Annotated in this window: 54 protein-coding genes, 6 tRNA genes and 3 rRNA genes (2 of these 63 only partly in view); 61 read left to right on the top strand and 2 right to left on the bottom strand. The window is 57.5% G+C overall.

Going from position 1 to position 56,849, the window contains the following annotated elements; all coding sequences use genetic code 11:
• The 55 genes from KHO53_RS07880 to bfr all read left to right on the top strand — a co-directional run.
• Positions 1–1,013, top strand: a 16S ribosomal RNA gene (locus KHO53_RS07880); it begins 524 nt to the left of the window's first position.
• An 85-nt stretch (positions 1,014–1,098) separates the two neighbouring features.
• Positions 1,099–1,175 (top strand) — tRNA-Ile (locus tag KHO53_RS07875).
• A gap of 10 nt (positions 1,176–1,185) precedes the next feature.
• Positions 1,186–1,261: transfer RNA gene (locus KHO53_RS07870), tRNA-Ala, on the top strand.
• Positions 1,262–1,475: 214 nt separating this feature from the next.
• Positions 1,476–4,365: ribosomal RNA gene (locus tag KHO53_RS07865) — 23S ribosomal RNA — on the top strand.
• A gap of 139 nt (positions 4,366–4,504) precedes the next feature.
• Positions 4,505–4,620: ribosomal RNA gene (rrf, locus tag KHO53_RS07860) — 5S ribosomal RNA — on the top strand.
• The 16S, 23S and 5S rRNA genes sit together here with 2 tRNA genes alongside, the layout of an rRNA operon.
• A gap of 157 nt (positions 4,621–4,777) precedes the next feature.
• Complete coding sequence (gene birA, locus KHO53_RS07855) at positions 4,778–5,737, top strand: bifunctional biotin--[acetyl-CoA-carboxylase] ligase/biotin operon repressor BirA (RefSeq protein WP_010220288.1); 960 nt, start codon at positions 4,778–4,780, stop codon at positions 5,735–5,737.
• Positions 5,727–6,473, top strand: coding sequence for a pantothenate kinase (locus KHO53_RS07850; protein ID WP_010220289.1), 747 nt, complete (start codon positions 5,727–5,729; stop codon positions 6,471–6,473). The genes birA and KHO53_RS07850 overlap by 11 nt, the downstream gene beginning before the upstream one ends.
• A 7-nt stretch (positions 6,474–6,480) precedes the next feature.
• Positions 6,481–6,909, top strand: a complete 429-nt coding sequence (locus KHO53_RS07845; protein ID WP_213570161.1) for a hypothetical protein — start codon at positions 6,481–6,483, stop codon at positions 6,907–6,909.
• Positions 6,910–7,061: 152 nt separating this feature from the next.
• Positions 7,062–7,145: transfer RNA gene (locus tag KHO53_RS07840), tRNA-Tyr, on the top strand.
• 24 nt (positions 7,146–7,169) lie between these two features.
• Positions 7,170–7,243, top strand: a tRNA-Gly gene (locus KHO53_RS07835).
• 26 nt (positions 7,244–7,269) lie between these two features.
• Positions 7,270–7,345 (top strand) — tRNA-Thr (locus KHO53_RS07830).
• Between the two features lie 85 nt (positions 7,346–7,430).
• Positions 7,431–8,624 (top strand): elongation factor Tu, encoded by a 1,194-nt coding sequence (gene tuf, locus KHO53_RS07825; protein ID WP_010220292.1) that lies wholly within the window; start codon positions 7,431–7,433, stop codon positions 8,622–8,624.
• A gap of 53 nt (positions 8,625–8,677) precedes the next feature.
• Positions 8,678–8,753 (top strand) — tRNA-Trp (locus tag KHO53_RS07820).
• A 45-nt stretch (positions 8,754–8,798) separates the two neighbouring features.
• Positions 8,799–9,167 (top strand): preprotein translocase subunit SecE, encoded by a 369-nt coding sequence (gene secE / locus KHO53_RS07815; RefSeq protein ID WP_010220293.1) that lies wholly within the window; start codon positions 8,799–8,801, stop codon positions 9,165–9,167.
• Positions 9,168–9,176: 9 nt separating this feature from the next.
• Complete coding sequence (gene nusG / locus KHO53_RS07810) at positions 9,177–9,710, top strand: transcription termination/antitermination protein NusG (protein WP_010220294.1); 534 nt, start codon at positions 9,177–9,179, stop codon at positions 9,708–9,710.
• A 119-nt stretch (positions 9,711–9,829) separates the two neighbouring features.
• Positions 9,830–10,261 (top strand): 50S ribosomal protein L11, encoded by a 432-nt coding sequence (rplK, locus tag KHO53_RS07805; RefSeq protein WP_010220295.1) that lies wholly within the window; start codon positions 9,830–9,832, stop codon positions 10,259–10,261.
• Complete coding sequence (rplA, locus tag KHO53_RS07800; RefSeq protein ID WP_010220296.1) at positions 10,261–10,956, top strand: 50S ribosomal protein L1; 696 nt, start codon at positions 10,261–10,263, stop codon at positions 10,954–10,956. Before rplK ends, rplA begins: the two co-directional genes overlap by 1 nt.
• Before the next feature lie 200 nt (positions 10,957–11,156).
• Positions 11,157–11,657, top strand: a complete 501-nt coding sequence (gene rplJ, locus KHO53_RS07795; RefSeq protein ID WP_010220297.1) for a 50S ribosomal protein L10 — start codon at positions 11,157–11,159, stop codon at positions 11,655–11,657.
• A 78-nt stretch (positions 11,658–11,735) separates the two neighbouring features.
• Positions 11,736–12,101 (top strand): 50S ribosomal protein L7/L12, encoded by a 366-nt coding sequence (gene rplL / locus KHO53_RS07790; protein ID WP_007957596.1) that lies wholly within the window; start codon positions 11,736–11,738, stop codon positions 12,099–12,101.
• Positions 12,102–12,320: 219 nt separating this feature from the next.
• On the top strand, positions 12,321–16,394 hold the full coding sequence (rpoB, locus tag KHO53_RS07785; RefSeq protein ID WP_010220300.1) for a DNA-directed RNA polymerase subunit beta: 4,074 nt from the start codon (positions 12,321–12,323) through the stop codon (positions 16,392–16,394).
• A 64-nt stretch (positions 16,395–16,458) separates the two neighbouring features.
• Entirely contained in the window at positions 16,459–20,658 is a 4,200-nt protein-coding gene (rpoC, locus tag KHO53_RS07780) for a DNA-directed RNA polymerase subunit beta' (protein ID WP_010220301.1), read from the top strand.
• 210 nt (positions 20,659–20,868) lie between these two features.
• Complete coding sequence (rpsL, locus tag KHO53_RS07775) at positions 20,869–21,240, top strand: 30S ribosomal protein S12 (RefSeq protein ID WP_003186084.1); 372 nt, start codon at positions 20,869–20,871, stop codon at positions 21,238–21,240.
• Between the two features lie 120 nt (positions 21,241–21,360).
• Complete coding sequence (rpsG, locus tag KHO53_RS07770; RefSeq protein WP_008089143.1) at positions 21,361–21,831, top strand: 30S ribosomal protein S7; 471 nt, start codon at positions 21,361–21,363, stop codon at positions 21,829–21,831.
• Positions 21,832–21,861: 30 nt separating this feature from the next.
• Entirely contained in the window at positions 21,862–24,009 is a 2,148-nt protein-coding gene (gene fusA / locus KHO53_RS07765; protein WP_010220302.1) for an elongation factor G, read from the top strand.
• A 30-nt stretch (positions 24,010–24,039) separates the two neighbouring features.
• The gene (gene tuf / locus KHO53_RS07760; protein ID WP_010220303.1) at positions 24,040–25,233 is read left to right on the top strand and encodes an elongation factor Tu; all 1,194 of its coding nucleotides are present in this window, start codon (positions 24,040–24,042) and stop codon (positions 25,231–25,233) included.
• Positions 25,234–25,375: 142 nt separating this feature from the next.
• On the top strand, positions 25,376–25,687 hold the full coding sequence (gene rpsJ / locus KHO53_RS07755; RefSeq protein ID WP_003186070.1) for a 30S ribosomal protein S10: 312 nt from the start codon (positions 25,376–25,378) through the stop codon (positions 25,685–25,687).
• Between the two features lie 80 nt (positions 25,688–25,767).
• On the top strand, positions 25,768–26,403 hold the full coding sequence (gene rplC, locus KHO53_RS07750; RefSeq protein ID WP_010220304.1) for a 50S ribosomal protein L3: 636 nt from the start codon (positions 25,768–25,770) through the stop codon (positions 26,401–26,403).
• A gap of 12 nt (positions 26,404–26,415) precedes the next feature.
• Complete coding sequence (rplD, locus tag KHO53_RS07745) at positions 26,416–27,018, top strand: 50S ribosomal protein L4 (RefSeq protein ID WP_010220305.1); 603 nt, start codon at positions 26,416–26,418, stop codon at positions 27,016–27,018.
• Positions 27,015–27,314 (top strand): 50S ribosomal protein L23, encoded by a 300-nt coding sequence (rplW, locus tag KHO53_RS07740; protein ID WP_010220306.1) that lies wholly within the window; start codon positions 27,015–27,017, stop codon positions 27,312–27,314. Before rplD ends, rplW begins: the two co-directional genes overlap by 4 nt.
• A 14-nt stretch (positions 27,315–27,328) precedes the next feature.
• Positions 27,329–28,153, top strand: a complete 825-nt coding sequence (gene rplB / locus KHO53_RS07735) for a 50S ribosomal protein L2 (RefSeq protein WP_010220307.1) — start codon at positions 27,329–27,331, stop codon at positions 28,151–28,153.
• Between the two features lie 16 nt (positions 28,154–28,169).
• Complete coding sequence (gene rpsS, locus KHO53_RS07730) at positions 28,170–28,445, top strand: 30S ribosomal protein S19 (RefSeq protein ID WP_002555486.1); 276 nt, start codon at positions 28,170–28,172, stop codon at positions 28,443–28,445.
• Positions 28,446–28,456: 11 nt separating this feature from the next.
• Positions 28,457–28,789 (top strand): 50S ribosomal protein L22, encoded by a 333-nt coding sequence (gene rplV, locus KHO53_RS07725; protein ID WP_003103908.1) that lies wholly within the window; start codon positions 28,457–28,459, stop codon positions 28,787–28,789.
• A 13-nt stretch (positions 28,790–28,802) separates the two neighbouring features.
• The gene (rpsC, locus tag KHO53_RS07720; protein WP_010220308.1) at positions 28,803–29,489 is read left to right on the top strand and encodes a 30S ribosomal protein S3; all 687 of its coding nucleotides are present in this window, start codon (positions 28,803–28,805) and stop codon (positions 29,487–29,489) included.
• A 12-nt stretch (positions 29,490–29,501) separates the two neighbouring features.
• Positions 29,502–29,915 (top strand): 50S ribosomal protein L16, encoded by a 414-nt coding sequence (rplP, locus tag KHO53_RS07715; protein WP_003255479.1) that lies wholly within the window; start codon positions 29,502–29,504, stop codon positions 29,913–29,915.
• Positions 29,915–30,106 (top strand): 50S ribosomal protein L29, encoded by a 192-nt coding sequence (gene rpmC / locus KHO53_RS07710; RefSeq protein WP_002555481.1) that lies wholly within the window; start codon positions 29,915–29,917, stop codon positions 30,104–30,106. The genes rplP and rpmC overlap by 1 nt, the downstream gene beginning before the upstream one ends.
• Positions 30,107–30,108: 2 nt before the next feature.
• Entirely contained in the window at positions 30,109–30,375 is a 267-nt protein-coding gene (rpsQ, locus tag KHO53_RS07705; protein WP_008374160.1) for a 30S ribosomal protein S17, read from the top strand.
• Positions 30,376–30,398: 23 nt separating this feature from the next.
• On the top strand, positions 30,399–30,767 hold the full coding sequence (rplN, locus tag KHO53_RS07700; RefSeq protein ID WP_002555479.1) for a 50S ribosomal protein L14: 369 nt from the start codon (positions 30,399–30,401) through the stop codon (positions 30,765–30,767).
• Positions 30,768–30,778: 11 nt separating this feature from the next.
• Entirely contained in the window at positions 30,779–31,093 is a 315-nt protein-coding gene (rplX, locus tag KHO53_RS07695) for a 50S ribosomal protein L24 (protein ID WP_009397501.1), read from the top strand.
• Between the two features lie 20 nt (positions 31,094–31,113).
• A complete protein-coding gene (rplE, locus tag KHO53_RS07690) occupies positions 31,114–31,653 on the top strand; it encodes a 50S ribosomal protein L5 (RefSeq protein ID WP_010220311.1) in 540 nt (179 codons plus the stop codon).
• Positions 31,654–31,666: 13 nt separating this feature from the next.
• Positions 31,667–31,972 carry a 30S ribosomal protein S14 gene (gene rpsN, locus KHO53_RS07685; protein WP_010220312.1) on the top strand — a complete coding sequence of 102 codons (306 nt, stop codon included), beginning with the start codon at positions 31,667–31,669 and terminating at the stop codon, positions 31,970–31,972.
• A 209-nt stretch (positions 31,973–32,181) separates the two neighbouring features.
• Positions 32,182–32,574, top strand: a complete 393-nt coding sequence (gene rpsH, locus KHO53_RS07680; RefSeq protein ID WP_010220313.1) for a 30S ribosomal protein S8 — start codon at positions 32,182–32,184, stop codon at positions 32,572–32,574.
• A 12-nt stretch (positions 32,575–32,586) separates the two neighbouring features.
• Positions 32,587–33,120, top strand: coding sequence for a 50S ribosomal protein L6 (gene rplF / locus KHO53_RS07675; protein WP_010220314.1), 534 nt, complete (start codon positions 32,587–32,589; stop codon positions 33,118–33,120).
• Between the two features lie 10 nt (positions 33,121–33,130).
• A complete protein-coding gene (gene rplR / locus KHO53_RS07670; protein WP_213570160.1) occupies positions 33,131–33,481 on the top strand; it encodes a 50S ribosomal protein L18 in 351 nt (116 codons plus the stop codon).
• 3 nt (positions 33,482–33,484) lie between these two features.
• Positions 33,485–33,985 carry a 30S ribosomal protein S5 gene (gene rpsE / locus KHO53_RS07665; protein ID WP_010220316.1) on the top strand — a complete coding sequence of 167 codons (501 nt, stop codon included), beginning with the start codon at positions 33,485–33,487 and terminating at the stop codon, positions 33,983–33,985.
• Positions 33,986–33,987: 2 nt separating this feature from the next.
• A complete protein-coding gene (gene rpmD, locus KHO53_RS07660) occupies positions 33,988–34,164 on the top strand; it encodes a 50S ribosomal protein L30 (RefSeq protein ID WP_010220317.1) in 177 nt (58 codons plus the stop codon).
• Between the two features lie 3 nt (positions 34,165–34,167).
• Entirely contained in the window at positions 34,168–34,602 is a 435-nt protein-coding gene (gene rplO / locus KHO53_RS07655) for a 50S ribosomal protein L15 (protein ID WP_010220318.1), read from the top strand.
• Positions 34,603–35,934 carry a preprotein translocase subunit SecY gene (secY, locus tag KHO53_RS07650; RefSeq protein ID WP_010220319.1) on the top strand — a complete coding sequence of 444 codons (1,332 nt, stop codon included), beginning with the start codon at positions 34,603–34,605 and terminating at the stop codon, positions 35,932–35,934.
• Between the two features lie 28 nt (positions 35,935–35,962).
• Positions 35,963–36,079, top strand: a complete 117-nt coding sequence (rpmJ, locus tag KHO53_RS07645; RefSeq protein ID WP_002555468.1) for a 50S ribosomal protein L36 — start codon at positions 35,963–35,965, stop codon at positions 36,077–36,079.
• A gap of 131 nt (positions 36,080–36,210) precedes the next feature.
• Complete coding sequence (rpsM, locus tag KHO53_RS07640; protein WP_010220320.1) at positions 36,211–36,567, top strand: 30S ribosomal protein S13; 357 nt, start codon at positions 36,211–36,213, stop codon at positions 36,565–36,567.
• A gap of 30 nt (positions 36,568–36,597) precedes the next feature.
• Complete coding sequence (rpsK, locus tag KHO53_RS07635) at positions 36,598–36,987, top strand: 30S ribosomal protein S11 (RefSeq protein WP_002555466.1); 390 nt, start codon at positions 36,598–36,600, stop codon at positions 36,985–36,987.
• A 15-nt stretch (positions 36,988–37,002) separates the two neighbouring features.
• Positions 37,003–37,623: a 30S ribosomal protein S4 gene (gene rpsD / locus KHO53_RS07630; protein WP_010220321.1), complete on the top strand. Its 621-nt coding sequence runs from the start codon at positions 37,003–37,005 to the stop codon at positions 37,621–37,623.
• 22 nt (positions 37,624–37,645) lie between these two features.
• Positions 37,646–38,647, top strand: coding sequence for a DNA-directed RNA polymerase subunit alpha (locus KHO53_RS07625; protein WP_003186012.1), 1,002 nt, complete (start codon positions 37,646–37,648; stop codon positions 38,645–38,647).
• Positions 38,648–38,690: 43 nt separating this feature from the next.
• Positions 38,691–39,077 carry a 50S ribosomal protein L17 gene (gene rplQ, locus KHO53_RS07620; RefSeq protein WP_002555463.1) on the top strand — a complete coding sequence of 129 codons (387 nt, stop codon included), beginning with the start codon at positions 38,691–38,693 and terminating at the stop codon, positions 39,075–39,077.
• 173 nt (positions 39,078–39,250) lie between these two features.
• A complete protein-coding gene (locus KHO53_RS07615) occupies positions 39,251–40,699 on the top strand; it encodes a catalase (protein ID WP_213570159.1) in 1,449 nt (482 codons plus the stop codon).
• 155 nt (positions 40,700–40,854) lie between these two features.
• Positions 40,855–41,319, top strand: a complete 465-nt coding sequence (gene bfr, locus KHO53_RS07610) for a bacterioferritin (RefSeq protein ID WP_010220323.1) — start codon at positions 40,855–40,857, stop codon at positions 41,317–41,319.
• Positions 41,320–41,379: 60 nt separating this feature from the next.
• Here the strand turns inward: bfr and uvrA are convergent, their stop codons facing one another.
• Positions 41,380–44,214 carry an excinuclease ABC subunit UvrA gene (gene uvrA, locus KHO53_RS07605; RefSeq protein WP_010220324.1) on the bottom strand — a complete coding sequence of 945 codons (2,835 nt, stop codon included), beginning with the start codon at positions 44,212–44,214 and terminating at the stop codon, positions 41,380–41,382.
• 129 nt (positions 44,215–44,343) lie between these two features.
• Here uvrA and KHO53_RS07600 point away from each other — a divergent pair, with 129 nt between their 5' ends.
• The 6 genes from KHO53_RS07600 to KHO53_RS07575 all read left to right on the top strand — a co-directional run bounded on the left by KHO53_RS07600 (position 44,344) and on the right by KHO53_RS07575 (position 52,345).
• Complete coding sequence (locus KHO53_RS07600) at positions 44,344–45,738, top strand: MFS transporter (RefSeq protein ID WP_010220325.1); 1,395 nt, start codon at positions 44,344–44,346, stop codon at positions 45,736–45,738.
• Positions 45,739–45,747: 9 nt separating this feature from the next.
• Positions 45,748–46,260: a single-stranded DNA-binding protein gene (locus KHO53_RS07595; protein ID WP_010220326.1), complete on the top strand. Its 513-nt coding sequence runs from the start codon at positions 45,748–45,750 to the stop codon at positions 46,258–46,260.
• Between the two features lie 269 nt (positions 46,261–46,529).
• Positions 46,530–48,320, top strand: a complete 1,791-nt coding sequence (locus KHO53_RS07590) for a type I secretion system permease/ATPase (RefSeq protein WP_026001144.1) — start codon at positions 46,530–46,532, stop codon at positions 48,318–48,320.
• Positions 48,301–49,614, top strand: coding sequence for an HlyD family type I secretion periplasmic adaptor subunit (locus tag KHO53_RS07585; protein ID WP_010220328.1), 1,314 nt, complete (start codon positions 48,301–48,303; stop codon positions 49,612–49,614). The genes KHO53_RS07590 and KHO53_RS07585 overlap by 20 nt, the downstream gene beginning before the upstream one ends.
• Complete coding sequence (locus KHO53_RS07580) at positions 49,611–51,005, top strand: TolC family outer membrane protein (RefSeq protein WP_249684281.1); 1,395 nt, start codon at positions 49,611–49,613, stop codon at positions 51,003–51,005. The genes KHO53_RS07585 and KHO53_RS07580 overlap by 4 nt, the downstream gene beginning before the upstream one ends.
• A 623-nt stretch (positions 51,006–51,628) precedes the next feature.
• Entirely contained in the window at positions 51,629–52,345 is a 717-nt protein-coding gene (locus KHO53_RS07575; protein WP_026001146.1) for a response regulator transcription factor, read from the top strand.
• Positions 52,346–52,507: 162 nt separating this feature from the next.
• Here KHO53_RS07575 and KHO53_RS07570 read toward each other — a convergent pair whose 3' ends face one another.
• A protein-coding gene (locus KHO53_RS07570) for a DUF5801 repeats-in-toxin domain-containing protein (protein WP_249684280.1) crosses the window boundary here: on the bottom strand, positions 52,508–56,849 show its 3' portion. The gene runs 2,024 nt beyond the window's last position; 4,342 of the gene's 6,366 nt are visible here — the last part of the coding sequence; its start codon lies off the right edge, out of view — the gene reads right to left on this strand; its stop codon occupies positions 52,508–52,510.

Here is a 56,849-nt window from a genome sequence, read left to right as displayed (position 1 = left end):
TAATACAGAGGGTGCAAGCGTTAATCGGAATTACTGGGCGTAAAGCGCGCGTAGGTGGTTCGTTAAGTTGGATGTGAAATCCCCGGGCTCAACCTGGGAACTGCATCCAAAACTGGCGAGCTAGAGTAGGGCAGAGGGTGGTGGAATTTCCTGTGTAGCGGTGAAATGCGTAGATATAGGAAGGAACACCAGTGGCGAAGGCGACCACCTGGGCTCATACTGACACTGAGGTGCGAAAGCGTGGGGAGCAAACAGGATTAGATACCCTGGTAGTCCACGCCGTAAACGATGTCAACTAGCCGTTGGAATCCTTGAGATTTTAGTGGCGCAGCTAACGCATTAAGTTGACCGCCTGGGGAGTACGGCCGCAAGGTTAAAACTCAAATGAATTGACGGGGGCCCGCACAAGCGGTGGAGCATGTGGTTTAATTCGAAGCAACGCGAAGAACCTTACCAGGCCTTGACATGCAGAGAACTTTCCAGAGATGGATTGGTGCCTTCGGGAACTCTGACACAGGTGCTGCATGGCTGTCGTCAGCTCGTGTCGTGAGATGTTGGGTTAAGTCCCGTAACGAGCGCAACCCTTGTCCTTAGTTACCAGCACGTTATGGTGGGCACTCTAAGGAGACTGCCGGTGACAAACCGGAGGAAGGTGGGGATGACGTCAAGTCATCATGGCCCTTACGGCCTGGGCTACACACGTGCTACAATGGTCGGTACAGAGGGTTGCCAAGCCGCGAGGTGGAGCTAATCTCACAAAACCGATCGTAGTCCGGATCGCAGTCTGCAACTCGACTGCGTGAAGTCGGAATCGCTAGTAATCGCGAATCAGAATGTCGCGGTGAATACGTTCCCGGGCCTTGTACACACCGCCCGTCACACCATGGGAGTGGGTTGCACCAGAAGTAGCTAGTCTAACCTTCGGGAGGACGGTTACCACGGTGTGATTCATGACTGGGGTGAAGTCGTAACAAGGTAGCCGTAGGGGAACCTGCGGCTGGATCACCTCCTTAATCGACAGACATCAGCTGTCTTATAAGCTCCCACACGAATTGCTTGATTCATTGAAGAAGACGATATCGGTAACAGCTCTTAACTGGGTCTGTAGCTCAGTTGGTTAGAGCGCACCCCTGATAAGGGTGAGGTCGGCAGTTCGAATCTGCCCAGACCCACCAGTTTCTTGTTGGGGCCATAGCTCAGCTGGGAGAGCGCCTGCCTTGCACGCAGGAGGTCAGCGGTTCGATCCCGCTTGGCTCCACCACCTTACGTCAAAGCTTAGAAATGAATATTCGCATCGAATATTGATTTCTGAACTTTTTCAGAATCGTTCTTTAAAAATTTGGGTATGTGATAGAAAGATAGACTGGACAGCACTTTCACTGGTGTGTGTTCAGGCTAAGGTAAAATTTGTGAGTGATTACAAATTTTCGGCGAATGTTGTCTTCACAGTATAACCAGATTGCTTGGGGTTATATGGTCAAGTGAAGAAGCGCATACGGTGGATGCCTTGGCAGTCAGAGGCGATGAAAGACGTGGTAGCCTGCGATAAGCTTCGGGGAGTCGGCAAACAGACTTTGATCCGGAGATCTCTGAATGGGGGAACCCACTCAGCATAAGCTGAGTATCTTGTACTGAATACATAGGTGCAAGAGGCGAACCAGGGGAACTGAAACATCTAAGTACCCTGAGGAAAAGAAATCAACCGAGATTCCCTTAGTAGTGGCGAGCGAACGGGGACTAGCCCTTAAGTGGCTTTGAGATTAGCGGAACGCTCTGGAAAGTGCGGCCATAGTGGGTGATAGCCCTGTACGCGAAAATCTCTTAGTCATGAAATCGAGTAGGACGGAGCACGAGAAACTTTGTCTGAATATGGGGGGACCATCCTCCAAGGCTAAATACTACTGACTGACCGATAGTGAACCAGTACCGTGAGGGAAAGGCGAAAAGAACCCCGGAGAGGGGAGTGAAATAGAACCTGAAACCGTATGCGTACAAGCAGTGGGAGCCTACTTGTTAGGTGACTGCGTACCTTTTGTATAATGGGTCAGCGACTTATATTCAGTGGCGAGCTTAACCGAATAGGGGAGGCGTAGCGAAAGCGAGTCTTAATAGGGCGTTTAGTCGCTGGGTATAGACCCGAAACCGGGCGATCTATCCATGGGCAGGTTGAAGGTTAGGTAACACTGACTGGAGGACCGAACCGACTACCGTTGAAAAGTTAGCGGATGACCTGTGGATCGGAGTGAAAGGCTAATCAAGCTCGGAGATAGCTGGTTCTCCTCGAAAGCTATTTAGGTAGCGCCTCATGTATCACTGTAGGGGGTAGAGCACTGTTTCGGCTAGGGGGTCATCCCGACTTACCAAACCGATGCAAACTCCGAATACCTACAAGTGCCGAGCATGGGAGACACACGGCGGGTGCTAACGTCCGTCGTGAAAAGGGAAACAACCCAGACCGTCAGCTAAGGTCCCAAAGTTATGGTTAAGTGGGAAACGATGTGGGAAGGCTTAGACAGCTAGGAGGTTGGCTTAGAAGCAGCCACCCTTTAAAGAAAGCGTAATAGCTCACTAGTCGAGTCGGCCTGCGCGGAAGATGTAACGGGGCTCAAACCATACACCGAAGCTACGGGTATCACTTAGGTGATGCGGTAGAGGAGCGTTCTGTAAGCCTGTGAAGGTGAGTTGAGAAGCTTGCTGGAGGTATCAGAAGTGCGAATGCTGACATGAGTAACGACAATGGGAGTGAAAAACTCCCACGCCGAAAGACCAAGGTTTCCTGCGCAACGTTAATCGACGCAGGGTTAGTCGGTCCCTAAGGCGAGGCTGAAAAGCGTAGTCGATGGAAAACAGGTTAATATTCCTGTACTTCTAGTTATTGCGATGGAGGGACGGAGAAGGCTAGGCCAGCTTGGCGTTGGTTGTCCAAGTTTAAGGTGGTAGGCTGAGATCTTAGGTAAATCCGGGATCTTAAGGCCGAGAGCTGATGACGAGTTGCCTTTAGGCGACGAAGTGGTTGATGCCATGCTTCCAAGAAAAGCTTCTAAGCTTCAGATAACTAGGAACCGTACCCCAAACCGACACAGGTGGTTGGGTAGAGAATACCAAGGCGCTTGAGAGAACTCGGGTGAAGGAACTAGGCAAAATGGCACCGTAACTTCGGGAGAAGGTGCGCCGGTGAGGGTGAAGGACTTGCTCCGTAAGCCCATGCCGGTCGAAGATACCAGGCCGCTGCGACTGTTTATTAAAAACACAGCACTCTGCAAACACGAAAGTGGACGTATAGGGTGTGACGCCTGCCCGGTGCCGGAAGGTTAATTGATGGGGTTAGCTAACGCGAAGCTCTTGATCGAAGCCCCGGTAAACGGCGGCCGTAACTATAACGGTCCTAAGGTAGCGAAATTCCTTGTCGGGTAAGTTCCGACCTGCACGAATGGCGTAACGATGGCGGCGCTGTCTCCACCCGAGACTCAGTGAAATTGAAATCGCTGTGAAGATGCAGTGTATCCGCGGCTAGACGGAAAGACCCCGTGAACCTTTACTATAGCTTTGCACTGGACTTTGAATTTGCTTGTGTAGGATAGGTGGGAGGCTTTGAAGCGTGGACGCCAGTTCGCGTGGAGCCATCCTTGAAATACCACCCTGGCAACTTTGAGGTTCTAACTCAGGTCCGTTATCCGGATCGAGGACAGTGTATGGTGGGTAGTTTGACTGGGGCGGTCTCCTCCTAAAGAGTAACGGAGGAGTACGAAGGTGCGCTCAGACCGGTCGGAAATCGGTCGTAGAGTATAAAGGCAAAAGCGCGCTTGACTGCGAGACAGACACGTCGAGCAGGTACGAAAGTAGGTCTTAGTGATCCGGTGGTTCTGTATGGAAGGGCCATCGCTCAACGGATAAAAGGTACTCCGGGGATAACAGGCTGATACCGCCCAAGAGTTCATATCGACGGCGGTGTTTGGCACCTCGATGTCGGCTCATCACATCCTGGGGCTGAAGCCGGTCCCAAGGGTATGGCTGTTCGCCATTTAAAGTGGTACGCGAGCTGGGTTTAGAACGTCGTGAGACAGTTCGGTCCCTATCTGCCGTGGACGTTTGAGATTTGAGAGGGGCTGCTCCTAGTACGAGAGGACCGGAGTGGACGAACCTCTGGTGTTCCGGTTGTCACGCCAGTGGCATTGCCGGGTAGCTATGTTCGGAAGAGATAACCGCTGAAAGCATCTAAGCGGGAAACTTGCCTCAAGATGAGATCTCACTGGAGCCTTGAGCTCCCTGAAGGGCCGTCGAAGACTACGACGTTGATAGGTTGGGTGTGTAAGCGCTGTGAGGCGTTGAGCTAACCAATACTAATTGCCCGTGAGGCTTGACCATATAACACCCAAGCAATTTGCGTCGAATGACCAGATTGCGGTGTTGTGAAGACTGCAAAGCCGAGAATTTGTAACTCACAAAACATCACATACCCGATTCGCTGGAGTGTCTTAAACAAGACCTTCTGGCAACAGAATTTCTTGACGACCATAGAGCATTGGAACCACCTGATCCCATCCCGAACTCAGCAGTGAAACGATGCATCGCCGATGGTAGTGTGGGGTTTCCCCATGTGAGAGTAGGTCATCGTCAAGATTAAATTCCGAAACCCCTATCTGCGTATGCAGGTAGGGGTTTTGTCTTTCTGACATTTTCCTCTGTGCGCTCCTACTGCCGCTCCCGCAACTCAGTTTTCTATGCAATCCCCACCTGCATGGCTATCATGCCCTCCTCATTGTGAGTCGAGATTGGCATGCTGAAGTTGTTGAAGCTCCTCAAGGATGGCCGGTTCCATTCCGGGCAAGACCTGGGCGCAGCCTTGGGCGTCAGTCGCGCCGCTGTCTGGAAGCAATTGCAGCTTCTTGAGGCTGAGTTGAACCTGCCCATTCATAAAGTCCGTGGCCGCGGCTATCAGTTGGCCACGCCGTTGTCGTTGCTGGAAGAGTCGGCAATAGCCGAGCTTTTCCAAGGCGAACAGTGGCCAGTGTTGATATTCGAATCCATCGACTCGACCAACGCCCAGGCCCTGCGCTCGATCAGCGAAGGCCAGGCTGCGCCGTTCCTGGTGCTGGCTGAGCGTCAGGCGGCCGGGCGTGGCCGGCGTGGCCGGCAGTGGGTCAGCCCATTCGCGGAAAACCTCTATTACAGCCTGGTGCTACGTATTGAAGGCGGCATGCGCCAGCTGGAAGGTTTGAGCCTTGTGGTTGGCCTGGCGGTAATGCGTACGCTGCAGGCCTTTGGTGTTGCCGGTGCGGGACTGAAATGGCCGAATGATGTTCTGGTAAACAATCAGAAAATCGCTGGCATCCTCCTGGAACTGGTCGGAGATCCCGCGGATGTCTGTCACGTAGTGCTGGGGATTGGTATCAACGTCAACATGCAGGTCAACGAGCAGATCGATCAGCTATGGACGTCTGTGCGTCGTGAGACAGGGGTGGCAGTCGATCGTAATAAACTGGTGGCTGCGCTCAGTCAGAACCTGCAGCAGGATCTGCAGCGCCATCGGCAATCCGGTTTCGCCGCGTTCCAGGCTGAATGGGAACAATCCCATCTGTGGCAGGGGGCTGCGGTGTCCTTGATTGCCGGCGTCAACCGGATTGACGGAATTGTTCTAGGCATTGACCGGCAAGGGGCGCTGCGCCTCGAGGTTGATGGTGTTGAGAAGAGCTTTAGCGGTGGTGAGCTCAGTTTGAGGTTGCGTGATGATTCTTGAGCTCGATTGTGGCAACAGCTTTATCAAGTGGCGGGTAATCCATGCTGCACAGGGTGCTGTGGTTGCCGGCGGCATAGTGGACTCCGATCAGGCCCTGGTAGCGGCTGTCATGGCGCTCCCTGAGGCGCCCAAGCGTTGCCGCCTGGTCAGTGTCAGAAGTGAAGAGGAGACCGCCGGTCTTTCGGCGCTGCTCGCTCAGCACTTTGGCCTGAATGTTGTGGTGGCGCAGCCGGCCAAAGAGGTCTGTGGTGTGCGTAATGGCTACGAAGACTACCAGCGCCTTGGTCTGGATCGCTGGCTAGCGCTTCTGGGGGGCTATCACCTAGCGGGCGGCGCTTGCCTGGTCATGGATTTTGGTACGGCGGCCAAGGCCGACTTCGTATCTGCCGACGGCGAGCATCTGGGTGGCTTCATTTGCCCGGGCATGCCGTTGATGCGCAGTCAGCTGCGTACCCACACTCGGCGCATCCGCTATGACGATGCTTCGGCTGAACGGGCATTGTCGAGCCTGGCGCCTGGGCGTTCTACTGTCGAGGCGGTGGAGCGTGGTTGCGTGCATATGCTGCAGGGCTTTGTTCGCTCGCAGCTCGAATACGCTCAGGGACTGTGGGGTGATGATTTCACTGTGCTGCTAACTGGGGGCGATGCGCTCCTGGTGCAGGAGGCCGCGCCACAGGCCCGGGTGGTGCCGGACCTGGTGTTCGTTGGTCTGGCCATGGCTTGTCCCCTGGATTGAGGTGCCTATGCGTTGGTTGTTTCTGTTGTTGGTGGTGCTCAACGTCTTTTATTACGTCTGGCACCAGCAGGAAGCGCCGTTGAAGGCCAAGGAAGTGGCTCCGTTGTCGCTCTACAAGGGAAATCAGCAGGGAATTCGCCTGCTGAGCGAGTCCACCAGTGGTAAGACCGCCCCGGAGCGCGGCCAGGAGTGCCTCTACGTGGGCGGGGTGGCAGCTCAGGAGCAGCTCAAGGCATTGCGTCAGCGTCTGTTGAGCCTGGATATTGCTGCTGTTCCGGTTACTGGTCGCCTCGGTGACAGTACGGGGTTGTGGCTGCAGGTCGCGCCCCAGAGCCAGCGTTTGCTGGACCAAGCCCTGCTCACGACTCTTTCCCATGATTTCAAAGGCTTAAAACATAAAATAATGTTGTGCGAGGGTATTGCAACTGGCGAATAGCTTGATAGAATGGCGCCCGCTTCACAGGGAACACCACTCAGGTGGTAGAGCTGGAGGCGGTGTCAAAGCAGCTAAGTTTCAGATTTGATTGAAAAAATTTGAAAAAACGCTTGACACTAGATCGGTATCTACATAGAATGCCGGCCAAATTTGGAGGGATTCCCGAGCGGTCAAAGGGGACGGACTGTAAATCCGTTGCGAGAGCTTCGAAGGTTCGAATCCTTCTCCCTCCACCAGTTTTAGCGAGAGCCGCAAGCTCCGCGGGTATAGTTTAGTGGTAGAACCTCAGCCTTCCAAGCTGATGATGCGGGTTCGATTCCCGCTACCCGCTCCAGGTTTGCTGTTGTTGCACAGTGTTACGCTCTTGTAGCTCAGTTGGTAGAGCACACCCTTGGTAAGGGTGAGGTCAGCGGTTCAAATCCGCTCAAGAGCTCCATATAACAAGGCAGATATGAAAATATCTGCCTTTGTTTTAATGGTCTGTTTGATCTGCTTATTACTTCTACCGGGGGACAGTCTCGATGGCTAAGGAAAAGTTCGAACGTAACAAGCCGCACGTAAACGTTGGCACCATCGGTCACGTTGACCATGGCAAGACTACGTTGACTGCCGCGCTGACTCGCGTTTGCTCCGAAGTTTTCGGTTCGGCCAAGGTCGACTTCGACAAGATCGATAGCGCCCCGGAAGAGAAGGCTCGTGGTATTACCATTAATACCGCGCACGTTGAGTATGATTCGAACATTCGTCACTATGCTCACGTTGACTGCCCTGGTCACGCTGACTATGTGAAGAACATGATTACCGGTGCCGCCCAGATGGATGGCGCGATCCTGGTTTGCTCGGCCGCTGATGGTCCGATGCCGCAAACCCGTGAGCATATCCTGCTGTCCCGCCAGGTTGGCGTTCCCTACATCGTGGTCTTCCTGAACAAGGCTGACCTGGTAGATGACGCCGAGCTGCTGGAGCTGGTCGAGATGGAAGTTCGCGACCTGCTGAGCACCTATGACTTCCCTGGCGACGACACTCCGATCATCATTGGTTCGGCGCGTATGGCCCTGGAAGGCAAAGACGACAACGAAATGGGTACCACCGCTGTCAAAAAGCTGGTTGAGACTCTGGATAGCTACATCCCAGAGCCTGAGCGCGCTATCGACAAGCCGTTCCTGATGCCGATCGAAGACGTATTCTCGATCTCGGGTCGTGGCACCGTTGTTACTGGTCGTATCGAGCGTGGTGTTGTTAACGTTCAGGATCCGCTGGAAATCGTCGGTCTGCGTGATACTCAAACCACTACCTGTACTGGTGTTGAGATGTTCCGCAAGCTGCTCGATCAGGGTCGTGCTGGCGAGAACTGTGGCGTGCTGCTGCGTGGCACCAAGCGTGACGACGTCGAGCGTGGTCAGGTCCTGGTCAAGCCGGGTTCGGTCAAGCCGCACACCAAGTTCACTGCAGAAGTTTACGTTCTGAGCAAAGAAGAAGGCGGTCGTCACACTCCGTTCTTCAAAGGCTACCGTCCGCAGTTCTACTTCCGTACGACTGACGTTACCGGTAACTGCGAATTGCCAGAAGGCGTCGAAATGGTAATGCCGGGCGATAACGTTCAAATGACCGTTACCCTGATCAAAACCATTGCGATGGAAGATGGCCTGCGTTTCGCCATTCGTGAAGGCGGTCGTACCGTCGGCGCTGGTGTCGTAGCTAAAGTTATCGAATAAGTAGTTGATTTCTCTCGATCAGGCCGGCATAATGGTCGGCCTGATAAGCTTTTAGGTCAGTAGCTCAATTGGCAGAGCGACGGTCTCCAAAACCGTAGGTTGGGGGTTCGATTCCCTCCTGACCTGCCAGATTCACCTCGTGTGTCTGGCTTTCTTTTCACAGGATTTTCCTAGATGACTCCCAAGGCTGAAGCCCAAGACTCTCGTTTTGATCTGCTCAAGTGGCTGGCTGTTGTCGCTTTGGTAGTCGTTGGTGTTGTGGGTAATCACTATTACTCCGCCTCGCCGGTTCTGTACCGCGTACTCGCACTTCTTGTCTTTGCTGCTGTAGCTGGCTTCGTTGCCCTGCAGACCGCCAAAGGCAAGTCGTTCTTTGCGCTGGCAAAGGAAGCTCGCACCGAGATTCGTAAAGTCGTATGGCCAACCCGCCAAGAAACCACGCAGACCACACTCATCGTAGTGGCGGTTGTCCTGGTGATGGCGTTGCTGCTGTGGGGTCTCGACTCCCTGCTCGGTTGGTTGATTTCCTTGATTGTTGGCTAAGGGTGTCCCGTGGCTAAGCGTTGGTACGTTGTGCATGCTTACTCGGGTTACGAGAAGCATGTCATGCGCTCGCTGATCGAGCGCGTAAAGCTGGCTGGCATGGAAGATGGCTTCGGCGAAATTCTGGTCCCCACTGAAGAAGTGGTTGAGATGCGCAATGGCCAGAAGCGCAAAAGCGAGCGTAAGTTCTTCCCAGGTTATGTGCTGGTCCAGATGGACATGAACGAAGGGACTTGGCACTTGGTCAAGGATACCCCTCGCGTCATGGGCTTCATCGGTGGTACTGCAGACAAGCCTGCGCCAATCACCGACAAAGAAGCCGAGGCCATTCTGCGTCGCGTTGCCGATGGCAGCGACAAGCCGAAGCCGAAGACGCTGTTCGAGCCGGGCGAAGTGGTCCGCGTTATCGACGGTCCGTTTGCTGATTTCAACGGTACCGTTGAAGAAGTTAACTACGAGAAGAGCCGGATCCAAGTGGCCGTGCTTATTTTCGGTCGCTCTACCCCGGTAGAGCTCGAGTTCAGCCAGGTCGAGAAGGTCTAGCCGAACAAAGCATCCCATACCCCGCAGCCCTATGTGCTGCGGGGTTTTGTCGTCACTGGGATAAAACGCAAGTCATCCGGGGAGCCTTCTGGCGTTCGTACCCGATATTGGAGTAGCTCATGGCTAAGAAGATTCAGGCTTACATCAAGCTGCAAGTAAAGGCCGGCCAGGCCAACCCAAGCCCACCCGTTGGTCCAGCACTGGGTCAACACGGTGTGAACATCATGGAATTCTGCAAGGCCTTCAACGCCCGTACTCAGGGTCAAGAAGCCGGCCTGCCGACTCCTGTGATCATCACTGTTTACAGTGACCGCAGCTTCACCTTCGAAACCAAAAGCACCCCTGCTTCGGTTCTGCTGAAGAAAGCAGCTGGCCTGACCAGCGGTTCTGCACGTCCGAACACCGTTAAAGTCGGTACTGTGACCCGTGCTCAGCTGGAAGAGATCGCAAAAACCAAAAATGCTGATCTGACCGCTGCTGACATGGATGCGGCCGTGCGTACCATCGCCGGTTCCGCTCGCAGCATGGGCCTCAACGTGGAGGGTGTGTAATGGCTAAGCTGACCAAGCGCCAAAAAGCCATTGCTTCGAAAATCGAAGCAGGCAAAGTCTACAACTTCGAAGAAGCAGCAGTACTGCTGGCCGAACTGTCCACCGTGAAGTTCAGCGAATCCTTCGACGTTGCTGTCAACCTCGGTGTTGACCCACGTAAATCCGACCAGGTCGTTCGTAGCGCTACCGTGCTGCCACACGGCACTGGCAAGACCGTACGTGTAGCTGTCTTCACCCAGGGTCCTGCTGCTGAAGCCGCTCTGGCTGCTGGCGCTGACCGCGTTGGTATGGACGATCTGGCTGCCGAAATGAAAGGCGGCGACCTGAACTATGACGTCGTTATTGCTTCCCCGGACGCAATGCGTGTTGTAGGTCAGCTGGGTCAGGTTCTGGGTCCTCGCGGCCTGATGCCTAACCCGAAAGTCGGTACCGTAACTCCAGACGTAGCCACCGCGGTTAAGAACGCCAAGGCTGGTCAGGTTCGTTATCGCACCGACAAAAACGGCATCATCCACACCTCCGTTGGCAAAGTCGGCTTTGAAGCTGGCAAGCTGAAGGAAAACGTTGAAGCCCTGATCGCTGATCTGAAGCGTATCAAGCCAGCTTCCTCGAAAGGTATCTACGTCAAGCGCGTTACCCTGAGCACCACCATGGGCCCAGGTCTGGTCATCGACCAGAGCTCGCTGAGCGCGTAAGACAAAGCCCGGTGCGAGCGATCGCGCCAGGTTGAAAAAATTGGGGTCCCTGCCTGGCGGGGGCTATCCAAGACCGTAGGCGGCGCAAGCCTTAAACCTCAAGCCTACGCAGATGGTGCTCCCGGTTCCTTACCGAATCAGACACCAAAACGACATCCGGCTTCGGCCAGATGAAACGGTAACAAGCAGGAGTTAAACCCGTGGCAATTAAACTCGAAGACAAGAAGGCCATCGTCGCTGAAGTCAACGAGGCTGCCAAAGTCGCTCTGTCCGCTGTCGTGGCTGATGCCCGTGGTGTGACTGTAGGCGCAATGACCGGACTCCGTAAAGAGGCTCGTGAAGCTGGCGTATACGTACGTGTCGTACGTAACACCCTGCTCAAGCGCGCTGTTGCTGACACTGAATTCAGTGTCCTCAACGACGCCTTCACCGGCCCGACCCTGATCGCTTTCTCCAACGAACACCCGGGCGCTGCTGCTCGTCTGTTCAAAGAGTTCGCCAAGGGTCAGGACAAGTTCGAGATCAAGGCAGCTGCGTTTGATGGCAAGTTCCTTGCCGCTAACCAGATCGACGTGTTGGCTACCCTGCCGACCCGCGACGAGGCCATTGCGAAGCTGATGAGCGTGATCCAAGGCGCTACCAGCAAGCTGGCTCGTACCCTGGCAGCCGTTCGCGACCAGAAAGAAGCTGCTGCTGCCTAAGGCACCGCAAGCCCTTTCAAAATCATATGTTTAATTTGATGGCTGCGTAAGCTGTCACCCCAATACAGGATTCAAGTCATGTCTCTGACTAACGAACAAATCATCGAAGCAATCGGCCAGAAAACCGTTCTGGAAGTTGTTGAGCTGATCAAAGCAATGGAAGAAACCTTCGGTGTTACCGCTGCTGTTGCCGCTGCTGGCCCAGCTGCTGCCGCTGCCGTTGTTGAAGAACAAACCGAATTCAACGTTGTTCTGGTTGAAGCCGGCGAGAAGAAAGTCAACGTGATCAAGGCCGTTCGTGAACTGACCGGTCTGGGCCTGAAAGAAGCCAAAGAGAAAGTTGACGGCGCTCCTCAGGTTGTCGCTGAAGGCGTTTCGAAAGAAGCCGCTGAAGACGCCAAGAAGAAGCTGGAAGAAGCAGGCGCTAAAGTCGAACTCAAGTAATTTCGACTTTGCGACTCCAGCCCGAGCGCTAAGCAAACGGCTGATGGCTGGTGGCTCTTGCCACCGGCCTTTTTCCGTTATTGGCAGCTGACCAGGTCGGCGCCGATAACGAGCTGCAACCGCCAATGATGGTGGCGCAAACCAAGGGGTTTGCACGATTTTCTGGCTGCTCCCGTCGGGAGAAGCCAAACAAGCAGGTGACCAAGCTGGGGAACGCTGATGGCTTACTCATACACTGAGAAAAAACGTATCCGCAAGGACTTTAGCAAGTTGCCGGACGTCATGGATGTGCCTTACCTCCTGGCCATCCAGCTGGATTCGTATCGTGAATTCTTGCAAGCGGGAGCGACCAAAGATCAGTTCCGCGACGTGGGCCTGCATGCGGCCTTCAAATCGGTTTTCCCGATCATCAGCTACTCCGGCAATGCTGCCCTGGAGTACGTTGGCTATCGTCTGGGCGAACCGGCTTTTGATGTCAAAGAATGCGTACTGCGTGGCGTGACCTACGCGGTTCCGCTGCGGGTAAAAGTCCGCCTGATCATTTTCGACAAAGAATCGTCGAACAAAGCGATCAAGGACATCAAAGAGCAAGAAGTCTACATGGGTGAAATCCCCCTGATGACTGAAAACGGTACCTTCGTAATCAACGGTACCGAGCGTGTTATCGTTTCCCAGCTGCACCGTTCGCCGGGCGTGTTCTTCGATCACGACCGCGGCAAGACGCACAGCTCTGGCAAACTGCTGTACTCGGCGCGGATCATTCCTTACCGCGGCTCGTGGCTGGACTTCGAATTCGATCCGAAAGACTGTGTATTCGTCCGTATCGACCGTCGTCGCAAGCTGCCTGCATCGGTTCTGCTGCGCGCCCTGGGCTACAGCACTGAAGAAGTGCTGGACGCTTTCTACACCACCAACGTCTTCCACGTGTCGGGCGAGAAGCTCAGCCTGGAGCTGGTGCCTCAGCGCCTGCGTGGTGAAGTTGCGGTCATGGACATCCACGACGAAACCGGCAAGGTCATCGTCGAGCAAGGTCGTCGTATCACCGCTCGCCACATCAACCAGCTGGAAAAAGCTGGCGTCAAGCAGTTGGACGTGCCGCTGGAATACGTCCTGGGCCGCACTACCGCCAAGGCGATCGTGCACCCGGCTACCGGCGAGATCCTGGCTGAGTGCAACACCGAGCTGAGCACCGACGTCCTGGTGAAAATCGCCAAGGCCCAGGTTGTTCGCATCGAGACCCTGTACACCAACGACATTGACTGCGGTCCGTTCATCTCGGATACCCTGAAGATCGACTCCACCAGCAACCAACTGGAAGCGCTGGTCGAGATCTATCGCATGATGCGTCCTGGCGAGCCGCCAACCAAGGATGCCGCCGAGACCCTGTTCAACAACCTGTTCTTCAGCGCCGAGCGTTACGACCTGTCGGCCGTTGGCCGCATGAAGTTCAACCGTCGTATCGGTCGCACCGAGATCGAAGGTTCGGGCGTGCTGAGCAAGGAAGATATCGTCGAGGTCCTCAAGACCCTGGTCGACATCCGTAACGGCAAAGGCATCGTCGATGACATCGACCACCTGGGTAACCGTCGCGTCCGTTGTGTTGGCGAGATGGCCGAAAACCAGTTCCGCGTTGGCCTGGTGCGTGTAGAGCGCGCGGTCAAAGAGCGTCTGTCGATGGCTGAAAGCGAAGGCCTGATGCCTCAGGACCTGATCAACGCCAAGCCGGTTGCGGCGGCGGTGAAAGAGTTCTTCGGCTCCAGCCAGCTCTCGCAGTTCATGGACCAGAACAACCCGCTGTCCGAGATCACCCACAAGCGTCGTGTCTCCGCACTCGGCCCTGGTGGTCTGACCCGTGAGCGCGCAGGCTTCGAAGTCCGTGACGTACACCCGACCCACTACGGCCGTGTGTGCCCGATCGAGACCCCTGAAGGTCCGAACATCGGTCTGATCAACTCCCTGGCTGCGTACGCTCGCACCAACCAGTACGGCTTCCTGGAAAGCCCGTACCGCGTGGTGAAAGAGGGCGTGGTTACCGACGACATCGTGTTCCTGTCGGCGATCGAAGAAGCTGATCACGTCATCGCCCAGGCTTCGGCCACGATGAACGAGAAGAAGCACCTGATCGACGAGCTGGTAGCTGTTCGTCACCTGAACGAATTCACCGTCAAGGCGCCGGAAGACGTCACCCTGATGGACGTTTCGCCCAAGCAGGTAGTTTCGGTCGCAGCGTCGCTGATTCCGTTCCTCGAGCACGACGACGCCAACCGTGCGTTGATGGGTTCGAACATGCAGCGTCAGGCTGTACCAACCCTGCGTGCCGACAAGCCGCTGGTCGGTACCGGCATGGAGCGCAACGTTGCCCGTGACTCCGGCGTTTGCGTCGTAGCTCGTCGTGGTGGCGTGATCGACTCCGTCGATGCCAGCCGTATCGTGGTTCGTGTTGCCGATGACGAAGTTGAAACCGGTGAAGCCGGTGTCGACATCTACAACCTGACCAAATACACCCGTTCGAACCAGAACACCTGCATCAACCAGCGTCCGCTGGTGAACAAGGGTGACGCGGTTCAGCGTGGCGACATCATGGCCGACGGCCCGTCCACCGACATGGGTGAGCTGGCACTGGGTCAGAACATGCGCATCGCGTTCATGGCATGGAACGGCTTCAACTTCGAAGACTCCATCTGCCTGTCCGAGCGTGTGGTTCAGGAAGACCGCTTCACCACGATCCACATCCAGGAACTGACCTGTGTGGCCCGTGACACCAAGCTTGGCCCAGAGGAAATCACCGCGGATATCCCGAACGTCGGTGAAGCTGCGCTGAACAAGCTGGACGAAGCCGGTATCGTTTATGTGGGTGCTGAAGTTGGCGCCGGCGACATCCTGGTCGGCAAGGTCACGCCAAAAGGCGAAACCCAGCTGACGCCGGAAGAAAAACTGCTGCGTGCGATCTTCGGTGAGAAGGCCAGCGACGTTAAAGACACCTCCCTGCGCGTGCCTACCGGCACCAAAGGTACCGTCATCGACGTACAGGTCTTCACCCGTGATGGCGTCGAGCGCGATAGCCGTGCGCTGTCCATCGAGAAGATGCAGCTGGACGAGATCCGCAAGGACCTCAACGAAGAGTTCCGCATCGTCGAAGGCGCAACCTTCGAGCGTCTGCGTTCGGCTCTGAACGGTCAGGTTGTCGACGGTGGTGCAGGCCTGAAAAAAGGCACTGTGATCACCAACGAAGTCCTCGACGGTCTGGAGCACGGCCAGTGGTTCAAACTGCGCATGGCCGAAGACGCGCTGAACGAGCAGCTCGAGAAGGCCCAGGCCTACATCGTTGATCGTCGCCGTCTGCTGGACGACAAGTTCGAAGACAAGAAACGCAAGCTGCAGCAGGGTGATGACCTGGCACCGGGCGTACTGAAGATCGTCAAGGTCTACCTGGCAATCCGTCGTCGCATCCAGCCGGGCGACAAGATGGCCGGTCGTCACGGTAACAAAGGTGTGGTCTCGGTGATCATGCCGGTCGAAGACATGCCGCACGACGCCAACGGTACTCCGGTCGACGTGGTACTCAACCCACTGGGTGTACCATCGCGTATGAACGTTGGTCAGATCCTCGAAACCCACCTGGGCCTGGCGGCCAAGGGTCTGGGCGAGAAGATCAACCGCATGCTCGAAGAGCAGCGCAAGGTCATCGAGCTGCGCAAGTTCCTCACCGAGATCTACAACGAAATCGGTGGTCGTCAGGAGCAACTGGAGACCTTCTCCGACCAGGAAATCCTGGACCTGGCGAACAACCTCAAAGGCGGTGTGCCAATGGCCACTCCAGTCTTCGACGGTGCCAAGGAAAGCGAGATCAAGGCCATGCTGAAACTGGCAGATATGCCAGAAAGCGGTCAGATGCAGCTGTTCGACGGTCGTACTGGTAACAAGTTCGAGCGTCATGTGACCGTTGGTTACATGTACATGCTCAAGCTGAACCACTTGGTGGACGACAAGATGCACGCGCGTTCCACTGGTTCTTACAGCCTGGTTACCCAGCAGCCGCTGGGTGGTAAGGCGCAGTTCGGTGGTCAGCGTTTCGGGGAGATGGAAGTGTGGGCGCTGGAAGCATACGGCGCGGCATACACCCTGCAAGAAATGCTCACAGTGAAGTCGGACGATGTGAACGGTCGGACCAAGATGTACAAAAACATCGTGGACGGCGATCACCGTATGGAGCCGGGCATGCCCGAGTCCTTCAACGTGTTGATCAAAGAGATCCGTTCGCTCGGTATCGATATCGATCTGGAAACCGAATAACACGTGACGCGAATCGGGAGCGTGGCTGAAAAGCCCGCTCCCTGCTCCGCCAGGAGGAAAGGCCTTGAAAGACCTACTGAATTTGCTGAAAAACCAGGGTCAAGTCGAAGAGTTCGACGCCATCCGTATCGGATTGGCCTCGCCTGAGATGATCCGTTCGTGGTCGTTCGGTGAAGTTAAAAAGCCGGAAACCATCAACTACCGTACGTTCAAACCTGAGCGTGACGGCCTGTTCTGCGCCAAGATTTTTGGCCCAGTCAAGGACTACGAGTGCCTGTGCGGTAAGTACAAGCGCCTGAAACACCGCGGTGTGATCTGCGAGAAGTGCGGCGTTGAAGTCGCCCTGGCCAAGGTGCGTCGTGAGCGCATGGCGCACATCGAACTGGCTTCGCCGGTTGCCCACATCTGGTTCCTGAAGTCGCTGCCGTCCCGTATCGGCTTGCTGATGGACATGACCCTGCGTGATATCGAACGCGTTCTCTACTTCGAGAGCTATGTCGTTATCGACCCGGGCATGACCACCCTGGAAAAAGGCCAGCTGCTCAACGACGAGCAGTACTTCGAAGCGCTGGAAGAGTTCGGCGATGACTTCGACGCCCGCATGGGTGCCGAGGCTGTCCGCGAGCTGCTGCACGCTATCGACCTGGAGCACGAGATTGGTCGCCTGCGCGAAGAGATTCCGCAGACCAACTCGGAAACCAAGATCAAGAAGCTGTCCAAGCGTCTGAAACTGATGGAAGCCTTCCAGGGCTCGGGCAACCTGCCTGAGTGGATGGTCCTGACCGTTCTGCCGGTTCTGCCGCCAGACCTGCGTCCATTGGTTCCGCTGGATGGCGGTCGCTTCGCGACTTCCGACCTGAACGACCTGTATCGTCGGGTGATCAACCGTAACAACCGTCTGAAGCGCCTGCTCGACCTGTCCGCGCCGGACATCATCGTGCGCAACGAAAAGCGCATGCTGCAGGAAGCGGTCGACGCCTTGCTGGATAACGGCCGTCGCGGTCGTGCCATCACCGGTTCGAACAAGCGTCCTCTGAAATCCCTGGCCGACATGATCAAGGGTAAGCAAGGTCGTTTCCGTCAGAACTTGCTCGGTAAGCGTGTTGACTACTCCGGCCGTTCGGTAATTACCGTAGGTCCGACCCTGCGTCTGCACCAGTGCGGTCTGCCGAAGAAGATGGCTCTCGAGCTGTTCAAGCCGTTCATTTTCGGCAAGCTGGAAATGCGTGGTCTGGCGACCACCATCAAGGCCGCCAAGAAGATGGTCGAGCGCGAGCTGCCAGAGGTTTGGGACGTTCTCGCCGAAGTGATTCGCGAACACCCCGTACTGCTCAACCGTGCACCGACCCTTCACCGTCTGGGTATCCAGGCCTTTGAACCGGTACTGATCGAAGGTAAGGCTATCCAGCTGCACCCGCTGGTCTGTGCTGCGTACAACGCCGACTTCGACGGTGACCAGATGGCCGTTCACGTGCCGCTGACGCTGGAAGCCCAGCTTGAAGCACGCGCGCTGATGATGTCGACCAACAACATTCTGTCGCCAGCCAACGGTGAGCCAATCATCGTTCCGTCGCAGGACGTTGTACTGGGTCTGTACTACATGACCCGTGAAGCCATCAACGCCAAGGGCGAAGGTCGCGTATTCGCCGACCTGCAGGAAGTCGACCGCGTATTCCGCGCCGGCGAAGCTGCCCTGCACGCCAAGATCAAGGTTCGTATCAACGAAACCGTTAACGATCGTGATGGCGGCAGCGTCAAGAACACCCGTATCGTCGACACCACTGTCGGCCGTGCGCTGCTGTTCCAGGTTGTACCACCAGGTCTGTCGTACGACGTGGTCAACCAGCCAATGAAGAAAAAGGCGATCTCCAAGCTGATCAACCAGTGCTACCGCGTGGTTGGTCTGAAAGAGACCGTGATCTTCGCTGACCAGCTGATGTACACCGGTTTTGCCTACTCGACCATCTCCGGCGTTTCCATCGGTGTTAACGACTTCGTTATCCCGGATGAAAAAGCCCGCATCATCGGTACCGCTACCGACGAAGTGAAAGAGATCGAGAGCCAGTACGCCTCCGGCCTGGTAACCCAGGGCGAGAAGTACAACAAAGTCATCGACTTGTGGTCCAAGGCGAACGACGAAGTCTCCAAGGCGATGATGGCCAACCTCTCGAAAGAGAAAGTCATCGACCGCAATGGCGACGAAGTCGAGCAAGAGTCCTTCAACTCGATGTACATGATGGCTGACTCCGGTGCCCGGGGTTCGGCAGCTCAGATTCGTCAGCTGGCCGGTATGCGTGGTCTGATGGCCAAACCGGACGGCTCGATCATCGAGACGCCGATCACCGCGAACTTCCGTGAAGGTCTGAGCGTACTCCAGTACTTCATCTCGACTCACGGTGCTCGTAAGGGTCTGGCGGATACCGCGTTGAAAACCGCGAACTCCGGTTACCTGACTCGTCGTCTGGTAGACGTAGCCCAGGATCTGGTGGTTACCGAGATCGACTGCGGCACCGAGCAAGGCCTGCTGATGACGCCGCACATTGAAGGCGGCGACGTTGTAGAGCCTCTGGGTGAGCGTGTACTGGGTCGTGTTATCGCCCGTGACGTGTTCAAGCCAGGCACCGACGACGTTATCGTTCCGGCCGGTACCCTGGTCGACGAGAAGTGGGTCGAGTTCATCGAGCTGAACAGCATCGACGAAGTGATCGTGCGTTCGCCAATCAGCTGCGAAACCCGCTACGGCATCTGCGCCAAGTGCTACGGTCGCGACCTGGCTCGCGGTCACCAGGTGAACATCGGTGAAGCAGTCGGCGTTATCGCTGCCCAGTCGATCGGTGAGCCGGGTACCCAGCTGACCATGCGTACGTTCCACATCGGTGGTGCTGCAAGCCGGACCTCGGCTGCCGACAGCGTCCAGGTGAAGAACGGCGGTATGGTTCGCCTGCACAACCTGAAACAGGTTGAGCGTGCCGACGGTAACCTGGTTGCCGTATCGCGTTCCGGTGAGTTGGCGATTGCCGACGAATTCGGTCGTGAGCGTGAGCGCTACAAGCTGCCTTACGGTGCAGTGATTTCGGTGAAGGAAGGCGACAAGGTCGACGCTGGCGCAATCGTCGCCAAGTGGGACCCGCACACCCACCCGATCGTTACCGAAATGAAAGGTACCGTGACCTTCGTGGGCATGGAAGAAGGCATCACCATCAAGCGTCAGACTGACGAATTGACTGGTTTGACCAACATTGAAGTTCTGGACGTCAAAGACCGTCCGGCTGCAGGTAAGGAAATCCGTCCTGCAATCAAGATGGTCGACGCCAACGGCAAGGATCTGCTGCTGCCAGGTACCGACGTACCGGCTCAGTACTTCCTGCCGGCCAACGCCCTGGTTGGTGTGGCTGACGGTGCCCAGATCGGCGTCGGTGACGTTATCGCGCGTATCCCGCAAGAAACGTCGAAGACCCGTGACATCACCGGTGGTCTGCCACGGGTTGCCGACTTGTTCGAAGCCCGTCGTCCGAAAGAAGCCTCGATTCTGGCTGAAGTCAGCGGCACCATCGCCTTCGGTAAAGAGACCAAGGGCAAGCGCCGTCTGGTCATCACCCCGAACGACGGTAGCGATCCGTACGAAGAGCTGATTCCGAAGTGGCGTCACCTGAACGTCTTCGAAGGCGAACAAGTGAACCGCGGCGAAGTTATCTCCGACGGTCCGAGCGATCCGCACGACATCCTGCGTCTGCTGGGTGTCAGCGCGCTGGCCAAGTACATCGTCAACGAGATTCAGGACGTTTACCGTCTGCAAGGCGTTAAGATCAACGACAAGCACATCGAAACCATCCTGCGTCAGATGCTGCGCAAGGTCGAGATTGCCGAGTCGGGTGACTCCAGCTTCATCAAGGGCGACCAGATGGAGCTGACCCAGGTACTGGTAGAGAACGAGCGCCTTGGCGCGGAAGACAAGTTTGTCTCCAAGTTCACTCGCGTACTGCTGGGTATCACCAAGGCCTCGCTGTCCACCGAATCGTTCATCTCGGCGGCTTCCTTCCAGGAAACCACCCGCGTACTGACCGAAGCGGCGGTAACCGGCAAGCGCGATTACCTGCGCGGCCTGAAAGAAAACGTGGTCGTGGGTCGTCTGATCCCGGCCGGTACCGGTCTGGCCTACCACAGCGAGCGCAAGCGTCGCCGTGATGCCGACAAGCCGCTGCGCGTAAGTGCCAGTGAGGTGGAAGCCGCACTGACCGAAGCGCTGAATTCCAGCGGTAACTGAAAGTAGGATAGGGCCCCGGCAAACCTGTTTTGGCCATCGGCGACATAATTTGTTGCCGATGATCGGAAGGGGAGGGCCGGGGCCTTGTCTTGACTGGGGGCAAGATCCTCTTTAGACTCTTGTACCCCTAAATTTGGTGGGACTCCGTCCTGCCAATTTTTGCTTTTCTTGCAAGACAATAGCGTCGCAAGACAACAGTGGAGCTAGTAGATGGCAACTATCAACCAGCTGGTACGTCAGCCGCGTAAGCGTATCGTCGAGAAATCCGACGTTCCTGCGCTGCAGAACTGCCCGCAACGTCGTGGCGTGTGCACCCGTGTGTACACCACCACGCCGAAAAAACCTAACTCGGCACTGCGTAAAGTTTGCCGTGTGCGTCTGACCAACGGTTTCGAGGTTTCCTCGTACATCGGTGGTGAAGGCCACAACCTGCAAGAGCACAGCGTCGTCCTGATCCGTGGCGGCCGTGTAAAAGACTTGCCAGGTGTTCGTTACCACACCGTTCGCGGCTCCCTGGATACCTCCGGCGTCAAAGGTCGTAACCAAGGTCGTTCGAAGTACGGTACCAAGCGTCCGAAGTAATCGGCCGTTTGCAGCAGTTTGCAGTTATTCATTTTATTGAGTCGATAAGAGTAAGGTCGGGCACGCACCCTTAGGGGGCACTGTCCCGGGCTAACCTGAAGACCGTTTGAGGGCTTATCAATGCCAAGACGTCGTGTAGCAGCCAAGCGTGAGATTCTGGACGATCCAAAATACGGAAGCCAGATCCTCGCCAAGTTCATGAACCACGTGATGGAAAGCGGCAAGAAGGCCGTTGCCGAGCGTATCGTTTACGGTGCGCTGGACAAGGTCAAAGAACGCAAGAACAGCGATCCCCTGGAAATCTTCGAGAAAGCTCTCGACGCCATCGCTCCGCTGGTCGAAGTTAAGTCGCGCCGTGTTGGCGGTGCCACTTACCAGGTTCCTGTTGAAGTTCGTCCATCCCGTCGTAACGCCCTGGCAATGCGCTGGTTGGTAGACTACGCCCGCAAGCGTGGCGAGAAGTCCATGGCTCTGCGCCTGGCCGGCGAGCTGCTGGATGCTGCTGAAGGCAAAGGTGCTGCAGTCAAGAAGCGTGAAGACGTACACCGTATGGCCGAAGCCAACAAAGCGTTCTCGCACTACCGCTTCTAATTCTGGCATCACTATTTTTGCGAGGGCTCTATGGCTCGTACTACACCAATCAACCGCTACCGTAACATCGGTATTTGCGCGCACGTTGACGCGGGCAAAACTACCACTACCGAGCGGATCCTGTTCTACACAGGCCTGAGCCACAAGATGGGCGAGGTGCATGACGGCGCCGCGACCACCGACTGGATGGTGCAGGAGCAGGAGCGGGGTATTACCATTACCTCCGCTGCTGTCACCACCTTCTGGCAGGGTTCCCGTGGCCAGTACGACAACTACCGCGTAAACGTCATCGATACCCCCGGCCACGTTGACTTCACCATTGAAGTAGAACGTTCGCTGCGCGTACTCGACGGCGCGGTCGTTGTTTTCTGCGGCACCTCCGGCGTTGAGCCACAGTCCGAAACCGTATGGCGTCAAGCCAACAAGTACGGCGTTCCACGTGTTGTTTACGTGAACAAGATGGACCGTGCCGGTGCCAACTTCCTGCGCGTCGTAGGTCAGATCAAGAACCGTCTGGGTCACACCCCGGTTCCTGTTCAGCTGGCTATCGGTTCGGAAGATAACTTCCAGGGTCAGGTCGACCTGATCAAGATGAAGGCTATCTACTGGAACGAAGACGACAAAGGCACTACCTACCGTGAGGAAGAGATTCCTGCGGACATGCTCGAGCTGGCCGAAGAATGGCGCGCGAACATGGTAGAAGCTGCTGCCGAAGCCAACGAAGAGCTGATGAACAAGTACCTTGAAGAAGGTGAGCTGTCGGTCGAAGAAATCAAAGCCGGTCTGCGTGCGCGCACCCTGGCCAGCGAGATCGTTCCGGCTGTCTGCGGTTCTTCGTTCAAGAACAAGGGCGTTCCCCTGGTTCTCGACGCCGTCATCGACTTCCTGCCTGCTCCGACCGAAATCCCGGCGATCAAGGGTATCCACCCTGATCTGATCGAGAAGCCGAAAGACGAGCTGGTTGACGCCGACTACGACGAGCGTCATGCAGACGACAACGAGCCGTTCTCGGCTCTGGCGTTCAAGATTGCCACCGACCCGTTCGTGGGTACTCTGACCTTCGTCCGCGTTTACTCGGGTATGCTGCAGTCCGGCGACTCCGTGATCAACTCGGTCAAGGGCAAGAAAGAACGCGTTGGTCGTATGGTGCAGATGCACGCCAACCAGCGTGAAGAAATCAAAGAAGTACTGGCAGGCGACATCGCTGCTCTGATCGGCATGAAGGACGTCACCACTGGTGACACCCTGTGCAACGCCGACAAGCCGATCATCCTCGAGCGTATGGACTTCCCGGAGCCTGTGATTTCGGTAGCTGTTGAGCCGAAGACCAAGCAAGACCAGGAGAAGATGGGTATCGCACTGGGCAAACTGGCTCAGGAAGACCCGTCGTTCCGCGTCAAAACCGACGAAGAAACCGGCCAGACCATCATCTCCGGTATGGGTGAGCTTCACCTGGACATCCTCGTTGACCGCATGAAGCGCGAGTTCAACGTCGAAGCCAACATTGGTAAGCCACAGGTTTCGTACCGCGAGCAGATCACCAAGGACAACGTCGAGATCGAAGGTAAGTTCGTTCGTCAGTCCGGTGGTCGCGGTCAGTTCGGTCACTGCTGGATTCGCTTCTCGCAGCCATCAGTGGACGCCCAGGGCAACATCACCGAAGGCCTGGAATTCACCAACGAGGTTGTAGGTGGTGTGGTTCCTAAGGAATACATCCCGGCGATCCAGAAGGGTATCGAAGAGCAGATGAAGAACGGCATCGTTGCCGGCTATCCGCTGATCGGCCTGAAGGCAACCGTGTTTGATGGTTCCTACCACGACGTCGACTCCAACGAGATGGCGTTCAAGGTGGCGGCCTCCATGGCGACCAAGCAACTCGCAGCCAAAGGCGGCGGTAAAGTGCTTGAGCCGATCATGAAGGTAGAAGTTGTGACCCCTGAGGACTACATGGGTGACGTGATGGGTGACCTGAACCGTCGTCGTGGTCTGATCCAGGGTATGGAAGATTCGGTGTCCGGCAAGGTTGTCCGTGCTGAAGTTCCGCTCGGAGAAATGTTCGGTTATGCGACCGACGTTCGTTCCATGTCTCAGGGTCGCGCGAGCTACTCCATGGAATTCTCCAAATACGCCGAAGCTCCGTCGAATATCGTCGAAGCACTCGTTAAAAAACAAGGCTAATCCAGCCCTTTAGGCAAGAGGTTCACTGTCGTGGCTAAAGAAAAATTTGATCGTTCCCTTCCGCACGTCAACGTTGGCACCATCGGTCACGTTGACCACGGTAAAACCACTCTGACCGCAGCTCTGACTCGCGTCTGCTCCGAAGTTTTCGGTTCGGCCGTCGTCGAATTCGACAAGATCGACAGCGCTCCAGAAGAGAAAGCTCGCGGTATCACCATCAACACCGCGCACGTCGAGTACAACTCGAACATTCGTCACTACGCTCACGTTGACTGCCCAGGTCACGCTGACTACGTGAAGAACATGATCACCGGTGCTGCCCAGATGGACGGCGCGATCCTGGTTTGCTCGGCCGCCGATGGTCCGATGCCACAAACCCGTGAGCACATCCTGCTGTCCCGTCAGGTTGGCGTTCCGTACATCGTGGTCTTCCTGAACAAGGCTGACCTGGTAGACGACGCTGAGCTGCTGGAACTGGTCGAGATGGAAGTTCGCGACCTGCTGTCCACCTACGACTTCCCAGGCGACGACACTCCGATCATCATCGGTTCGGCTCGTATGGCCCTGGAAGGCAAAGACGACAACGAAATGGGCACCACCGCTGTCAAGAAGCTGGTTGAGACTCTGGACAGCTACATCCCAGAGCCTGAGCGCGCTATCGACAAGCCGTTCCTGATGCCAATCGAAGACGTATTCTCGATCTCGGGTCGTGGTACCGTTGTTACCGGTCGTATCGAGCGTGGTATCGTCCGCGTTCAAGACGCTCTGGAAATCGTTGGTCTGCGTGACACCACCACCACCACCTGCACCGGTGTTGAGATGTTCCGCAAGCTGCTGGACGAAGGTCGTGCTGGCGAGAACTGCGGCGTGCTGCTGCGCGGCACCAAGCGTGACGACGTTGAGCGTGGCCAGGTTCTGGTCAAGCCAGGTTCGGTCAAGCCGCACACCAAGTTCACCGCAGAAGTTTACGTTCTGAGCAAAGAAGAAGGCGGCCGTCACACTCCGTTCTTCAAAGGCTACCGTCCACAGTTCTACTTCCGTACTACTGACGTGACTGGTAACTGCGAGCTGCCAGAAGGCGTTGAAATGGTAATGCCAGGTGACAACATTCAAATGACTGTTACCCTGATCAAAACCATCGCGATGGAAGACGGTCTGCGTTTCGCTATCCGTGAAGGCGGTCGTACCGTCGGCGCCGGCGTCGTAGCCAAAATCATCGAGTAATCGTTGATCGCTTAAAAAGGCCCCCGCTCAGCGGGGGCTTTTTTATTGGGTTGACACTCGGTGGGGCCCTCTATAGAATCACGCCTCCTTTTAACGGGCGTAGTGCGCCCGGTGGGAATAGCAGCCTGGAGTCTGAAATCCAATGCAAAATCAGCAAATCCGTATCAGGTTGAAGGCTTTTGACCATCGCCTGATCGACCAATCCACCCAGGAAATCGTGGAAACCGCGAAACGTACTGGTGCTCAAGTGCGTGGTCCAATTCCACTGCCTACCCGTAAAGAGCGGTTCACCGTTCTGGTCTCCCCGCACGTCAACAAAGACGCGCGTGACCAGTACGAGATCCGTACTCATAAGCGCGTTCTGGACATCGTCCAGCCAACGGATAAAACCGTTGATGCTCTTATGAAGCTTGATCTTGCGGCCGGTGTGGAAGTGCAGATCAGCCTCGGCTAAGACTCGGTCTTAGTCGTGTAACGCTCTGAAATGGGCGGCCATAGCGGGTGAAAGCCCCGTACACTCATGAGGTTTACAACATGACTATTGGTGTAGTCGGTCGTAAATGCGGTATGACCCGTATTTTCACCGAAGAAGGTGTCTCCATTCCGGTCACGGTCATTGAGATCGAGCCGAATCGCGTCACCCAGTTCAAAACTGAAGAAACCGATGGCTATCGTGCAGTGCAAGTCACTGTCGGTGAGCGTCGCGCTTCGCGCGTGACTGCTGCTCAAGCAGGTCACTTCGCTAAAGCGAACGTTGCCGCGGGTCGCGGTGTCTGGGAATTCCGCCTTGAAGAAGGTGAGTTCCAGGCCGGTGATTCGATCAACGCTGAAATCTTCGCTGCAGGTCAGCTGGTAGACGTTACCGGCCAGTCCAAGGGTAAAGGCTTTGCCGGTACCATCAAGCGTTGGAATTTCCGCGGTCAAGATAACACCCACGGTAACTCCGTCTCCCACCGCGTCCCGGGCTCTATCGGCCAGTGCCAGACTCCTGGTCGTGTATTCAAGGGCAAGAAAATGTCCGGTCACATGGGCGCCGAGCGCGTGACCGTTCAGTCCCTCGAAGTAGTGCGCGTCGACGCTGAACGCAATCTGTTGCTGGTCAAGGGTGCCGTTCCAGGCGCAACTGGCAGCGATCTGGTTGTGCGTCCGGCTGCCAAGGCTCGCGGTTAAGGGGAAGCTGACATGCAACTAAATGTAAATGACGCTCAAGCGATCGAAGTTTCCGAACTGACTTTCGGCGGCGAATTCAACGAGACGCTGGTACACCAAGCAGTCGTGGCCTATATGGCCGGCGGCCGTCAAGGCACCAAGCAGCAGAAAACCCGTTCCGACGTTGCTGGTGGCGGTAAGCGCCCATGGCGTCAGAAAGGCACTGGCCGTGCTCGTGCCGGTACTATCCGTAGCCCAATCTGGCGTGGCGGTGGTACCACTTTCGCAGCTCGTCCTCAGGATCACTCGCAGAAGCTCAACAAGAAGATGTACCGCGCAGCAATGCGTTCCATCCTCGCTGAGCTGGTGCGTACCGACCGTCTGGTCGTGGTTCAGGACTTCGCTGTTGAAGCACCGAAAACCAAAGACCTGCTGAACAAGCTGAACGGCATGGGTCTGAGCGACGTACTGATCGTTTCGGACGCTGTTGATCAGAACCTGTACCTGGCTGCTCGTAACCTGCCGCACGTCGACGTACGTGACGTCCAGGGTTCCGATCCGGTCAGTCTGATCGCATACGACAAAGTGTTGATCACTGTGTCGGCCGTGAAGAAATTCGAGGAGCTGCTGGGATGAACCAGGAACGCGTATTTAAAGTCCTCCTTGGCCCGCATGTTTCCGAGAAGGCTACCGTTCTGGCTGAGAAAAAAGGCCAGTTCGTATTCAAGGTTGCTACTGACGCAACCAAGCTGGAAATCAAGAAAGCTGTCGAAGGCCTGTTCGGCGTAAAAGTCGAAAACGTGTCGACTGTAAACGTTCTGGGTAAAACCAAGCGTACCGCACGTGGTCTGGGCAAGCGCAATGACTGGAAGAAAGCGATCGTTTCGCTTCAGCCAGGCCAAGATCTCGATTTCAGCAGCAGTGCTGAGTAAGGAAGGGGTGCATCATGGCAATCGTTAAATGCAAACCGACTTCCCCTGGCCGCCGTTTCGTGGTCAAGGTGGTCAACAAGGAGCTGCATAAAGGCGCTCCTCACGCACCGCTGCTCGAGAAGAAATCGAAGTCTGGTGGTCGTAACAACAATGGCCGCATCACTACTCGTCACGTAGGTGGTGGTCATAAGCAGCATTACCGTATGGTCGATTTCCGTCGCAACGACAAAGATGGCATCGTCGCCACTGTCGAGCGTATCGAATACGATCCAAACCGTACTGCTCACATCGCACTGCTGTGCTACGCAGACGGCGAGCGCCGCTACATCATCGCCCCTAAAGGCGTTGTTGCTGGCGACCAGCTGATCGCAGGCGCTCTGGCTCCAATCAAGCCAGGCAACTCCCTGCAACTGCGCAACATCCCAGTGGGTAGCACCATTCACGGCATCGAACTGAAGCCGGGCAAAGGTGCACAGATCGCTCGTTCCGCTGGTGCTTCGGCTCAGCTGATCGCTCGCGAAGGTGTCTATGTGACCCTGCGTCTGCGCTCTGGTGAAATGCGTAAAGTCCTGGCTGAATGCCGTGCGACCCTGGGTGAAGTCTCGAACTCCGAGCACAGCCTGCGTTCGCTGGGTAAAGCTGGTGCCAAACGCTGGCGTGGCGTTCGCCCAACCGTTCGTGGTGTTGCCATGAACCCAGTTGACCACCCACATGGTGGTGGTGAAGGTCGTACCTCCGGTGGTCGTCATCCGGTATCGCCATGGGGCTTCCCGACTAAGGGCGCGAAGACTCGTGGTAATAAGCGTACCGACAACATGATCGTCCGTCGTCGCAAGTAAATAGAGGGATACGACAGTGCCACGTTCTCTGAAAAAAGGTCCTTTTATCGATCTTCACCTACTGAAGAAGATCGAAGTGGCGGCGGAAAAGAACGATCGCAAACCAGTTAAGACCTGGTCGCGCCGTTCCATGATCCTGCCACAAATGGTCGGTCTGACCATCGCGGTACACAACGGTCGCCAACACGTCCCCGTTCTCGTGAACGAAGACATGGTCGGCCATAAACTGGGCGAGTTTGCCGGTACCCGCACTTATCGTGGGCACGTGGCTGACAAGAAAGCCAAGCGTTAAGGGGTAAGGAAATGGAAGTAGCCGCTAAGTTGTCGGGCGCTCGAATCTCCGCCCAGAAAGCCCGCTTGGTCGCCGACCAGATCCGCGGGAAGAAGGTGGGCGAAGCGCTCAACCTGTTGGCTTTCAGCAGCAAGAAAGCTGCTGAAATCATGAAGAAAGTCCTCGAGTCGGCCGTAGCCAACGCCGAGCATAACGAAGGCGCAGACGTTGATGACCTGAAGGTCTCCACCGTTTTCGTCAACGAAGGGCGTTCGCTGAAGCGCATCATGCCGCGTGCCAAAGGCCGCGCTGATCGCATCGTCAAGCGGTCTTGCCATATCACTGTCAAGGTTGCGGACAAGTAACGGAGTCGATCAGATGGGTCAGAAAGTACATCCCACTGGCATTCGCCTGGGAATCGTCAAGGAGCACACCTCCGTCTGGTACGCAGACGGTCGGACTTATGCGGACTATTTGCTCGCAGATCTGAATGTGCGTGAGTACCTCCAAGACAAACTAAAAAGCGCGTCCGTTAGCCGTATCGATATCCATCGTCCGGCCCAAACTGCACGCATCACCATCCACACCGCTCGTCCAGGTATCGTTATCGGGAAGAAAGGTGAAGATGTTGAGAAACTGCGTCAGGACCTGACCAAGCAAATGGGTGTGCCTGTGCACATCAACATCGAAGAGATCCGCAAGCCGGAACTCGACGGTATGCTGGTAGCTCAGAGCGTAGCTCAGCAGCTGGAGCGTCGTGTGATGTTCCGTCGCGCCATGAAGCGCGCCGTACAGAACGCCATGCGCATTGGTGCCAAAGGCATCAAGATCCAAGTGAGCGGTCGTCTCGGCGGTGCTGAAATCGCACGTACTGAATGGTATCGCGAAGGTCGTGTGCCACTGCACACCCTGCGTGCCGATATCGACTATGCCACCTACGAAGCTCACACCACTTACGGTGTGATCGGTGTGAAGGTTTGGATTTTCAAAGGCGAAGTAATTGGTGGTCGCCAAGAAGAACTGAAACCACAAGCACCAGCGCCTCGTAAAAAAGCTGCTAAGTAAGGGGTACGCCAAATGTTGCAACCAAAGCGTACAAAATTCCGCAAGCAGATGACTGGCCACAACCGTGGTCTGGCACTGCGCGGTAGCAAAGTCAGCTTCGGCGAATTTGCTCTGAAAGCTGTTGCTCGCGGTCGTCTCACCGCCCGCCAGATTGAGTCGGCACGTCGTGCTCTGACCCGTCACGTAAAACGTGGCGGTAAAATCTGGATCCGTGTGTTCCCGGACAAGCCGATCTCCAAGAAGCCTCTCGAAGTGCGGATGGGTAAAGGTAAAGGTTCCGTGGAATACTGGGTTGCCCAGATCCAGCCAGGCAAAGTCCTGTACGAGATCGAGGGTGTTTCTGAAGAGCTGGCGCGTGAGGCTTTCGCCCTGGCGGCTGCAAAGCTGCCTCTCGCCACCTCCTTTGTTAAGCGGACGGTGATGTGATGAAAGCGAATGAACTTCGTGAAAAATCAGCACAGCAGCTGAACGAGCAACTGCTCGGCTTGCTGCGCGACCAGTTCAATCTGCGTATGCAGAAAGCAACTGGCCAGTTGGGGCAGTCGCACCTGCTCTCGCAAGTTAAGCGTGACATCGCTCGCGTGAAAACTGTGCTCAACCAGCAGGCAGGTAAGTGATCATGGCTGAAGCTGAAAAAACCGTCCGTACGCTGACTGGCCGTGTCGTCAGCGACAAGATGGACAAAACCATCACCGTACTGATCGAGCGTCGCGTAAAGCACCCGATCTACGGTAAATACGTTAAGCGTTCGACTAAGCTGCACGCGCACGACGAAACCAACCAGTGCCATATCGGCGACAAGGTCTCCATCCGCGAGACCCGTCCGCTGGCCAAGACCAAGTCCTGGGCACTGGTTGAAGTTCTCGAACGCGCTGTTGAAGTCTAAGGGCTAAGGGTCGGAGAAATTTTATGATTCAGACTCAATCCATGCTCGATGTGGCCGATAACAGCGGCGCTCGTCGCGTCATGTGCATCAAGGTTCTCGGCGGTTCGCACCGCCGTTACGCCGGCATCGGTGACATCATCAAGGTAACCGTCAAGGAAGCAATTCCTCGCGGTAAAGTGAAGAAAGGCCAAGTGATGACTGCTGTTGTAGTCCGCACTCGCCACGGTGTCCGTCGTGCTGACGGCTCCATCATCCGCTTTGATGGCAATGCTGCTGTTCTGCTGAACAACAAGCAAGAGCCGATCGGCACCCGTATCTTTGGGCCAGTGACCCGTGAACTTCGTACTGAGAAGTTCATGAAGATCGTCTCGCTCGCCCCAGAAGTGCTGTAAGGAGATCCGACATGCAAAAGATTCGTCGTGACGACGAGATCATCGTGATCGCCGGCAAAGACAAAGGTAAGCGCGGTAAGGTGCTCAAGGTTCTCGCTGACGACCGTCTGGTCGTTGGTGGGATCAACCTGGTGAAGCGTCATACCAAGCCTAACCCGATGTCGGGCGTACAGGGCGGTATCGTCGAGAAAGAAGCGCCACTGCACGCTTCCAACGTCGCCATTTTCAACGGCGAAACCAACAAGGCTGACCGCGTTGGTTTCAAAGTAGAAGACGGCAAAAAAATTCGTGTCTTCAAGTCGACCCAAAAAGCGGTTGATGCTTGAACACTGCTAGGTAGAAGACCATGGCACGACTGAAAGAGATTTACCGGAACGAGATTGCTCCCAAGCTTAAGGAAGAACTTAAGCTGGCGAACGTGATGGAAGTTCCGCGCGTTACCAAGATCACCCTGAACATGGGTCTGGGCGAAGCTGTCGGCGACAAAAAAGTCATCGAGCACGCTGTTGCTGACCTGGAGAAGATCACCGGTCAGAAAGCCGTTGTGACTTTCGCTCGGAAATCCATCGCGGGCTTCAAAGTCCGTGAGGGCTGGCCGATCGGCGTTAAAGTTACTCTGCGCCGTGATCGTATGTACGAATTCCTGGACCGCCTGCTGGCGATCTCCCTGCCTCGGGTTCGCGACTTCCGCGGCCTGAATGCCAAGTCCTTCGATGGTCGTGGTAACTACAGCATGGGCGTGAAAGAGCAGATCATCTTCCCGGAAATCGACTACGACAAGATCGATGCTCTGCGCGGTCTGGACATTACCCTGACCACCACTGCCAAGAACGATGACGAAGGCCGCGCTCTGATGCGTGCTTTCAAATTCCCGTTCCGCAACTGATTGGAGTAGGAAAATGGCCAAGAAGAGCATGAAAAACCGTGAGCTGAAGCGTCAGCTCACTGTTGCCAAGTACGCCAAGAAGCGTGCCGAGCTGAAAGCGACCATCGTTAACCTGGAAGCAACTCCAGAAGAGCGTTTTGCCGCTGTCGTAGCTCTGCAGAAGCAACCACGTGACGCCAGCGCCTCGCGCCTGCGTAACCGTTGCCGCATCACCGGTCGTCCACACGGCGTTTACCGCAAGTTCGGCCTCGGCCGTAACAAGCTGCGTGAAGCAGCAATGCGCGGTGACGTTCCAGGTCTGGTTAAAGCCAGCTGGTAAGACGTACCGGCAGCGTCCAGGTGGCGGGGGAGCAATCTTCCGACCACCGGTGACCTTGCAACGAAACAAGCCCCTTCTGGGGCTTGTTTCGTTTCTGGGAACTGTCTAGAATGACCGGCTCTCCTGAGCCCGGGTTTTTATGTCCGGCGATTTCAGGGGTCTGTAGTAGCCGAGAGGCTAATTTTTCTTGTATCAGGAGCGTCTAGCCCATGAGTATGCAGGACCCGTTAGCGGACATGCTAACTCGCATCCGTAATGCCCAGATGGCTGAAAAGTCCGTCGTAAGCATGCCTTCGTCGACTCTGAAGGTTGCGGTAGCCAAAGTTCTGAAAGATGAAGGTTACATCGCTGGCTATCAAGTCAGCAGCGAAGTAAAACCATCGCTTTCCATCGAGCTGAAATACTTCGAAGGCCGTCCGGTCATCGAGGAAGTCAAGCGCGTAAGTCGTCCAGGCCTGCGTCAGTACAAGTCCGTCGAAGAACTGCCGAAAGTACGTGGCGGTCTGGGCGTGTCTATCGTCTCCACCAACAAAGGTGTGATGACTGATCGTGCTGCGCGCGCTGCCGGTGTCGGCGGCGAAGTTCTCTGCACAGTGTTCTAAGGGGGGATAAGCATGTCTCGCGTCGCTAAGAACCCCGTTAAGCTGCCAGCCGGTGTCGAAGTCAAATTCGTCGGCCAACAGCTTTCGGTGAAGGGTGCCAAGGGCACTCTCGAACTGAACGTTCACTCGTCGGTTGAAATTGTTGAAGAAGCTGGTGAGCTGCGTTTCGCTGCTCGCAATGGCGATCAACAAACTCGCGCTATGGCCGGTACTACCCGCGCCCTGGTGAACAACATGGTCCAGGGCGTAAGCCAAGGCTTCGAGCGCAAGCTCCAGCTGGTCGGTGTTGGTTACAAAGCACAAGCCAAAGGCACCGTGCTGAACCTGGCACTCGGCTTCTCGCATCCAGTGGATTACGAACTGCCGGCCGGTATCACCGCAGAGACCCCAAGCCAGACCGATATCCTGATCAAGGGTATCGACAAGCAGCTGGTAGGTCAGGTGGCCGCTGAAATCCGCGACTTCCGTCCGCCAGAGCCGTACAAAGGCAAGGGTGTGCGTTACGCGGACGAAGTCGTCCGTCGTAAAGAAGCCAAGAAGAAGTAGGGCCTAGCAAATGACCGACAAAAAAGTTACTCGACTGCGTCGCGCTCGCAAAGCACGCCTGAAAATGCACGAACTCGAAGTCGTGCGTCTCTGCGTGTTCCGCTCCTCGCAGCACATCTACGCCCAGGTCATTTCGGCCGACGGCGGCAAGGTTCTGGCCAGTGCCTCGACCTTGGACAAAGAACTGCGTGATGGTGCCACCGGCAACATCGACGCGGCCACTAAGGTTGGCAAGCTGGTAGCTGAGCGCGCGAAAGCCGCCGGTGTATCTCAAGTTGCCTTTGACCGTTCCGGCTTCAAGTACCATGGCCGCGTCAAAGCGCTGGCTGATGCTGCTCGTGAAGGCGGGCTGGAGTTCTAAGTTATGGCAAATAACGATCAAAAGCGCGACGAAGGCTACATCGAGAAGCTGGTTCAAGTTAACCGCGTTGCTAAAACCGTCAAAGGCGGCCGTATCTTCACTTTCACCGCGTTGACCGTGGTAGGTGATGGTAAAGGTCGTGTTGGCTTCGGCCGTGGCAAGTCGCGCGAAGTACCTGCTGCGATCCAGAAAGCCATGGAAGCTGCTCGTCGCAACATGATTCAGGTAGACCTGAACGGCACTACTCTGCAGTACGCCACCAAGTCCGCCCATGGCGCGTCGAAGGTGTACATGCAGCCTGCCTCGGAAGGTACCGGTATCATCGCCGGTGGCGCAATGCGTGCCGTCCTGGAAGTTGCTGGCGTTCAGAACGTCCTGGCCAAGTGCTACGGCTCGACCAACCCAGTGAACGTGGTTCATGCCACTTTCAAGGGTCTGAAAGCTATGCAATCTCCTGAGTCCATTGCTGCCAAGCGCGGCAAGAGCGTTGAGGAGATCCGCTGATCATGGCTACCGTTAAAGTAACGCTGATCAAAAGCACCGCCGGCCGTCTCCCTAACCACAAACTGTGTGTTAAGGGTCTGGGTCTGCGCCGCATCGGTCACACTGTAGAAGTCCTGGATACTCCCGAGAATCGCGGGATGATCAACAAGGCTTACTACATGCTGCGCGTCGAGGGTTAATCGATGAAACTCAATGATCTGAGTCCAGCGCCGGGTTCCCGTCGCGAGAAGCATCGTCCGGGCCGTGGTATCGGTAGCGGTTTGGGTAAGACTGGTGGCCGTGGCCACAAAGGTCAAACCTCCCGTTCCGGTGGCACCATTGCTCCAGGCTTTGAAGGCGGTCAACAGCCGCTGCACCGTCGTCTGCCGAAGTTCGGCTTCGTTTCCCTGAAAGCCATGGACCGCGCAGAAGTGCGTCTGTCCGAGCTGGCCAAAGTGGAAGGCGACGTTGTCACCGTGCAATCCCTGAAGGATGCCAACGTGATTAACCAAAACGTACAGCGTGTGAAAATCATGCTGTCCGGCGAAGTTACTCGCGCGGTCACCATCAAGGGTATCGCAGCCACCAAAGGTGCGCGTGCGGCTATCGAAGCAGCTGGCGGCAAGTTCGAGGAATAAATGGCTAAGCAAGGTGCTCTCTCTTCGCTCGGCAAAGGCGGGATGTCTGAACTCTGGGCTCGTCTGCGTTTTCTGTTCCTGGCGATCATCGTCTACCGGATAGGCGCACACATCCCAGTTCCAGGTATCAACCCGGACCGGCTGGCGGAACTGTTTCGACAGAATGAGGGGACCATTCTTAGCTTGTTCAACATGTTTTCCGGCGGCGCGCTGGAACGGATGAGCATCTTTGCACTGGGGATCATGCCGTACATTTCGGCATCGATCATCATGCAGCTGATGACCGCCGTCAGCCCGCAGCTGGAGCAGTTGAAGAAGGAAGGTGAAGCTGGCCGTCGCAAGATCAGCCAGTACACCCGCTACGGCACCGTTATCCTGGCGCTGGTCCAGGCCATTGGCATGTCCATTGGCCTGGCCGGTCAGGGCGTGGCGTTTTCTGCTGACTTTGGCTTCCATTTCGTTGCGGTGTCCACGTTCGTGGCCGGCGCGATGTTCATGATGTGGCTGGGCGAGCAGATCACCGAGCGCGGTGTAGGCAACGGTATCTCGATGTTGATTTTCGCAGGTATCGTCGCCGGTCTTCCGAGAGCAATCGGGCAGTCTTTCGAGTCTGCACGCACAGGCGATATCAACATTTTCGCCCTGGTCGCAATCGGTTTGCTGGCAGTAGCGATTATCGGTTTCGTGGTGTTCATTGAGCGTGGTCAGCGTCGTATCGCCGTTCACTACGCCAAGCGTCAGCAGGGCCGCAAGGTCTTCGCTGCGCAGACCAGCCACTTGCCGTTGAAAGTGAACATGGCGGGTGTAATCCCTGCCATTTTCGCGAGCAGCATCTTGCTGTTCCCGGCTTCGCTGGGTGCCTGGTTCGGTCAGTCCGAAGGTATGGGCTGGTTGCAGGACATCTCGCAGTCGATCGCTCCTGGTCAGCCGTTGAATATTCTGCTGTTTAGTGCAGGGATTATTTTCTTCTGCTTCTTCTATACGGCGTTGATGTTCAATCCGAAAGACGTAGCGGAAAACCTGAAGAAGTCCGGTGCCTTTATTCCGGGTATCCGTCCGGGCGAGCAGTCGGCGCGCTACATTGATGGCGTTCTGACCCGCTTGACCATGTTCGGTGCTCTTTATATGACGGCCGTGTGTCTGCTTCCCCAGTTCCTGGTGGTCGCGGCAAACGTTCCGTTCTACCTTGGCGGGACCTCGTTGCTGATTGTGGTAGTGGTTGTGATGGACTTCATGTCCCAAGTACAATCGCACCTCGTTTCGCACCAGTACGAATCCCTGATGAAGAAAGCCAACCTGAAAGGCTACGGTGGCAGCGGTCTGCTGCGCTGATTGACCCTTAAGGTTCGAGGAGTTGGTGATGAAAGTTCGTGCATCGGTGAAAAAGCTGTGCCGTAACTGCAAAATTATTCGCCGCGAAGGTGTCGTTCGAGTAATTTGCAGTGCGGAACCACGTCACAAGCAGCGCCAAGGCTGAGTGTGATCTGAGCTTCAAACCCAGCAGCTAGTGCGCTGCTGGGTTGATTATTTGTTTCTACAGCGATATTATCTCGCGCCCTATTTCTTGGCTTCCGGGGCGTAGGTAGCTGTCAATTGGAGTCCCACTGAATGGCCCGTATTGCAGGCGTCAACATTCCAGATAACAAGCACACTGTTATCTCGCTGACCTACATCTATGGTGTTGGTCGCACTACTGCACAGAAAATCTGTGCAGAGACTGGGGTCAACCCAGCCGCTAAGATCAAGGATCTGAGCGACGAGCAGGTTGAATCGCTGCGTACTGAAGTCGCGAAGTACATCACCGAAGGTGATCTGCGCCGTGACATCAACATGAAAATCAAGCGGTTGATGGACCTGGGTTGCTACCGCGGCCTGCGTCATCGTCGGGGTCTGCCAGTACGCGGTCAGCGTACCAAGACCAACGCGCGTACCCGTAAGGGCCCGCGTAAGCCGATCCGCAAGTAATCGCACCAGCGAATCGACAGGAATTTAGAAATGGCAAAACCTGCTGCTCGTCCTCGTAAAAAAGTCAAAAAGACAGTGGTTGATGGCATCGCCCACATCCATGCGTCTTTTAACAACACCATCGTGACCATCACCGATCGTCAAGGTAACGCTCTGTCTTGGGCTACCTCCGGCGGTTCGGGTTTCCGCGGTTCCCGCAAGTCCACCCCGTTCGCTGCTCAGGTAGCTGCTGAACGTGCTGGTCAAGCTGCGCTGGAATATGGTCTGAAGAACCTCGACGTCAACGTCAAGGGTCCAGGTCCAGGTCGTGAGTCCGCTGTTCGTGCTCTGAACGGCTGTGGCTATAAGATCGCCAGCATCACCGACGTGACGCCAATCCCGCATAACGGGTGCCGTCCGCCGAAGAAGCGCCGCGTGTAATCAGGAGACAGATAAATGGCACGTTACATTGGTCCAAAATGCAAACTGTCTCGTCGTGAAGGCACTGATCTGTTCCTGAAGAGCGGCGTTCGCGCTCTGGAATCGAAGTGCAACATCGAAGCAGCCCCAGGTATCCACGGTCAGCGCCGCGGTCGTCAGTCCGACTACGGCACCCAGCTGCGTGAGAAACAAAAAGTTCGTCGTATCTACGGCGTTCTCGAGCGTCAATTCAGCGGTTACTACAAGCAAGCGGCCTCCAAGAAGGGCGCTACTGGTGAGAACCTGCTGCAACTGCTCGAGTGCCGTCTGGATAACGTCGTTTATCGTATGGGCTTTGGCGCTACTCGTGCCGAATCCCGTCAGCTGGTTTCGCACAAAGCGATCAGCGTAAACGGCAAGACTGTAAACGTTCCGTCCTACCAAGTTCGTCCGGGTGACGTGGTCGCGGTTCGCGAGAAGTCGCTGAACCAGCTGCGCATTGTTCAAGCCCTTGAACTGTGCGCCCAGCGTGGCCGCGTTGAGTGGGTAGATGTGGATGCTGCTAAGAAGTCGGGCGTTTTCAAGAACGTTCCTGCTCGCAGCGACCTGTCCGCCGACATCAACGAAAGCCTGATTGTCGAGCTCTACTCCAAGTAAGGGCTAGAAAATAGGTGCATCCATGCAGATTTCGGTAAATGAGTTCCTGACGCCCCGCCACATCGATGTGCAGGTCGTCAGTCCAACCCGCGCTAAAATCACGCTCGAGCCTCTCGAGCGTGGCTTTGGCCATACCCTGGGCAACGCGCTGCGCCGCATCCTGTTGTCCTCCATGCCTGGCTGTGCAGTAGTCGAGGCCGAGATTGACGGTGTACTCCATGAGTACTCGGCAATCGAAGGTGTACAGGAAGACGTCATTGAAATCCTGTTGAACCTGAAAGGCCTGGCTATCAAACTGCACGGTCGTGACGAAGTTACGCTGACCTTGTCGAAGAAGGGTTCGGGGGTGGTTACCGCTGCCGATATTCAGCTGGATCATGATGTCGAGATCGTTAACCCCGATCACGTAATCGCTAACCTGGCGTCCAACGGCGCCTTGAACATGAAGCTCACCGTAGCTCGTGGTCGTGGTTATGAGCCGGCCGATTCGCGTCAGAGCGATGAAGACGAAAGCCGCAGCATTGGTCGCTTGCAGCTCGACTCTTCGTTCAGCCCGGTTCGCCGTATCGCCTACGTGGTGGAAAACGCCCGTGTCGAGCAGCGTACCAACCTGGACAAGCTGGTAATTGATCTGGAAACCAACGGTACCCTGGATCCTGAAGAGGCCATCCGTCGTGCTGCAACCATCCTGCAACAGCAGCTGGCTGCGTTCGTCGACCTCAAAGGTGACAGTGAACCAGTGGTAGTCGAACAGGAAGACGAGATCGATCCGATCCTGCTTCGTCCGGTTGACGATCTGGAATTGACCGTACGTTCGGCCAACTGCCTTAAGGCGGAGAACATTTACTACATCGGCGACCTGATTCAGCGTACCGAAGTAGAACTGTTGAAGACTCCGAACCTGGGCAAGAAATCCTTGACTGAAATCAAGGACGTTCTGGCCTCCCGTGGTCTGTCCCTCGGCATGCGCCTCGACAACTGGCCGCCTGCAAGTCTTAAGAAGGACGACAAGGCGACTGCCTGATCGTCGTAATCACCGAACGTAGTGTTTGGTAAGGAATGAACCCATGCGTCATCGTAAAAGTGGACGTCACCTGAGCCGTACCAGCTCTCACCGTAAGGCCATGTTCCAAAACATGGCGGTGTCGCTGTTCGAGCACGAGCTGATCAAAACTACTCTGCCAAAAGCCAAGGAACTGCGCCGCGTTGCCGAGCCGCTGATCACCCTGGCCAAGGAAGACAGCGTTGCTAACCGTCGTCTGGCTTTCGACCGTACCCGTTCGAAAGAAATCGTCGGTAAGCTGTTCAACGATCTGGGCAAGCGCTATGCCACCCGTCAGGGCGGCTACCTGCGTATCCTCAAGTGCGGCTTCCGCGCTGGCGATAACGCACCTATGGCGTACGTCGAGCTGGTTGATCGTCCTGTCGGTGGCTCGGTAGAAGCTGCTGAGTAAGGCGAACAGTCTGTAACAAGAAACCGGGCCGAGTGCCCGGTTTTTTGTGTCCATATGTATTGTAATAATCTATTGATGTGAGTCAGTTAATGAATTTGTTGCTGTCATAGTTGTGGTCAATACTCATCCCACGCCGATTAGCCGGCCGTTCAAGACCGATAGGGAGAGAGAGCATGAGCCAGAACAAAATACTGACCACCGCCAGCGGCGCGCCGGTGGCCGACAACCAGAATTCGCGTTCGGCAGGCCCGCGTGGCCCGTTGTTGCTGGACGACTTCCACCTGATCGAAAAGCTCGCGCACTTCAACCGCGAGAACATCCCTGAGCGCCGCGTACACGCCAAAGGCTCGGGTGCCTATGGCACCTTCACCGTCACCCGCGATATCACCCAGTACAGCTGCGCCAAGCTGTTCAGCAACGTCGGCAAGCAGACCGAGACCTTCTTGCGTTTCTCCACGGTCGGTGGCGAGCGTGGTTCGGCCGATACCGAGCGTGACCCACGTGGTTTCGCCCTGAAGTTCTACACCGAGGAAGGCAACTGGGACATCGTTGGCAACAACACTCCGGTGTTTTTCATCCGTGATCCGCTGAAGTTTCCCGACTTTATCCACACCCAGAAGCGCCTGCCGCAAAGCAACCTGAAGAGCGCGCAGATGATGTGGGACTTCTGGTCGCATTCGCCCGAAGCATTGCACCAGGTCACCATCCTGTTCTCCGACCGCGGGATTCCGGACGGCTACCGGCACATGCACGGTTTCGGCAGTCACACCTATAGCCTGATCAATGCCCAGGGCCAGCGTACCTGGGTCAAATGGCACTTCAAGACCAAGCAGGGCATCAAGAGCCTGGCACCTGCCGAGGCCGCGCGCCTGGCCGGCACCGACCCGGACTACGCCCAGCGCGACCTGTTCGAAGCCATTGAGCGCGGCGATTTCCCGAAATGGGCCGTGTGCATCCAGGTGATGAGCGAAGAAGAAGCGGCCAGCCGCGACGAGAACCCGTTTGACGTGACCAAGACCTGGTCGCAGAAGGACTACCCGCTGATCGAGATTGGCGAGCTGGAACTCAACCGCAACCCACTGAACTACTTTGCCGAAGTCGAGCAGGCCGCGTTCGGCCCGAGCAACATGGTGCCGGGTGTTGGCCTGTCGCCAGACCGCATGCTCCAGGGGCGCGTTTTCGCCTACGCAGATGCGCATCGCTACCGTGTCGGTACCAACCACCAGCAACTGCCGGTCAACGCCCCGCGCAGCCCGGTGAACAGCTACCAGCGTGATGGTTCGATGGCGTTTGGCAGCAACGGCGGTGCGGCACCGAACTACGAGCCGAACAGCTACGCCAATGCGCCGAAGCAGGCGCCTCAGTACGCTGAGCCGCCACTGGCCCTGAACGGTGTCGCCGATCGTTACGATCACCGCGAAGACACCGACTACTACAGTCACGCCGGCGCGTTGTTCCGCCTGATGAATCCCGAGCAGAAGGCCCTGCTGATCAGCAATATCGCCGGCGCCATGGCCGGGGTGTCTGAAGACGTGGTTCAGCGTCAGTTGCAACACTTCTTCAAGGCCGATCCGGCCTATGGCGAAGGGATTGCCAAGGCGTTGGGCCTGAATCTCGCCTAAGTCGAAGTGATAAGAAGAACCGCCCTCATTTGGGCGGTTTTTCAATGAATATCACTACCGTTTACCCGCTTTTTTGCACTTTTATGCCCGATTCTCAGTGACCTTCCGGTCATCCTGGTTCAAACTATACCTTTCACACAGGGAGAGGCAGGGCGATGCAAGGTCACCCGGACGTAATCGATTATCTCAACACGTTGCTGACGGGCGAACTGGCGGCACGTGACCAATATTTCATCCACTCGCGGATGTACGAAGATTGGGGCCTGAGCAAGCTCTACGAGCGCATCAACCACGAAATGGAAGAAGAAGCGCAACACGCCGACGCCCTGATCCGTCGTATCCTCATGCTGGAAGGCACCCCGCGCATGCGTCCTGACGACCTGGACGTCGGCAGCACTGTGCCGGACATGATCGCCGCCGACCTGCGCCTGGAATACAAGGTGCGCGCTGCGCTGTGCAAAGGCATCGAACTGTGCGAACTGCACAAGGACTACATCAGCCGCGACATCCTGCGCGTGCAGCTTGCCGATACCGAAGAAGATCACACCTACTGGCTGGAAAAGCAGCAGGGCCTGATCAAGTCGATCGGCCTGGAAAACTACCTGCAATCGCAGATGTAATTTTCCCGAACAAAAAAAGCCCCGCCAGTGCGGGGCTTTTTCTTTTGCAGCGCGCCTACATCAGGCGCGGTCACGTTCCAGCAGCGGCTTGAGGTAGTAGCCGGTGTACGACTGCTTCATCTCGGCCACGTCTTCCGGCGTACCAAAGCCGATGATCTGCCCGCCCTTGGAGCCACCCTCGGGGCCAAGGTCGACGATCCAGTCGGCGGTCTTGATCACGTCCAGGTTGTGCTCGATCACCACCACAGTGTTGCCATGATCGCGCAGACGGTGCAGTACATCGAGCAACTGCTGGATGTCGGCGAAGTGCAGGCCGGTGGTCGGCTCGTCGAGGATGTACAGGGTCTTGCCGGTATCGCGCTTGGACAGCTCGCGTGACAGCTTGACCCGCTGCGCCTCGCCACCGGACAGGGTGGTCGCCGACTGCCCGAGCTTGATATACGACAGGCCGACATCCATCAGCGTCTGCAGCTTGCGCGCCAGCGCCGGTACCGCGTCGAAGAACTCGCGCGCTTCCTCGATGGTCATTTCCAGGACCTCGTGGATGTTCTTGCCCTTGTACTTGATTTCCAGGGTTTCGCGGTTGTAGCGCTTGCTTTTGCACACATCGCAAGGCACGTAGATATCCGGCAGGAAGTGCATTTCGACCTTGATCAGGCCATCACCCTGGCACGCCTCGCAGCGCCCGCCCTTGACGTTGAACGAGAAGCGCCCCGGGCCGTAACCACGCGAGCGCGATTCCGGTACGCCTGAGAACAGTTCGCGGATCGGCGTGAACAAACCGGTGTAGGTCGCCGGGTTCGAGCGCGGGGTACGGCCGATCGGGCTCTGGTCGATGTCGACCACCTTGTCCAGGTGCTGCAGGCCGTCGCAGCTGTCGTGCGGCGCCGCTTCCAGGGTGCTGGCACCGTTGAGCGCGGTGGCGCTGAGCGGGAACAGGGTGTTGTTGATCAACGTCGACTTGCCCGAACCGGACACGCCAGTCACGCAAGTCAGCAGGCCGATCGGAATTTCCAGGTCGACGTTCTGCAGGTTGTTGCCGCGCGCGCCTTTGAGCTTGAGCGAGAGCTTCTTGTTACGCGCAGTACGCTTGGCCGGTACGGCAATCTTGACCCGCCCCGACAGGTATTTGCCGGTCAGCGAATCAGGATGGGCCATCACCTCGGCGGGGGTACCTTCGGCGACGATCTGGCCGCCATGCACGCCAGCACCCGGGCCGATGTCCACCACGTAGTCGGCCAGTCGAATGGCGTCCTCGTCGTGCTCGACCACGATCACCGTGTTGCCGATGTCGCGCAGGTGATTGAGGGTGCCGAGCAGCCGGTCGTTGTCACGCTGGTGCAGGCCGATGGATGGCTCGTCGAGGATGTACATCACCCCCACCAACCCGGCGCCGATCTGGCTGGCCAGGCGGATACGCTGGGCTTCACCGCCCGAGAGGGTGTCGGCGCTGCGGTCGAGGGTCAGGTAGTCGAGGCCGACGTTGACCAGGAACTGCAGGCGCTCGCAGATTTCCTTGAGAATCTTGTCGGCAATTTCGCCACGTCGGCCGGTCAGCTTCAGGCCGCCGAAATAGCCGCTGGCATCGCCGATCGGCAGGCAGGTGACGGCCGGCAGCGTCTTCTCGCCGACCCACACGTGCCGTGCTTCACGACGCAGACGGGTGCCGCGGCAATCCGGGCAGGGTTGAGTGCTGAGGAACTTGGCCAGCTCCTCACGCACGGTTGCCGATTCGGTCTCGCGGTAGCGGCGCTCCAGGTTCGGTACGATGCCTTCGAACGGGTGCGAGCGCTTGACGATGTCGCCTCGGTCATTGAGGTACTTGAAGTCGACGTTCTGTTTACCGCTGCCGTGGAGGATGACCTTCTGCTGCTCCGCCGGCAGTTCACCGAAGGGGATTTCGAGGCTGAAGTCATAATGCGCGGCCAGCGAGCCGAGCATCTGGAAGTAATAGACGTTGCGCCGGTCCCAGCCGCGAATCGCGCCTTCGGCCAGGGTCAGCTCGCCATTGACCAGGCGCTTGGTGTCAAAGAACTGCTTGACCCCCAGGCCGTCGCAGGTCGGGCAGGCACCGGCCGGGTTGTTGAAGGAGAACAGCTTGGGCTCCAGCTCGCTGATCGCATGGCCGCAGATCGGGCAGGCGAAGCGGGCGGAGAAGATCATCTCTTCGAACGGCTCGTCATCCATTGATGCGACCAAGGCAATGCCGTCGGCCAGCTTCAGCGCGGTTTCGAAGGATTCGGCCAGGCGCTGCTGCAGGTCCTCGCGAACCTTGAAACGGTCGACCACCACTTCGATGGTGTGCTTTTTCTGCTTGTCCAGCTTCGGCAGCTCATCGAGTTCGAACAGCTTGCCGTTGACCCGTGCACGGACAAAGCCCTGGGCACGCAGTTCTTCGAAGACCGCCAGGTGTTCACCCTTGCGTTCGCGAATCACCGGCGCCAGCAGCATCAGTTTGCTGCCTTCGGGTTGGGCCAGCACCAGGTCGACCATCTGGCTGACGGTCTGCGCTTCCAGCGGGATGTCGTGGTCCGGGCAGCGCGGGGTGCCGACGCGGGCGTAGAGCAGGCGCAGGTAGTCGTAGATCTCGGTGATGGTGCCGACGGTCGAACGCGGGTTGTGCGAGGTCGACTTCTGCTCGATGGAAATTGCCGGTGACAACCCTTCGATGGTGTCGACATCGGGTTTTTCCATCATCGACAGGAACTGCCGGGCATAGGCCGACAGGGATTCGACGTAGCGGCGCTGGCCTTCGGCGTACAGGGTATCGAAGGCCAGGGACGACTTGCCGGAACCGGACAGGCCGGTGATGACGATCAACTTGTCCCGGGGCAGGGTCAGGTCGATGTTCTTCAGGTTGTGGGTTCGTGCCCCACGAATCAGGATCTTGTCCACTGCGGCCTCGCTCGGCGGGCATAAACGGTTGAGTATACGGCTCCATGCCATTACGCGGCAAAGCGTCGCGTATATGCCGTTAAGCGATGGGGCTGGTAGAATCGCCGCCGGTTCACACGAGGTTTATCCATGCACGATCCCCACAGCGAACGCATGAGTGGCAGCGAGACCCGCGCCGCAGGCGGCCTGGCCCTGGTGTTCGCCTTCCGTATGCTGGGCATGTTCATGGTCCTGCCAGTACTGGCGACCTATGGCATGGACCTGGCCGGGGCCACCCCGGCACTGATCGGCCTGGCTATTGGTGCCTACGGCCTGACCCAGGCTTTCCTGCAGATTCCGTTCGGGGTGATCTCCGATCGCATCGGTCGGCGCCCGGTGATCTACCTGGGCCTGGTGATCTTTGCCCTGGGCAGCGTGCTGGCAGCCCAGGCCGACTCGATCTGGGGGGTGATCGCCGGACGTATCCTGCAAGGCGCCGGGGCGATTTCTGCCGCGGTCATGGCCTTGCTCTCTGACTTGACCCGCGAACAGCACCGGACCAAGGCCATGGCCATGATTGGCATGAGCATCGGCCTGTCGTTCGCCGTGGCCATGGTCGTCGGCCCGCTGCTGACCCGCGCCTTCGGTCTGTCGGGGCTGTTCCTGGCCACTGCGGCCATGGCCCTGGTCGGTATCGGCCTGATTGCCTTCGTGGTGCCGGCGTCACACGGTGCGTTGCAGCATCGTGAGTCGGGGGTGGCCAAGCAGGCCCTGGGGCCGACCTTGCGTCACCCGGACCTGCTGCGCCTGGATGTAGGCATCTTCGTCCTGCACGCGATCCTGATGGCCAGCTTCGTCGCCTTGCCCCTGGCCTTTGTCGAACGTGGCGGGCTACCGAAGGAAGAGCACTGGTGGGTGTACCTGACCGCCTTGCTGATTTCATTCTTTGCAATGATCCCGTTCATCATCTACGGCGAAAAAAAGCGCAAGATGAAACGTGTCCTGCTGGGCGCGGTCAGTGTGTTGATGCTCACCGAGCTGTTCTTCTGGCTGTCAGCAGACAACTTGCGCGAACTGGTGATCGGCACCGTGATATTCTTTACTGCCTTCAACCTGCTGGAGGCATCCTTGCCTTCACTGGTAAGCAAGGTGTCGCCCGCCGGCGGCAAGGGGACGGCCATGGGGGTTTATTCCACCAGCCAGTTCCTTGGTGCCGCGCTGGGAGGAATTCTCGGTGGCTGGTTGTTCCAGCACGGTGGCCTGAGCACGGTGTTCCTTGGCTGCGCAGCGTTGTGTGCCCTGTGGTGGGTCGTGGCGCTGAGCATGCGTGAACCGCCGTACGTGACCAGCCTGCGCATGCCGTTATCGGCCGAGGCGGTACGGGAAGCGGGGCTGACCGAGCGGCTGATGGCCGTACCGGGTGTGACCGACGCAGTGGTGGTGGCCGATGAAGCCGCCATCTATATCAAACTTGATACACAAATTTTGGATCGCACGACCCTGGAACGCCTGGTAAACCCGGCTTCCTCCGCGTGCGAAGCCTAGGAGAACGTTATGGCCCGTGGGGTTAACAAAGTCATTCTGGTCGGTACCTGCGGCCAGGATCCCGAAGTCCGCTACCTGCCCAACGGTAACGCCGTGACCAACCTGAGCCTGGCGACCAGCGAGCAGTGGACCGACAAGCAGACCGGCCAGAAGGTCGAGCGTACCGAATGGCACCGCGTTTCGATGTTCGGCAAGGTTGCCGAGATCGCCGGTGAATACCTGCGCAAAGGCTCGCAGGTCTACATCGAGGGCAAGCTGCAGACCCGTGAGTGGGAAAAGGACGGCATCAAGCGTTACACCACCGAAATCATCGTCGACATGCAGGGCACCATGCAGCTGCTCGGCGGCCGTCCACAGAACCAGGACGGCGCCCCGCAAGGCGGCAACAACTACAACCAGGCGCCACGCCAGCAGGCTCCGCGTCCACAGCAGTCCGCGCCACAACAGCGCCCGGCACCTCAGCAGGCCGCACCGCAGCCGGCTCCGGACTTCGACAGCTTCGATGACGACATTCCGTTCTAAGTCGCGCTGGGTGACCAGAGACAATCGGTAAAATGTCTAGCCAAAGCCCCCGTTTAACGGGGGCTTTGGCGTTTTAGGGGGATAGTTTCAGTTGACCCAATTCTGCTAGCGCCATTCGGTGCTCGGCCATCAACAGCATGGCGGCCTGCTTGAAGCTTGGTTCTTCCCGTTCCAGGCGACTTGCCTGAGGCGATCTGGCCAATTGCTCAACGCAGTCGTTCGGCATGATCTAAGCTCCACAAAGGATGGCGTTTCGAGCAGGGGTTTCAATGCGAAGCACACCTGAAAACAGTCTGAAGCACGCGTTGAAAATCTGTAGAGACAGCTTTGTTTCTGTTGGCTTCTTCAGCTTTTTCATTAACGCGTTAATGCTCGTCCCTACCTTCTATATGCTTCAGGTGTATGGGCGAGTGATGTCGAGCGGAAGCCTGACGACCCTGGCAATGCTAACCCTGATCATGACCGGGCTGCTGATCACGCTTGCCTCCCTGGAATGGATCCGTTCGCGGATCATGGTTCGGGTCAGTACCCGGCTGGATGTGTTGTTGAGTCGCCAGGTCTATAAGGCCAGTTTCAAACGGGCTCTGGAAAGTGGCGGCATGGATGCCTCGGCGCAGTCGCTCAACGACTTGACGGGCTTGAGGCAGTTTCTCTCCGGTAACGGGTTGTTCGCCTTTTTCGACGCGCCCTGGCTGCCGATCTATATCGCGGTGATGTTCGCGTTTCACCCCTGGTTTGGCTGGGTAGCGACCGGCAGTGCTCTGTTGTTGTTATTGCTCGCATTTATCAATGAGAAGCTGACCGGGCCGGTACTGGCCCAGGCCAACAAGGAGCATATCGGCGCGACGCTCTACACCACGAAGAACCTGCGCAACGCCGAAGTCATCGAGTCCATGGGCATGCTTGAAACCCTGATGGATCGCTGGGGGCGCCGGCAAAGGAACGTGCTGCTGCTGCAGTCCCTGGCGAGTGATAGAGCAGCGATTGTCAGTACGATTTCCCGGTCTTTCCGGCTTCTGGTGCAATCATTGGTGCTGGGGCTGGGGGCCTACCTGGCGGTGGATCATCAGGTGGGCGCAGGTATGGTGTTTGCCGGGGCCGTACTGCTGGGGCGGGCACTGGCCCCCATCGATCTGATCATCGGTAGCTGGAAGGGCTTTATTGCCGCTCGCTCGCAGTACAGTCGTCTGAACGAGATCCTCGACAAACAACAAGCGCAAGCCGAGCGTCTGTCTTTACCTGCGCCCCAGGGGCACGTGCAGGTCGAGAATCTGATAGTCGCGGCACCTGGCTCGAAAACGCCGATCATCAAGAACATCAGCTTCAGCGTACCTGCCGGTTGCGTGGTGGGAATCATCGGTCCAAGTGCCTCGGGCAAGTCGACCCTGGCCAGAGCTCTGATGGGGGTGTGGGCGCCGCAGCATGGGGTGGTCCGGCTGGATGGCGCGGACATCAGCACCTGGGACAAGCATGAGCTTGGCCCGCATATCGGTTACTTGCCCCAGGATATTGAACTGTTCGAAGGCAGCGTTGGCGAGAACATTGCCCGTTTTGCCGAGGTCGATTCGGCGAAAGTCATTCAAGCTGCCAGGACGGCGGGCGTTCACGAGATGATTTTGCTGCTGCCCGATGGCTACGACACCATCATCGGCAGCGAGGGCGTCATGCTCTCGGGAGGGCAGCGCCAGCGCATCGGACTGGCTCGCGCCCTGTATGGCAACCCGCGACTGATTATTCTCGACGAGCCCAATTCCAACCTTGACGAAGTCGGTGATCGGGCCCTGGCCGCAGCCATCCAGCAGCTCAAGCAGACCGGCGCGACGCTGTTTGTAATTACTCACCGAACCAACATCGTCTCGCAACTTGACCGGCTCATGGTGATGAGAGCTGGGGTTATCACGCTCTATGGGCCACGCGACCATGTGCTGGCCGAACTCAATGCGCAGCAACCGCAGGTACCAAAGCACGCCATGCCAGCACCAGTAGGCGCCAGCATGGCCCCGGTCGAGACTAGCAAGGGCAATGGCAATGAACCCTACGATGCCCAGCCGTCAAATTGAAAGCTTCGCTGACCTGCCCATAGCCGATCGTAAAATCCGCCGCCTGGGCCTTGGCATTGTAGGGGTGACTTTCGGCCTGTTCGGCACCTGGGCGGCGATCGCGCCCCTCGACGGCGCTGCTTACGCGCCGGGGGTGGTCACCGTGCAGGCTTATCGCAAAACGGTCCAGCACCTTGAGGGGGGCATTGTCAAAGAGGTGCTGGCCCATGACGGTGACATCGTCCAGCGTGATGACCCACTGATCATTCTCGATGATGCCCAGTTGCGCTTCGAGTACGAGATAGCCCGAAGCCAGCTGCTCGCGGCCAGAGCCATGGAGGCCAGGCTCATCGCCGAGCGCGACACGCTACCGGAGATCGGTTTTGGCAAGATCGCCGATCTCGCCAGCCTGCGGGGAGAGGAAGCGCGTCAGGGCGAGACTCAGGTGTTCAACGCTCGGCAGGGCTCGCGGCTGGGCCAGATAGCGGTGTTGCGCGAGCGTATTGGCCAGTTGAATCAACAGATCAAGGGACTGGAGTCGATGATCGGTGCCAAGGTTAGTCTGGAGAAATCCTACAGCAGTGAAATCAATGAATTGACCGACCTGCTGCAGCAGGGGTTCGTTGACAAACAACGTCTGCTCGAGCAGGAGCGCAAGCTGGGGATGCTCAGGTCGGAGGTGGCTGATCACCGTTCCACTATTAACAGGACGCGTCTGCAGATCAACGAAACGCAGCTGCAGATTCTGCAGGTCGACAAAGATTTCAGTGCCGACGTTGTCAAGCAGCTGGCCGAGGTCCAGACCCGGATATACGACCTGCAAGAGAAAACCTCGGCCCTGGAAGACCGGCTCAGCCATATCGTCATCCGCGCACCCGACGCGGGCATGGTGATTGGCATGACAGTGCACACCATTGGTGGTGTGGTGCGGCCGGCAACGCCGTTGCTGGACATCGTTCCATCGGTTTCCGAGCTGGTCATAGAGGCCCAGGTGGCACCGGTGGATATTGATCGCATCGCCATCGGCAAGCGTGCCGATATCCGTTTCGGTGCGTTCAAGAGTTCGACGACGCCGGTGATCGAAGGCGAGGTCAGCAGCGTATCGGCTGACCGGCTGACCAATGAAAAGACCGGGGCTGCCTATTACCTGGCGCGGGTCCGGGTAACCGAGGAGGGCGCGCGCACCCTGGGTGAGCGCAAGTTATTGCCGGGGATGCCGGCGGACGTGTTGATCATCACCGGACAACGCACGCTGTTGCAGTACTTGATGCAGCCGGCCCGCGATGTCATGTCTCAATCGATGATCGAGGAATGACCGTGGGCATGTCGTCAGTGCTTTTTGGGGGGGTGTTCATGCTTGCAGCGGGTGCCGCCCTGGGGCAAACCGCTGCACCAGCATCGACCGGGGTCAGTGCCTCTACGTTCTCTACCGACCTCATGCAGTTGTATCGCGAGGCGCGACTGGAGGACCCGCGGGTATTGGCCTCTTTTGCGCAAGCGCAGGCGGGCAAGGAGCATCAACGCGAGGCCATGGGGGCGCTGTTGCCGCAATTATCGCTCAATGCCGGGTCGAACCGAATTCACCAGGAAAACGACCTGATACAGCAGAGTTACGATAGCGAAAGCTACAGCCTGGTGCTGCGTCAGTACCTCTACAACAAGGCCGCCTGGGAGAACTACCAAAAATTCAAAAGCTTGGCCAGGCAGTCCGAGTCGCAAGCACTGGATGCCCAGGCCGAGGCCACTGTGGAATTGGCGCGGCGTTACTTCACCGCGTTGGCGGCCGAGGATGAGCTGGAGTTGGTGAGGGCGGAACGTCGAACCACGCAAAAGAGTCTGGACCGAGTCAATGCGTTGTACGAAAAGCAGCTGGCGTTGGTGACGGACCAGCTCGACCTCAAGGCTCGGGTGGATTTGCTCGCGGCGCAGGAACTGGATGCCCGCAACCAGGCCAGTATCAGTCGCGAGGCACTGGCGGAGATCGTCGGCCGGCCAGTCAAGGAGAAGCTCAACCGGATACGCGATGACGCGCAGCTACGGGTTTCGGCGCAGAGTATGGAGGACTGGGTCCGCGAGGGTATAGCGCAAAACCCGACGCTCAAGGCCAGCGAGAGTGGTGTCGAAGCCGCGGGTGCCGCGTTGCGCAGTGGCAAGGGCGGGCACTATCCGACCGTGAGCCTGAACCTGAGCGCACAAGAAACCAACGAGGGCTACAACAACTCCCAGACGCCGCGTACCGACAGCTATGTTGCTGGCATCGGCGTTCAGGTGCCGCTGTACAGCGGCGGCTCGACCTCGGCGCGGGTCCGTGGGCTCTACCAGGATCAGCTGACCGCCGAGCAGGAGCTGGAAGCGATCCGGCGCCAGGTGGTCAAGGAGATCACCAGCGCTTACCTGACTGCCAATTCGAACGGCGAAAAAATCCACGCAAATCGTCTGGCCCTGGCCTCGGCAAAGCTCTCCAGGGTGGCAGCAGAGAAAGCGTTGACCTACGGGATGGTCAATGCCGTCGATGTTCTGGCCAGTGTACGCAACGAGTTCCGCGCTCGGCGTGACCTGCTCAAGACGCAGTACGAATTCCTCAGTAATGTGTTCACCCTCAATCGCTGGGCGGGAAAACCGCCAGCCGAAAGTGTCGACAGTGTCAATGGCTGGTTGAGTCCCGGCAGCCCCGCCCAGGCAACGGACGTTGAATCCGAGTATTAGCCGAAAGCATGCCTGGTCATTGAAAGCGGATGATCGCCAACCGATTGCCATGATCTACAGCCCTAGCGCCGGAAAACGTCATGTTCATCAGCGGGCAGGTCATGGCTGCGACGACTAAATGCGCGCGCCTTTATCCATTCACCCCTGCGGGCTGTCAGGTCAGGTTCATGGAACTCGCAGAAACGGGAGGAGTCGAAAAATTGACGACCGCATTATTGGCGCATGTAATTACACACCATTCGTCTGTTAATTGACGATCTTGCTCGGTGTCAGACTGTGCTTACAGGCCGCCTGTAGCGAGCCTAAGACCTTGATTTCCGAGGGCTAGGGCCACTCCTTGAAAGCATCGATCGGGCCCCCCGCATGAGGCTTGAGTCTGCTGCGGGTGGGTGGCGGCGCGTTGGGCTGACCTAGACTCAGTTGAGGGGCTCTAGGGAGCACGGCATCGTGCGTAAGCTATTGATAGTTATTTCTATTTGTGTTGTCTCGATGACGCTTTCCGGCTTTGGGACGCGTCCGCAACCCTTGTCGATGCCACGGCTAGACGTGGCCCCAGGGCCGTTGGCCCTGCTAGGTCAACGGGTGCAGGTCATAGATCGTTTTTCATGGGAGGCAGGAACATCATGCCTAACCACAGAAAGTCGATACGTGTGATGCTGGTCGATTGTCGTCCCCTGGTTCTCATGGGGCTTCATGACTTGATCAATGCCAGGAAGCCGCGGATGGAAGTGAGCGGCGAGGCCACCACCTATACCAATGCGCTGGATCTTGCCGATCAGTTGCATCCCAATGTCATTCTTTTCAGTTTCTTTCTGGACGTGCTGAACCCGCTGGAGGTGGTCGCGGGACTCGCTCGCAACGCTGAAATGAAAGTGCTGGTGCTCAAGGGCCTGTACGAAGCCGTCCCCGTTGTCCAGGCGATAGAGGCGGGCGCACGCGGTATCGTGCTGGCGGAAGACCCGACGGAGTCGATCATCCAGGCCATCATCAAGGTTCACCATTACAACAGTGGGCTGGACAGAGCCTGGGTCGGTGGGCTTTCCGGCTATGCCGCGACCGTGCATACACCTTTGAAATATAACCTGGAGCGGGCGAAACAGGCGCGTCTGACGCTGCGCGAGAGGGAACTGATTCGCGCCATCGTGGGCGATCCGTCCGCCAAATACGTGAGTATTGCCGGGCGCCTGGGGATCAGTGAGCACACCGTGCACAACCACCTCAGCAACATCTATCAAAAGCTGAATCTGATCAATCGCATCGACTTGCTGATGTACGCGCTGAAGCACGGGCTCAACAACAACGAAGAACCGCCCGAATCCATCCGGGTGGAGCGGGATTGATTTTCACGTCGAAACAAGACTGCTTGAGCACGCTTTGGGGGCGCCTGGGCCATCACCGGGGCAGGGGCCCCAGGTTGAGGGTGCTGACGTTGTCGAAGTTTCAAAAAGTAATGCGAGGGGGGGTGCCACGCCACCCTCGCATCCTTTCACACGTGCGCTGCCTCAGGCGCCGCCAAACACAATGTCGCTATTGAGCAGATCGACCCCGACCAAGGTGATGGTCGTTGTCTGTCCGCCCGCCTCGGCAACCGTCACGATGCTGTCTGCACCGCTGTTGTTGATCGATTGGACAACGGCGTTCTGGTCGCCGTTGAGCACCAGCGTGTCGCGCAGGCTTAGGCTCGCATCGAAGCCGGTGACCTGGTACAGGTTCTCGGCGACAGACAGATCGATGTTGAAGGCATCCCGCTCACCGCCCGTGCCGACTAGGATGAAGTCGAACGTTGCGTTGGCCGCCTCGTTGGCGAACAGGTTGGCGTCGAACGCACTGGTCGCCGTGTCCCCGTCTTTGTCCGTCAGCGTCGCATTGAACGCCAGCTTGATATCGCTGGCCAGGTTCTCGCTCTGCTGAATGAACTGGATCACCGGGATCTTGATCTCGCCCCTGGCCATCGTCAGCTGCACCGCATCGATCAGCGCCGTGCCCTGCTTCTCAATGAGGAAGGATACCTGCCCGCCAGCCTCCGGCGTCAGGGTGTTGACCTCGATGAGGTTCGAGAACGTGCCATCCTCGTAGTAGATCCTGTAGTACAGGTCTTCTGTTGCCGTAGTGTATCCCCCCACGGAGTTGTCGATGAACACCTTCATGGCTGTCAGCAAGCTCTCCGGGTTGATGACGAAACTTTCATCGGCAGCGCTGATGGCCGCCAGGTTGTCTCCTTGGAAAAGGTTGTTGGCGACGCCGATGCCGGATGTGCTGACGTTCATGGACGCGGGGTCGATGTACGCGGGCAAGGGGTCGGTCTGTAGCACCGTTTCGAGGGGGTCGGGTTTCCCCAGCCCAATGCCGGTCAGGATGTCCGCCGTTGACGCAAGCGCCTTGGCGGAAAAGAACACAATCTCCTCGGAGGGCGAAGGGATAGTCAGGTCAGCCGGCTCTGGAATCAACAAGGTGCGTACGGGGTCCGGGCCGCCGGCAGCGAGCGCGCCGTCGGCACTGCTGAGCATGATCGTCGAGCCGAAGCCTTGCACCAGATCCAGTGCATAGCTGCCATTGGCAAAGGCGGTCAGCGTGTAGTCGACGGTGGTGTTCGCCGTTGCTGCGTTGTTGTCGAAGTCACCGGTCAAGGTCCCGGCGAACTGGTACGCACCATTGACGTCCGGCGAGGGCACCAGCTCGGTGAGCGTGCCGGTCCCGGTCGTGGTCGTGTTGTCGGGCCTGACGAGGGTGAACTGGCCATTGACCAACGAGATGTTCAATCCCGTCGTCCCCAGCCCATCGGCGCCGGCCGACTTGCTCCAGAAGCCGTATTGCGCAAGGACGCTACCGGTCCCGATCAGGTTGCCGAATGCGAGTGCCGGGCCGTCGTCCTTGATCACCAGGTTCTGCCCGATATTGAGGGTGGCCTGGGCGCTGTCGCCGTCCCTGTCGGTCTTGGTTACCGTCAGGGTCACCAGGTTGTCCGAGGCCAGGCTGGTCGAATCATCCGGATTGGTCGCGTCGGGATGGATCACGGCGCGGAGCTGGTCGAGGGTGACGTCACCGCTGGCGGCAACGCTGACGGTGAGCACCAGTTGATTGGTCGTCGCCGTGCGGCCTTCGACCACGCCGCCGTTGAGCGACAGGTTGACTGCCTCACCGGTGGCAGAGTCGGTCAGCCCGGAGGCCCCCGCTACCACGCCCAGCGCATAGGCCAGGGTGCCAGCGCCATCGGCACCAAACGCCGAGCTGAAGTTGGCGGCGAAGTTCTGCGTGGCGTTGGTCGCCAGCACCGTTTCATCGACTGTCAGTGTCGGCTCAGTGCCGGTGGTGCTGATGCTCGGCCCGTCGTCCTTGAACACCAGGTTTTGCCCGATGTTTAACGTGGCCTGGGCACTGTCGCCATCCTTGTCGGTTTTGGTCGCCGTCAGGGTCACCAGGTTGTCCGAGGTCAAACTGGTGGAATCATCCGGATTGGTGGTGTTGGAATGCACTACGGCGCGGAGCTGGTCGAGGGTGACGTCACCGTTGGCGGCGACGCTGACGGTGAACACCAGTTGATTGGTCGTCGCCGTGCGGCCTTCGACTACTGTGCCATTAAGCGACAGGTTGACCGCCTCACCGCTGGCGGTGTCGGTCAGTCCGGAGGCCCCGGCCACCACGCCCAGCGCATAGGTCAGGGTGCCGGCGCCATCGGCGCCAAACGCCGAGGTGAAGTTGGCGGCGAAGTTCTGCGTGGCGTTGGTCGCCAGCACCGTTTCGTCCACTGTCAGTGTCGGCTCCGTACCGGTGGTGTTGATGCTTGGCCCATCATCCTTGAACACCAGGTTTTGCCCGATATTCAGAGTGGCCTGGGCGCTGTCACCGTCCCTGTCGGTCTTGGTTGCCGTCAGGGTCACCAGGTTGTCGGAGGTCAGGCTGGTCGAATCATCCGGATTGGTGGTGTTGGGATGCACTACGGCGCGAAGCTGATCGAGGGTGACATCACCGTTGGCGGCAACGCTGACGGTGAACACCAATTGGTTGGTCGTCGCCGTGCGGCCTTCGACCACGCCGCCGTTGAGCGACAGGTTCACCGCCTCATTCGTAGCCGTGTCGGTCAGCCCGGAAGCCCCGGCCACCACGCCCAGCGCATAGGTCAGCGTACCGGCGCCATCGGCGCCAAATGCCGAGCTGAAGTTGGCGGCAAAACTCTGCGTGGCGTTGGTTGCCAGTACCGTTTCATCGACTGTCAGTATCGGCTCGGTGCCGGTGGTGTTGATGCTTGGCCCGTCATCCTTGAACACCAGGTTCTGCCCGATGTTGAGGGTGGCCTGGGCGCTGTCGCCATCCCTGTCGGTTTTGGTTGCCGTCAGGGTGACCAGGTTATCGGAGGTCAGGCTGGTGGAGTCATCCGGATTGGTGGTGTTGGTATGGACCACGGCGCGGAGCTGGTCGAGGGTGACGTCACCGTTGGCGGCGACGCTGACGGTGAACACCAGTTGATTGGTCGTGGCCGTGCGGCCCTCCACCACGCCGCCATTGAGCGACAGGTTGACCGCCTCATTAGTGGCCGTGTCGGTCAGCCCGGAGGCCCCCGCTACCACGCCCAGCGCATAGGTCAGCGTGCCGGCGCCATCGGCGCCGAACGCCGAGCTGAAGTTGGCGGCAAAACTCTGCGTGGCGTTGGTTGCCAGTACCGTTTCATCGACTGTTAGTATCGGTTCGGTGCCGGTGGTGTTGATGCTTGGCCCATCATCTTTGAACACCAGGTTTTGCCCGATGTTGAGGGTCGCTTGGGCACTGTCGCCCTCCCTGTCGGTCTTGGTTGCCGTCAGGGTGACCAGGTTGTCCGAGGTCAGGCTGGTGGAATCATCAGGATTGGTGGTGTTGGGATGCACTACGGCGCGAAGCTGATCGAGGGTGACGTCACCGTTGGCGGCGACGCTGACGGTGAACACCAGTTGATTGGTCGTGGCCGTGCGGCCCTCCACCACGCCTCCGTTGAGCGACAGGTTGACCGCCTCATTAGTGGCCGTGTCGGTCAGCCCGGAGGCCCCCGCTACCACGCCCAGCGCATAGGTCAGGGTGCCGGCGCCATCGGCGCCGAACGCCGAGCTGAAGTTGGCGGCGAAGTTCTGCGTGGCGTTGGTTGCCAGTACCGTTTCATCGACTGTCAGCACCGGCTCGGTGCCGGTGGTGTTGATGCTCGGGCCGTCATCCTTGAACACCAGGTTCTGCCCGATGTTCAGGGTGGCTTGGGCACTGTCGCCGTCCCTGTCGGTCTTGGTTGCCGTCAGAGTGACCAGGTTGTCGGAGGTCAAACTGGTGGAATCATCCGGATTGGTGGTGTTGGAATGCACTACGGCGCGGAGCTGGTCGAGGGTGACGTCACCGTTGGCGGCGACGCTGACGGTGAACACCAATTGGTTGGTCGTGGCCGTGCGGCCTTCCACCACTGTGCCATTGAGCGACAGGTTCACCGCCTCATTCGTGGCCGTGTCGGTCAGCCCGGAAGCCCCGGCTACCACGCCCAGCGCATAGGTCAGCGTGCCAGCGCCATCGGCGCCAAATGCCGAGCTGAAGTTGGCGGCGAAGTTCTGTGTGGCGTTGGTCGCCAGTACGGTTTCGTCCACCGTCAGCGTCGGCTCAGTGCCGGTGGTGCTGATACTTGGCCCATCATCCTTGAACACCAGGTTCTGCCCGATATTCAGGGTGGCCTGGACGCTGTCGCCATCCCTGTCGGTTTTGGTTGCCGTCAGGGTCACCAGGTTGTCCGAGGTCAAACTGGTGGAATCATCCGGATTGGTGGTGTCGGAATGCACTACGGCGCGAAGCTGGTCGAGGGTGACGTCACCGTTGGCGGCAACGCTGACGGTGAACACC

The sequence above is a fragment of the Pseudomonas sp. RC2C2 genome (assembly GCF_018390435.1).
Classification (GTDB): domain Bacteria; phylum Pseudomonadota; class Gammaproteobacteria; order Pseudomonadales; family Pseudomonadaceae; genus Aquipseudomonas; species Aquipseudomonas donghuensis.
The sequence above is the reverse complement of the archived record's forward strand: the minus strand, read 5'-3'. Positions and strand labels throughout refer to the sequence as shown.

Bases quoted from the DNA above. Each gene is read 5' to 3' on its own strand.
- bfr (WP_010220323.1), top strand. From the start codon at position 40,855: ATGCAAGGTCACCCGGACGTAATCGATTATCTCAACACGTTGCTGACG.
- KHO53_RS07615 (WP_213570159.1), top strand. From the start codon at position 39,251: ATGAGCCAGAACAAAATACTGACCACCGCCAGCGGCGCGCCGGTGGCC.
- rpsK (WP_002555466.1), top strand. From the start codon at position 36,598: ATGGCAAAACCTGCTGCTCGTCCTCGTAAAAAAGTCAAAAAGACAGTG.
- rpsD (WP_010220321.1), top strand. From the start codon at position 37,003: ATGGCACGTTACATTGGTCCAAAATGCAAACTGTCTCGTCGTGAAGGC.
- rplC (WP_010220304.1), top strand. From the start codon at position 25,768: ATGACTATTGGTGTAGTCGGTCGTAAATGCGGTATGACCCGTATTTTC.
- rplP (WP_003255479.1), top strand. From the start codon at position 29,502: ATGTTGCAACCAAAGCGTACAAAATTCCGCAAGCAGATGACTGGCCAC.
- rpmD (WP_010220317.1), top strand. From the start codon at position 33,988: ATGGCTACCGTTAAAGTAACGCTGATCAAAAGCACCGCCGGCCGTCTC.
- KHO53_RS07600 (WP_010220325.1), top strand. From the start codon at position 44,344: ATGCACGATCCCCACAGCGAACGCATGAGTGGCAGCGAGACCCGCGCC.
- rplQ (WP_002555463.1), top strand. From the start codon at position 38,691: ATGCGTCATCGTAAAAGTGGACGTCACCTGAGCCGTACCAGCTCTCAC.
- KHO53_RS07580 (WP_249684281.1), top strand. From the start codon at position 49,611: ATGACCGTGGGCATGTCGTCAGTGCTTTTTGGGGGGGTGTTCATGCTT.
- rplF (WP_010220314.1), top strand. From the start codon at position 32,587: ATGTCTCGCGTCGCTAAGAACCCCGTTAAGCTGCCAGCCGGTGTCGAA.
- rpsH (WP_010220313.1), top strand. From the start codon at position 32,182: ATGAGTATGCAGGACCCGTTAGCGGACATGCTAACTCGCATCCGTAAT.
- rplB (WP_010220307.1), top strand. From the start codon at position 27,329: ATGGCAATCGTTAAATGCAAACCGACTTCCCCTGGCCGCCGTTTCGTG.
- rplL (WP_007957596.1), top strand. From the start codon at position 11,736: ATGTCTCTGACTAACGAACAAATCATCGAAGCAATCGGCCAGAAAACC.
- secY (WP_010220319.1), top strand. From the start codon at position 34,603: ATGGCTAAGCAAGGTGCTCTCTCTTCGCTCGGCAAAGGCGGGATGTCT.
- rpoB (WP_010220300.1), top strand. From the start codon at position 12,321: ATGGCTTACTCATACACTGAGAAAAAACGTATCCGCAAGGACTTTAGC.
- rplK (WP_010220295.1), top strand. From the start codon at position 9,830: ATGGCTAAGAAGATTCAGGCTTACATCAAGCTGCAAGTAAAGGCCGGC.
- rpsQ (WP_008374160.1), top strand. From the start codon at position 30,109: ATGGCTGAAGCTGAAAAAACCGTCCGTACGCTGACTGGCCGTGTCGTC.
- rplA (WP_010220296.1), top strand. From the start codon at position 10,261: ATGGCTAAGCTGACCAAGCGCCAAAAAGCCATTGCTTCGAAAATCGAA.
- KHO53_RS07595 (WP_010220326.1), top strand. From the start codon at position 45,748: ATGGCCCGTGGGGTTAACAAAGTCATTCTGGTCGGTACCTGCGGCCAG.
- rplV (WP_003103908.1), top strand. From the start codon at position 28,457: ATGGAAGTAGCCGCTAAGTTGTCGGGCGCTCGAATCTCCGCCCAGAAA.
- rplO (WP_010220318.1), top strand. From the start codon at position 34,168: ATGAAACTCAATGATCTGAGTCCAGCGCCGGGTTCCCGTCGCGAGAAG.
- rplX (WP_009397501.1), top strand. From the start codon at position 30,779: ATGCAAAAGATTCGTCGTGACGACGAGATCATCGTGATCGCCGGCAAA.
- KHO53_RS07845 (WP_213570161.1), top strand. From the start codon at position 6,481: ATGCGTTGGTTGTTTCTGTTGTTGGTGGTGCTCAACGTCTTTTATTAC.
- rplE (WP_010220311.1), top strand. From the start codon at position 31,114: ATGGCACGACTGAAAGAGATTTACCGGAACGAGATTGCTCCCAAGCTT.
- KHO53_RS07590 (WP_026001144.1), top strand. From the start codon at position 46,530: ATGCGAAGCACACCTGAAAACAGTCTGAAGCACGCGTTGAAAATCTGT.
- rplD (WP_010220305.1), top strand. From the start codon at position 26,416: ATGCAACTAAATGTAAATGACGCTCAAGCGATCGAAGTTTCCGAACTG.
- secE (WP_010220293.1), top strand. From the start codon at position 8,799: ATGACTCCCAAGGCTGAAGCCCAAGACTCTCGTTTTGATCTGCTCAAG.
- fusA (WP_010220302.1), top strand. From the start codon at position 21,862: ATGGCTCGTACTACACCAATCAACCGCTACCGTAACATCGGTATTTGC.
- rpsM (WP_010220320.1), top strand. From the start codon at position 36,211: ATGGCCCGTATTGCAGGCGTCAACATTCCAGATAACAAGCACACTGTT.
- rpmJ (WP_002555468.1), top strand. From the start codon at position 35,963: ATGAAAGTTCGTGCATCGGTGAAAAAGCTGTGCCGTAACTGCAAAATT.
- KHO53_RS07850 (WP_010220289.1), top strand. From the start codon at position 5,727: ATGATTCTTGAGCTCGATTGTGGCAACAGCTTTATCAAGTGGCGGGTA.
- rpsL (WP_003186084.1), top strand. From the start codon at position 20,869: ATGGCAACTATCAACCAGCTGGTACGTCAGCCGCGTAAGCGTATCGTC.
- KHO53_RS07625 (WP_003186012.1), top strand. From the start codon at position 37,646: ATGCAGATTTCGGTAAATGAGTTCCTGACGCCCCGCCACATCGATGTG.
- rpmC (WP_002555481.1), top strand. From the start codon at position 29,915: ATGAAAGCGAATGAACTTCGTGAAAAATCAGCACAGCAGCTGAACGAG.
- rplR (WP_213570160.1), top strand. From the start codon at position 33,131: ATGACCGACAAAAAAGTTACTCGACTGCGTCGCGCTCGCAAAGCACGC.
- rplW (WP_010220306.1), top strand. From the start codon at position 27,015: ATGAACCAGGAACGCGTATTTAAAGTCCTCCTTGGCCCGCATGTTTCC.
- tuf (WP_010220292.1), top strand. From the start codon at position 7,431: ATGGCTAAGGAAAAGTTCGAACGTAACAAGCCGCACGTAAACGTTGGC.
- KHO53_RS07575 (WP_026001146.1), top strand. From the start codon at position 51,629: ATGCCTAACCACAGAAAGTCGATACGTGTGATGCTGGTCGATTGTCGT.
- rpsN (WP_010220312.1), top strand. From the start codon at position 31,667: ATGGCCAAGAAGAGCATGAAAAACCGTGAGCTGAAGCGTCAGCTCACT.
- birA (WP_010220288.1), top strand. From the start codon at position 4,778: ATGCTGAAGTTGTTGAAGCTCCTCAAGGATGGCCGGTTCCATTCCGGG.
- rpsJ (WP_003186070.1), top strand. From the start codon at position 25,376: ATGCAAAATCAGCAAATCCGTATCAGGTTGAAGGCTTTTGACCATCGC.
- KHO53_RS07585 (WP_010220328.1), top strand. From the start codon at position 48,301: ATGCCCAGCCGTCAAATTGAAAGCTTCGCTGACCTGCCCATAGCCGAT.
- rpsE (WP_010220316.1), top strand. From the start codon at position 33,485: ATGGCAAATAACGATCAAAAGCGCGACGAAGGCTACATCGAGAAGCTG.
- rplN (WP_002555479.1), top strand. From the start codon at position 30,399: ATGATTCAGACTCAATCCATGCTCGATGTGGCCGATAACAGCGGCGCT.
- rpsG (WP_008089143.1), top strand. From the start codon at position 21,361: ATGCCAAGACGTCGTGTAGCAGCCAAGCGTGAGATTCTGGACGATCCA.
- rpsC (WP_010220308.1), top strand. From the start codon at position 28,803: ATGGGTCAGAAAGTACATCCCACTGGCATTCGCCTGGGAATCGTCAAG.